Here is a 55,829-nt window from a genome sequence, read left to right as displayed (position 1 = left end):
TTCTTCGGCACGGACGGGATACGAGGCCGCACCAATTCGGGCGTCATGACAGCGGCAACCGCGATGCGGGTCGGACAGGCGGCGGGCAATTACTTCCTGCGCGGCGGCCACCGCCACCGGGTGGTGATCGGCAAGGATACGCGGCTTTCGGGCTATATGATGGAAAGCGCTTTGGTCGCCGGGTTCACCAGTGTCGGCATGGATGTCATCATGACCGGTCCGCTGCCCACCCCGGCAATCGCGCTGCTGACCCGCGAAATGCGCGCCGACCTTGGCGTGATGATTTCCGCCAGCCACAATCTCTATCCCGACAACGGGATCAAGCTGTTCGGCCCCGATGGCTTCAAATTGTCGGATGAGGCCGAGGCCGAGATCGAGGCGCTGCTGGAGGGCGAACCGCAGCTCGCCATGCCCGAAGGGATCGGGCGCGCCCGCCGGATCGAGGATGCGCGCGGGCGCTATATCCATGCGCTCAAACAATCGGTGGCCAGCGAAGTGCGCTTCGACAGCCTCAAAGTGGTGGTCGATTGCGCGCATGGCGCGGCCTATCAGGTCGCGCCCTCGGCGATCTGGGAATTGGGGGCGGAAGTCATCACTTTGGGCGTCAATCCCAACGGCACCAACATCAATGACGGTGTCGGATCGACCGCGATTGAAGCGTTGCAAGCCAAAGTGGTCGAGGAAGGCGCGGATATCGGCATAGCGCTTGACGGCGATGCCGACCGGTTGATCGTGGTCGATGAAAAAGGCGCCAAGGTGGACGGCGACCAGATCATGGCGCTGATCGCCACACGGATGCACGAAAAGGGCGCGCTGCGCGGCGGCGGCGTAGTCGCCACGGTGATGTCGAACCTCGGCCTCGAACGCTATTTCGCCGGGCTTGGCCTGACGCTGGAACGGACCAAGGTTGGCGACCGCTATGTGCTGGAACGGATGAAGGAAGGCGGCTTCAACGTCGGCGGCGAACAATCGGGGCATATGATCCTGCTCGACCATGCCACCACCGGCGATGGCTCGGTCGCGGCGCTGCGAGTGCTCACCAGCCTGGTGCGTTCGGGAAAACCCGCCAGCGAAATCCTGCATTTGTTCGACCCGGTGCCGCAATTGCTCAAGAATGTCCGCTATCAAGGCGGCGCGCCGCTTGAAAATGCGGCGGTCAAGGCGGTGATCGCTGCGGCAGAAAAGGAACTCGAAGGCAAAGGCCGCCTCGTCATCCGCCCCTCCGGCACCGAGCCGGTGATCCGGGTGATGGCCGAAGGCGACGACGCCGCGCAGGTCGCCGATGTGGTTGACCGGATTTGCGATGCGGTGCAGGCGGCGGTTTAGACTTCGGTTCCGTTCACCCTGTCAGGAAATTCAACGATGCTCGAAATGCGCCCCGATTGCGAACGCTGCGGCAGTGATTTGCCCGCCGAGGCCCCCGGCGCGTTCATCTGCAGCTTCGAATGCACCTTCTGCGCCGAATGCGCCGAAGCGCTCGACGATGTTTGCCCCAATTGCAGCGGCGAATTGATGGACCGGCCCACGCGAGCGACCAAGCTGCACGCGAAGTTCCCGCCGAGCGAAGAGCAGAAGTTTAAGTAGCGAGGCGGAAGGAGTCTTCCGCCTTTCGGTCGCTCCGAGCCTGGCCCGAGACGGTGAAATTGTAGTTTAGCGTGCTTCTTCAATCACGGGCAAACTGTCTAGAAACGGCCCCGGACCCGGTTAATTGGACAGGGATAGCGACAGGGTTGGCACCGATCGTTGATATCCATTCGAGATCGTCATCCTGACCGACCAAGTTTGGTTTTGCGGCGATCATTGCTCGAAGCGGTTCCTCTAGGTCTAGCTTGAGCCTGCAGGACCTGGCAATACAAAATCGGTCAGAGGTACCGTGCCACTATCAGCAGGAACAAGCCTCCTCACAGTAGTCCTAACGCGATTCGCTCGGATCAAGCCTCGAACGTTATGCAAATATCTCCCATCGTTGACGTGGCAGTAAGCTCGCGCCGCTACGTAGTTTGATGTTTGTCCCGGTATGAATTCCATACGCGAACCGGCCGCGCCCGGAAGCCAAGAACGTCCATCAAGATTGGGCAAATAATCGAGGCTTACGAGCCTCACATTCTCGAGAGATACATTGGGTTCGCCCGCCACAATCGAAACTTCGGGTCCATAAGCTTCGTTTCTCGGATACCATCCGCCAGGGCCTCCACATCGAGCAAGTGAAACATCAGAGTCAATTTCTCCAAGGCTCTCGGTAACGGTTTCGAAGCCCACTTGAACGGCGATGGTTGCCTCGACTGTCCTTACCACCGTCTGTGCGGGCCCGGTTCCTTTCACCAAATCGACTATCACTCTTAACGGTCGCGCGGGATTTGTCCTTACTAGATCAAAACTTATGGGCCCACCGCTATCGGGCACTCCCGTAGGCATAGAGGCAGTGATCCCGTTAGATCTAACTCTGAAGCTAAGCGGACCTTCGACCCCTGCGATTGCAACATAATCGACCTTTATCGCGCTTGTAAATTCGTCAACAGGACTTGCAATGATATGCACGCCAGACTGATTTAGAACTTGACCTACGCACTCATTAAACCCAGTAATAGACACATCTGAAACACGCTAATTTACAATAGAAATTGACTCGCTATCTGACATTGTCAGACTCAAGGATTGCTGTAGTTCGCTTTGCTTCTTTCTGGCTCCACTTAGTGTTCCATCAAAAAAACCACCATTCGCAAAAGCAATTAGATTTCTACGAATTTCAGAGTCGCTACTCGACCGCGCTAGGGCTGACGTGAAAATAGCAAGGGGGCCTATATACTTGTGTGACCCATTGACGTGGGTTCAATAAACACCTATAAGGCGTGCATAAGCAAGGGAAACCGCGATGCTCAAGACCTTCAACAGCCTGATCCAGATGATGGAAGCCATCCCCGACGAACAGGCGGCGATTGACCACTTCACCGCGATTAGATGGAAGAATGGCGCATTTTGCCCGCACTGCCTTTCGACCCGCGTTTATCACTTTTCGGACGGTCGCAACCACAAGTGCGGCGCTTGTCGCAAGCGCTTTTCGATCCGCGTCGGAACGATTTTTGAGGACAGCAAGTTGCCGCTGCGCAAATGGCTGCTGGCGATCTGGCTTATCACGAGCCACAAAAAGGGCATCGCCAGCACCCAACTGGCGAAAGACATTGGCGTCACGCAAAAGTCAGCGTGGTTCGTCACCCAGCGCTTGCGCGAAGCGATCCGCACACAGTCCTTCAATCGCACTCTGAAAGGCGAGGTCGAAGCTGACGAAACGTTTGTCGGCGGCAAAGAGAAGAACAAGCACGCTTGGCAGCGCACTGGCGGCAAGCAGGGCGGCAAGGGCAAGATCGCTGTGCTTGGTGTGCTCGAACGCGGCGGCGAACTGCGCACCGCGATCACGCCGAGCATGGGCGCAAAGGACGTGCAGTCCGTAATTCGCGAACACGTCGAACCGGGTTCCAACTTGATGACCGACGAGCATGGTTCATTCGTCGGGCTGGCGCGCGATTATAGCCATCACCGGGTCAATCACTCTGCCGGGGAATATGTGCGGCATTACATTCTACACAGCAATGGCATCGAGAGCGTTTGGGCGCTGTTCAAGCGCCAGATTATCGGCACCCACCATTACCTTTCGCCAAAGCACTTTAGTCGCTACCTTGGTGAAATGACTTGGCGCTTCAACCTGCGAGAAATGGACGAAGGCGAGCGTGTCAACGCGCTGCTTTCGCAAACCGCTGGCAGGCTCACCTACAAGGACCTGATCGCGTGACGAATGGAGAAAAGCGCGAACGGCCCCTGCATCTGGATATGGACCCGGACGAAGCGCTGGCGCGGTTCATGCAGACCGATCCGGTTGAATTGAAACGCAGGCTCGATAAGACAAAGACCCCGCCGAAGCGGGGGCCAGGTGTTGCGAAAAAGTCGAAGCCAAAAGGCTAGCTACTTGGTGCGGAAGTGCGCGCGGACGTGTTCGATACGTCCGAAGCGGATGCGATAATACGCTTGGATATAGACCATCGGTCCCTCCATCGCATGATGTGGCTTGCATCCGGGGCCAAATGGTGCGATTCAATCAGGGCTAGTAATCGGTCGCTTCGGCACCGGCATGGACGCCGCCCTTCGGGGCGGCGTTTTGCGTTTCTGGTTAGATCAGGGGTCCATGCTTAGCTCCATCGGTTGCCCAGCTTTCCGGGTTACGATGGAGGTTGAAGCGCCAGAATTACGCGGTCAATTCGCGCGGCAATTACACGGCCAATCAAACTGGAATCACACGGCTATTTCCCGGTTGATGGCTGTTTTCCGGGCATTTTCGGCCCCCGAATTGCACGGAATGTTTCGAGAAATCCGTCACGAGACACGCGGTTTTCAGGGCACATGCCCCTCGCGAGTTCTACGGCACGCTTCTCGGTGAGTGTTTTGCCCCAGTGGTCGAGCAAGGCCTTAGCAACGCGCTCAGCTTCCGCCGTAGGCAATGGTGGTAGGGATGCATCGGACGAATTGTCGTTGCCGCTGGCAACAGGATTATCGACACCACCAGGCAGGCCGTCAGGCCAGAACCGGACACCAAAATATCGGATGCGCCCACGCGCCTCGAAACTCATGCCCCCAATCTTTTTGGGAACTGCAATTTCAAGATAGCCAGTCGTCCAGAAATCGTTGTCGGAACGCGGCATCTGCTGCCACCAATGCCAATTGTGGAGAAGGGCGTAGGGAAGCCTAAAGCCTTTGCCCTCATCGAAAATCATTGCCTCATGGCAGACCGCTTGAACACGATCGTATTGAAGTTCGCGCTGGAGTTGTGTGATCGCAAGATCAGTGTCGAAGGGAAACCTGTCTAGCGCCTCTTTGGGCGCAACGGCGGTCGCATAGGTTTCTGCCGATACCTGCGTCCAATCAGGAAACTCAAAATCTACAGCTTCAGCCTCGATGCGCTCTTGCTGCCGCTTTGCAGCTTCGAGCCAAATCTTTGTTATGTCCGAATCGCTTCCCGCCATCCGGCTATTCTGACGGATTCCCGCGTTGGGTCAAACAGGTATATAGGCCCCATAGCAAGTAGGGTCAATCTATCGCTAGTATAGCTATCGGTCGTTGTAATCAGTTGCGACCTACAAATCGCCATGCGCTCCGCAATCGGATCAGAGCTTTGTGCGAACACATCTTGCGTGCAGAACAAAGAGACAATTGTTAAAAGCGCAAAAAATTTCTTCATCCTGCCCCCCTATATTCATAGCAATGCCTAACTATAATTGAAGCTGCATTGCGGCGCAAGGCCTATGTCTTGCGGTCGCAAATATCTGTCACTGCTCGCAACGTTCCGCAAAGCTCAAAAGCGCAATGCCCATCTTGCTCAAGTTGTCGCCAAGATTACTCTGAATTCTGGCGCCACTGACGCTCGGTGTATAACTTGGGCTGGACGCGTTGCTGCACTATTTGGCTGCACATTTGAATGTCATCTCCCGCCTTATTGCATTCTAATAGCGGACAGGTAGCTATCCGCCTACATTCCGCCATAATCCCTCCCTAAACTGCGCCGCCAACAGCCGCCAATCACCGCCACCTCTGCAAAAATCATCCCGCACCGCCGCCGGACTTGCTATGGCGCGTTCCATGAACACCGCTCCTTCTCCTCGCTTCCCACCACGCATCCTCAGCATCGCCGGGTCCGACAGCTCCGGCGGGGCGGGGATTCAGGCGGATATCAAGACGATCACCATGCTCGGCGGCTATGCGATGACCGCGATCACCACCGTCACCGCGCAAAACACCGTGGCCGATAGTGCTGCACTGCCAATGGCCTGACGCCGTGTGACGACACTCATTGTCTTTCCCTCAATCTTGCAAAGTCCTTACCACAAGGCCCAAAGTGGAGAAAGCCGCTACGCAATTGGTTCCCGCCCAGCGGGGAGCGGAAATTACGGTAACGACCTGTTTACGGATCACTAGCTTTTAGTCAGACTGCGCCCAGCGCGACCGGTTCAATTCCTTCCTGATCGCACCACGCGAGATAGCGACGGCGCAGGTCTTCGGTGGTCATGCTACCGGTTGCGCGCCCGCTTTCGTCCAAACTTGTTAGCGCGCCGGACATGTGGATGAAGATAACGACCGGCTCCTCGTCCACGCATTCCCAACAGTCGCGATTGCCGCTCGGCTCAAATACATAACAGCCCGGCCCGGCAATTTCGCCGGTCCCCAGTTTGCGCGATCCTGACACATTGTAGGCATGGACGAACCCGCCATGGCTATGCAGGCCGACGCTAATTCCGGGCGCGACCTTCAGAAGCTGGGTCCGCTCATCACCGGCAAAGCGCAGCGGGCGCGTGGAAATTCCATCGCTTAGCGGCATCCATGGCTGCTTGTCCGCGTCGATCGGATTTGACGTATGGTCAGGCATAGCAATCTCCATTTATCTTGATACCAAGATATATTCAATTGCCTTGATGTCAAGATAGTTTTGGCCGATGCACTCGTCTGGGTTTTCAGCCTGAAAGGAAAAGCAGGTGAGCAAGCACAAGCACGAACGCCGCGATCATGTTGCCAGATTGGTCGCGCAGCGCCGCGCCGTCACGCCCGATATACCGCTCGATGGGATGGAAATTCTTGGCCGGGCCCGGCGGCTGACGCTGCTATCGCGCCCACCGATCGAAGGCGTTTTAGCGCGCCGCGGGGTGGATGCCGGAGAGTTTGACGTGCTCGCCACGCTGCGGCGCTCCAATGCCGATGCGGTTCGTCCGACCGAGCTTTACCAAGCATTGATGATATCTTCCGGAGGATTGACCGACCGGCTGCGGCGGCTTGAGAGCGCAGGGCTGATCGAGCGTGTTGCTTGCGCGCAAGACAAGCGCAGCATGCTGGTGCGACTTACCGACAAGGGCCAAAGCATTATCGATCTGGCCTTTGCCGAGGATATGGCGGTCGAACTGGAATTGCTTGCGGCACTGGACCCAGCCGAACGGGAAACGCTGGCTGACCTCCTGTCAAAGCTGCTGATGTCGCTTGAGACAGGTGCTTGACCCCCTCGTTACCCGTTCACCGCAGATGCGTCAGACAGGAGAGCGGTCATTTGGCTACTTTCCCTAAAAAGCCATCCCGCACCGCCGCCGGACTTGCTATGGCGCGTTCCATGAACACCGCTCCTTCTCCTCGCATCCCTCCACGCATCCTCAGCATCGCAGGGTCGGACAGTTCCGGCGGGGCAGGGATTCAGGCGGATATCAAGACCATCACCATGCTGGGCGGCTTTGCGATGACCGCGATCACCACCGTCACCGCGCAAAACACCGTGGGGGTTCAGGCGATTGCACCGATGTCTGGGGACGTGGTGGCGCAGCAGATTGCTTCGTGTATCGACGACATCGGCGTCGATGCGATCAAGATCGGGATGCTCCACGATGCCGAGATTATCGCGCATGTTGCCCGTGCGCTGACCGGGGTGCGTGCGCCGATCATCCTCGACCCGGTGATGATTTCAACCAGCGGTGCGGCCTTGATCGATCCGGGCGCGATTGCGGCGATGCGCGATACTCTGTTCCCGCTGGCCAGCCTGATCACCCCCAACCTGCCCGAGCTTGGCCATTTGCTGGGCCGCAATCTTTCAACCACGCGCGAAATGGCCGAAGCCGCCGAGGAATTGAGCGCCAGCACCGGCGCGGCGGTCTTGGCCAAGGGCGGGCATACCGAAGATGCGCGGATCATTGATGTGCTGATCCAGCCGGGCACCGACGGGGCCGAGCGCGCGCTGCAATTCGACCATGCGCGGATCGACACGCCGCACACGCATGGGACCGGCTGCACGCTGTCCTCTGCGATTGCGACGTTGATGGGGCATGGCCAGCCGCTCGAACATGCGGTGCGGCTGGGGCGTAATTTTGTGCTGCGCGCGATTGAGGAAGCGCCGGGCTATGGCGCGGGCAACGGCCCCTTGGGGCATCAGGCGGTGCGCTCGCTAAGCTGAGCGGGACCGGCGAATTCGCTTTCCTACAGGGTCCGCGCCGGGGCAGGGTGAGGCGATGGAATTCTTAGCCGCCCTTTGCCCTGCACTGCTTTCAGACCGCCGCCGAGCCTGCTCACACCGGATTGAGTTTCACCCTCTGGACAGTGTGCCAAGTGTGTCAGGCAGTGCGACGCGCAGCTGTCCAGTGCAAGGCAGGTCTAGGCTTCCAACTCGTAGAACGCAGCGATGCAGGCCCAGGCTTCATCCGCGGTCTCGCACCATTGGAACAGGTCGAGATCGCGTTTGGCAATCGTCCCTTCCTCAGCCAGCGCGTCGAAATCGACCACGCGGGTCCAGAAATCCTTGCCAAACAGCAGGATCGGCATCGGCTTCATCTTGCCGGTCTGGATCAGCGTCAACAGCTCGAAGAATTCGTCAAAGGTGCCGAACCCGCCAGGGAACACCGCCACCGCGCGCGCGCGCAGCAGGAAATGCATCTTGCGCAGCGCAAAGTAATGGAAATTCAGACTGAGATAGGGGGTGACATAGGTGTTGGGTGCCTGTTCGTGCGGGAGGACGATGTTAAGGCCAATCGATTCGCTGCCCGCATCGCTCGCCCCGCGATTGCCGGCCTCCATGATCGAAGGGCCGCCGCCGGTGGTGACGACGAACTGGCGCTTGCCATCTTCGATGATCGCCTTTTCGGACACCAGTCGCGCGAGCTTGTAGGCCTCATGATAATACTTGGCCTTGGCAGCGAGATTGGCAGCTACCTTTTGCTCATATTCATCGCCGCCCTTGGCCGCATCGATCCGTGCCTGCGCCTGTTCCGGAGACGGGATGCGCGCCGAGCCATACATCACCAGGGTCGATCCGACGCGCGCTTCGTCGAGCAGCATTTCAGGCTTGAGCAGCTCAAGCTGAAACCGCACCGGGCGCAATTCGTCGCGGAGCAGAAAATCGTGATCCCGAAACGCCAGCTTATAGGCGGGATGTTGGGTCTGCGGCGTGCGTTCGGGCGATTGGTCGGCAAAACGGCTTTCCTCACCCGCACGATAGAATTTGCGGTCGGAAAGTTCGTGATCGGGGTGCTTGTCTGTCATGCCGCAGGCCCTAGTCGTGCCGGATGGCACGGGCAAGACGGGACGTGCGGGTATGCGAATGGATGCCCCGTGAGGATTCGAACCTCAATTGACGGAGTCAGAGTCCGTAGTCTTACCATTAGACGACGGGGCATCAGGGCGCGGACAGGAATCGCTGTTCCTGCGCGCAAGACGCGCCTCCTAGTTTTGCGCGATGCTGCGGTCAAGGCTGTGCTTGCTTGCTCTTGCGATGGCGCGATGTTAGCACGGTCTTCAGGTGCTGGTGCCAGATGCGCGTCAGTGGTATGAAAGAATGGATTATGGCGGATACACTTCCGCCGGACGAAGACAGAAAAGCTGGCACAAGACGGGGCGGCAAGTCCGGCAAGGTAGCCGATTTCCGCTACAAGCGCCCCCGCCAGCCAGGCAAACGATCCGGCCCTTCCTGTGCAGGCGCAGTTCGCGCAGGCTCGATCCCGCCTGGTTCGGCTGCGCGTAAAGGCGAAGCCTATGCGGCGCTCGATCTGGGCACCAACAATTGCCGTCTGCTGATTGCACGTCCTTCGGGAAAGGATTTCACAGTCATTGACGCGTTCAGTCGGGTCGTAAAGCTGGGCGAAGGGCTCGCCACTACGGGCCGCCTGTCGGACCGGGCTATGGACCGCGCACTTGGCGCGCTAATGATCTGTGCAGAAAAACTGCGCCGCCGCAATGTCCGCCTCGCCCGCTCTGTCGCCACCGAGGCTTGCAGACGCGCGGTCAACGGCGCCGAGTTTATCGAGAGGGTACGGCGCGAAACCGGCATCGTGCTCGACATTATCAGTGCCGAAGAAGAGGCCCGGCTGGCCGTGCTGGGCTGCCACATCCTGCTCGAACAGGGTGACGGACCGGCGGTCATTTTTGACATTGGCGGCGGTTCGACCGAACTGGTGTTGCTGGAGCCGGGCGGCAAGATTCCGCGCATCATCGATTGGCAAAGCGTGCCCTGGGGCGTCGTCTCGCTGACCGATACGGTTGAAAGCAGCGGCGATGGCCGCGATGCGCTGCTCCACCGTTATGACCGAATGCGCAAGGTAGTGTCCGAAAGTTTCACCCCATTTGCACAGCGCATCGCCGAGGCTGCGAAATGCGACGACATCCGGCTGCTGGGAACCAGCGGCACAGTAACGACGCTCGCCAGCCTGCATCTGGAGTTGCCCTATTATGACCGAAAGGCTGTCGATGGGCTGATCGTGCCTGCGCATGCCATGCGGTCGATCAGTGCCGAATTGTCCGGCCTGTCGCAGGCGCAACGCAGCGAGCTTCCGTGCATCGGGCAAGACCGAGCGGATCTGGTGGTCGCTGGCTGCGCCATTCTCGAATCGATCCTCGACCTGTGGCCAGCGGACCGGCTGGGCGTCGCCGACCGGGGCATCCGCGAAGGCATATTGCGCAGCCTGATGGCGGCCGAAAGGCAAAGCGAGCGCAGTCTCAAGGCGCTGCAGGAATTGCGCGCTGGCAAGGGCCCCAGCAAGGTCAGCGGGCCGCGCGCATGACCCGTTCTGGCCGCAACCCTGATCGCCGCGTAAAGTCGGCGAAGAAACGCACTGCATCGCAGGTTCGCTGGCTGGAACGGCAGCTAAACGATCCTTATGTGAGGCAGGCCAAGGCCGACGGCTATCGCAGCCGCGCCGCGTACAAACTGCTGGAACTCGATGAGCGCTTTACCCTGCTGCGCGGTGCTAAGCGGATCATCGATCTGGGCATCGCTCCGGGCGGATGGAGTCAGGTGGTGCGCGCCAAAGTGCCCAAAGCCGCCGTGGTTGGCATTGACTTACTGCCGACCGAACCGATCGAAGGCGTTACCATATTCGAGATGGATTTCATGGACGATGCCGCGCCTGCTGCGCTGCAAGACGCGCTGGGTGGGACGCCCGACCTCATCCTGTCCGATATGGCTGCCAACACCGTGGGCCATAAACAGACCGATCATCTGCGCACCATGGCTCTGGTGGAGGCAGGCGCTTGGTTTGCCACCGAAACATTGGAAAAAGGCGGGGCGTTTGTCGCCAAGGTGCTGGCGGGCGGCACCGACACCGAATTGCTGAGTCTGCTCAAACAGCATTTCACCAGCGTCAAACACGCCAAACCTCCGGCCAGCCGCAAGGGCTCATCGGAATGGTATGTCGTGGCTCAGGGGTTCAAGGGACGCAGCGGGTAAAGCGCCGCACCCGGAAGGGATTTATTCGGCTGCCGGGGCTTCCTGCGCACCCCCATCGGCGGCGGCATCGCCTGCTGCAGGAACTGCTTCGGCACCCGCTGCTGCGGCATCATCACCGGCAGCGACATCGGCAACGAAAGAGGGCACCTCGAGGTTCGATCCCATCGAATTCATATACAGCGCCACAGCGGCGCGATCTTCGATGCTGGAAAGTCCGGCAAAGCCCATCTTGGTGCCGTCGATATATCCGCGCGGATTGTTGAGCCAATCGTTCATTTCGTCCCAGCCCCAGGTCCCGCCAAAGCTGGCCATTGCGGAACTGTAGGCATAGCCCGGCACATGTTTGCCAATCGGCTGACCCATTACGCCGTAAAGGTTCGGGCCAACCCCGTTTGCTCCGCCCTGTTCGATCGTATGACAGGCGGAGCATTTGGCGAAGACTTTTTCACCCTTGGAAACATCCACCGTGTCCATGTTGAGCGCTTCGGCCATGGTCATTTCGGCCGCGCCGCCGCCCTCTTCCTCGACGCCTTCGATCACATAGCCCAATTGCTCTGGCCGTTGCGGATCGGTGCCGTGGAAATATTTGCCGCTCAAAATCGAGAGGCCCAGGCCAAGCCCGGCGGCGAACAACACCCAGCCCGCTGCGGTGTTGAACAGGTCGCCCGATCCCGTTTCGGTGTCTGGCGTAGCTTCACTGGTGGTTTTGTCTGTCATCCCGGCGCCCCCATAATGCCGCCCACATGCCCGCGCAAGGCGAAACGCATCATCAAACGGTGCACTAATTGCAACCCTTGCTGTTCCCGCCCAATCGCACACTTGCCGCGAATGCATCCGGGTTCTAGCAGGCTGTCAACCATGCACAGTTTTCCTGGACCAGCCTTAGCCCTAGTCGATGCCTTGCGCAAAGCTGCAAGTTGCGATCCTCCACGTGCAATTGCGTTTCAGGGGTCACCCGGTGCAAATTCGCACCGTGCCGCAATCGAAGCGCGCCCCGATGCGCTGCCGCTACCGTGCTTCAGCTTTGAAGACGCGCTCGAAGCGGTGAAGGATGGACGCGCAGGGCAGGCGATCATTCCGATTGAAAATTCCCAGCACGGGCGGGTTGCAGACATCCATTTCCTGCTGCCCGAAAGCGGCCTCACTATTGTTGGCGAATATTTCATGCCGATCCATCATGCGCTTATGGGAATTGGCAAGGGCCCGTTCGAGGCCGCCTACAGCCATCCGCAAGCGCTCGGCCAATCGCGGATTTTCCTGCGCGAACGGGGCATTATACCGCTGAGCTATGCCGATACCGCTGGCGCTGCCGCATTTGTCGCAGAGCGCGGCGATCCCAAACTGGCCGCAATTGCACCAGCCATCGCGGCCGAACTTTACGGCCTCGACATTGCCGAACGCAATGTCGAGGACAGCGATGACAACATGACACGTTTCGTGATTCTGGCGGACCAGCCGGCGTTCCTGCAAGTCGATCCCGATGTGCCGGCGATGACCACTTTCGTGTTCGAGGTGAAAAACATCCCCGCCGCTCTTTACAAGGCGATGGGCGGCTTTGCTACGAACGGGGTCAACATGACCAAGCTGGAAAGCTATCAGCACGGCACCAGTTTTGCCGCCACACGGTTTTATGCCGATATTATCGGTGTTCCCGGTGATCCGGCGGTCGACCGCGCGCTGGAGGAATGTGCTTTCCATTCCAAGGAATTGCGCGTGCTCGGCACGTATCGGCAGGGCAGAAAGCGCGGCTAGCGCGGGTTTTCTGCCAGAACTGTGCCTGACCCCGACAATGCCGGTTGCACCGCGCACTGCGCCGTGCCACGAACAGTTCCGCATGACGAACGCTGTGCAGACCATTCCTGCAGATTCAGGGGCGCCCGGCAACGTTCTGCCAGCCGATGGCTCGGCTGTGGCTGGCGTGCCGGAAAGCTGGCGCGAGCTGCGTGAAAACTCTGATATTCAGTTCGATGAAATCCAGATCAACCCGCCCGACCCGCCCGAACCAGGCTGGTTTGATCAGGTCTTGATCGCGTTCTTTCAGTTTCTTGCCGATTTGTTCGCTCCGGTTGGTCAGTTTATCGGTTCGTCATGGCCAGTGCTGCAATGGGTGGTTCTGGGGTTACTGGCGGTGTTTGTGCTTTATCTGCTGCTGCGCACATTTGGTCCGCTGGCGGGCAAGCTTGGCAGAAGGGAAAACGCCGAAGCCGAGCCAGAATGGCAGCCTGATAGGCAGGAAAGCATTGCGCTGCTCGAAGATGCTGACCGTCTTGCCGCCGAGGGGCGTTTCGATGAAGCGACACATCTGCTGCTTCAGCGCAGCGTGACGCAAATTGCAGCGGCGCGGCCTGACTGGGTCGAACCGTCCAGCACCGCACGCGAATTGGCGGCGCTGCCCGCACTTTCCGAAGCGGCGCGCGCGGCCTTTACCGCGATCTCACAGCGGGTGGAGCGCAGCCTGTTCGCCCTGCGGACGCTCGATCGCAGCGATTGGGATGCGGCGCGGTCGGCCTATGCCAGTTTCGCGCTCGCCCGGATCGATGGACGGGGTAAGGCGGCATGAGTGCGGCAGAGGGGCAAATGCGCGGCGCTTCGCCGTTCAGCAGAGGTGCGGTGCTATCGGTGGTGCTGGTCGGTTTCACGGCCTTTGTTGCCATGCTGTATTTTATCGGCATCGGCGACACAGGCGGGCGGGGCGGTGCCGGTCCAGCCCATGCCTATGCCAACGGCCTGAACGGCTATGCCGCTCTCGCAGAATTGCTGGAAAGCGAAGGCTTTGATGTCGAGCTTTCGCGGGGGCGCGAGGGGCTGGAGACGACCGACCTTCTGATCCTCACCCCGCCGCCCTTTACCGATGCAGCCGAATTCGCCGAATTGCTGGAAAACCGGGCCTATCTTGGCCCGACTCTGGTAATTCTGCCCAAATGGTCAGCCACAAAGCCAGAAGGTGAAGTGGCAGAAGAAGACGCCGAAAGAGTGCAAAGCGACTGGGTCGAACTGATCGGGTCAGATCCCGTAGACTGGACCAAGGAACTACCTGCGCCGTTTGCTTTTGAACACAAGCTCGAAGAATTGGCAGAAGATGAAGCGCCTGCGTGGGAAGGGCTTGGATTTTCTGGCGAATTGCCTACCCGCACGATAACTTACGCAGAACCGGACTCCGCGCACGATCCCTACATCACCGACGCCGCTGGACATGTTCTGGCGCTTAACGTGGTTGGCGAAGAAGGCAGCGATTATTATGAAAATTCGCATTGGACAATGTTCGTGCTCGAACCGGATCTGATGAACAATTACGGGCTGGCCGATCCTGAGCGCGCCGCTGCGGCGCTCGCGCTGGTGCGAGAGGCGGGCTACAGCGATCTTGAGAAGGTCACGTTTGACCTGACCCAGAATGGCTATGGCGATACGGTCAACTTGCTGACGCTGGCGTTTAGGCCGCCGTTCCTTGCCGCGACAATTTGCCTGATCTTGGCACTGTTGATCGTTGGCTGGCGGGCGTTCCTGCGGTTTGGCCCTGTTGCGGCAAGCGCGCCGGAAATCGCCTTTGGTAAACGGCGACTGGTCAGCAACGGCGCTGGTTTGATCGTGCGCGCGCGGCGGCTGGGGCTGCTGGCCGAACCCTATGTCGCGCTGATAGAGCGCCGATTGGGCCGGGCGCTCGGCATTGCAAAGCCCGATGCAGAGGCCATCGATAGCGCGCTTCGCCAGCGGCTGCCCAGCGAAGAACCTTTTTCAAGCCTAGCTGACCGGCTGCGGTTGGCCAGCAAACCGAACGAGATATTGCGCGCCGCACAGGCGCTCAACGCATTAACAGGGAAGATCGCCAGATGACCACCGACCCGACCCACCCCGCTCCCGGCACCGAAACGCGGGCAGCTTCGGCCATGACGCTGGACGAAGTGCGTAACCTCGCGGGCGCAATCCGCGCCGAAGTGGGCAAAGCCATCGTTGGCCAGGACGCGATGATCGATCTGCTGCTGGTCGCTCTGGTCAGTCAGGGACACGTCCTGCTCGAAGGGCCGCCGGGCACCGCCAAGACTTTTCTCGCGCAATCCTTTGCTACGGCTCTTGGTCTCGATTTCGGGCGTATCCAATTCACCCCGGACTTGCTGCCCGGCGATATTCTGGGCTCAAACCTGTTTAATTTCCAGACCAGCCAGTTCACCCTGACCCGCGGGCCGATCTTTTGCGAGCTGCTGCTTGGCGATGAAATCAACCGCACGCCGCCCAAAACGCAGGCTGCACTGCTCGAAGCAATGCAGGAACGCCGGGTGACGCTGGACGGGGAAACGCACCAATTGCCGCCGCGATTCATGGTGGTGGCGACGCAGAACCCGATTGAGAATCAAGGTGTCTATCCGCTACCAGAGGCCCAGCTTGACCGGTTTCTGTTCAAACTGCTGGTCCCCTACCCCAGCGAACCCGAAGAGGCGCGGATCGTCGCCAGCTACGGATCACGGCAGGGGCCGCAGCGCCCGGCGGATCTGGGGGTAGCTTCAGTCGCCAATGCCGCCATGCTCAGCGCAGCCAGCGCGGCGCTGGCGCATGTCACCTGCGCCGAAGAGATCACCAATTATGTCGTGCGGCTGGTTCGCGCGACGCGCGATCATGCCGAACTTGCTGTCGGGGCCTCGCCGCGCGCAGCAGTGATGCTGGCCGGAGCAGCGCGCGCGCGCGCCGCGCTGGACGGGCGCGCCTATGTGATTCCCGACGATGTGAAAGCGCTGGCCGTGCCAGTGCTGCGTCACCGGCTCTCGCTCAGCCCTGCCGCCGAGATCGAAGGGCGCGATATCGAGGCCTTGGTCGCGGAGATGATCGAAAGCACGCAGGCACCGCGCTGATCCCGCATGGCGCTGAACCTGCCCCTTATCCCAACGGCGCGGTCGGCCTGGCTGATGGCCGCTTTTGCGCCGATTGCACTGGTAATCGGCGCTGTTTCGCCTGCGCTCTGGATCATCGCGCCCGTGGCCGCAGCTGCGATGATCGCGCTGATCCTGATCGACGGCATGCTGGCCAGGGGAGTGGAAAGCTGGGGCATTGACGCTCCCGCCGATACCGAGGTCGGCCAGCCGACACGGATCGCAATCTTCGCTCGCCTTACCGGTCGCACCGCGCGCAACGCCGAAGGCGCTTTCGAATGTGACCCCAGGCTGGCGCCCAGCGGACGCGCGACTCTGTCCGTCAAACGTTCGCCCGAGACTGGCCTACACGAAGGCTGGGTTGACTTGCATCCAGAACGCCGAGGCACCGCAGCCATCACCCGCGCGTGGCTGCGCTGGAACGGCCCACTGGGGCTTGGTGCGCGGCATGCCAAGCTGGCTCTGGATACCGCCGTGCGCATCTGGCCCGACCTGTCGCCGGTCCGGTCAAAAGAATTGCAGACCTTTATGCGCGACGCCCAGACTGGCCTGATCGCCCGGCGCATTCGCGGCGAAGGCACTCAATTCGAAGCGCTGTCTGAATATGAAGCTGGCATGGACCGCCGCCGGATCGACTGGAAGGCCAGCGCGCGGCACAATCACCTTTATGCCCGCGAAAATGAAAGCGAGCGCGACAATCAGATCGTCTTTGCGTTTGATTGCGGTCAGGCCATGTGCGAACCGGTTGACGGCCTGCCCCGGATTGACCGTGCGGTTACCGCCGCGCTCACTTGCTCCTATGTCGCACTGAAAGGTCGGGACAAGGTGGCGCTGTTCGGCTTTGCCCAAAGGCCGCAGGTTATGACGCCGTTCGTCAATGACGCGCGCGCCTTTCACCGCCTGCAAAGCGCCGCCGCCGGGCTCGACTATGCTGCCGCCGAGCCGAATTTCACGCTCGCGCTGGCGACTCTGACCGCAAAGCTCAAACGCCGATCATTGGTCGTGTTGTTTTCCGATTTCACCGATTCCACGGCGGCGGAATTGATGATCGAAAGCATCGGGCGGCTGGTGAGCAAACATCTCGTGCTGTTCGTCACGATTGCCGATAGCGAGCTTGAAACCCTGATCGATCAGGAACCTGGCGATATGGCCACCCTCGCCCGCAGCGTCACCGCCGACACTTTGCTGCACCAGCGCAGCCTGGTCCTCCAACGCCTGCGGCGGATGGGAGTCGACGTGATTGAGGCACCCCATGACCAGATCGGATACCGGCTGATCGACCGGTATTTCATGGTCAAGAACAGCGAGGCGATCGGATGAAGTCGCCGACATTGGGATCATGGTTCGGGCGCAAGGAAATGGCAGCCCCTTCCGATATCGAAAGCGCGGCGCTGCGTTCGGATCGTTTCCGACTGGAACGCGAAGGCGATTGGCGCAGGCTGGAAGATATCGTTGTAAGCATGGAGAAGGGCGGGCTGCGGCGGATAGATGACGACGACCTGCTGGCGCTCCCCACGCTCTACCGCACCGCCGCATCCAGCCTTTCGGTCGCGCGCGAAACCAGCCTTGATGCGGCCACGCTGAGCTATCTGGAAAGCTTGGTGCAGCGCGCGTGGTTTCAGGTCTATGGCCCGCGCAAGGGGTTCTTTGCCTGGCTGCGCGAATTCATCTTTGGTGGTTGGAGCCGCGCGGTGCGCGAAATTTGGCTCGACATCTGCATAGCGCTGTTTGCGATGATTGCGGGCGCGGTAGTCGGTTGGGTCCTGGTTGCACGCGACAGCGACTGGTATTTCCGGCTGGTCCCGACCGGACTTGCCGATACCCGCGCGCCAGGGGCGAGCCGCGAAGAATTGCTGTCCACACTTGACGTCGAACAGGGCACTGGCGGGCTTTCGACCTTTGCCGCGTTTCTGTTCAGCAACAACGCTGGTGTGTGCATTCTCGCTTTTGCGCTGGGCTTTGCCTTCGGGATACCCTCGCTGATGCTGCTCATCCACAATATGGCGATGCTCGGGGCGATGCTTTGGTTGTTTGCCGAGGCCGGATTGATCACCGAATTTTCCGCCTGGCTCAGCGTCCACGGGACAACCGAATTGTTCGGCATCCTGCTGTCGGGTGCAGCGGGCCTACATATCGGCCGGTCGATGGCGTTTCCGGGCGAGCGCTCGGTGCTCGACGCTGCCGCGATTAGCGGCAGGCGCAGCGCCGTCGTGATGGTCGGGGTGGTCATCATGATGGTCGTGGCCGCGCTGCTCGAAGCGTTTCCGCGCCAATTGGTCGCAGGCGCGCAAAGCCGGTTCATAATCGGCGGCATGTTCCTGGCATTCTGGCTTGCCTATTTCTTCCTTTATCACCCTCGCCGATTGGACACGGCCAGCGCGGAGGATGGGGGATGAGCGCAGCATCAGCAATCGGCAGGCTGGACAAGCGCAAACGAATGCTTGTCACACCCGAAGGGATCGCGGTCCCCGTCACGATTGCCTCGCGCGGATCGCGGCTGGGGGCGCTCACGCTCGATTTCCTGATCCTGGGCACGGGATTGTTCGCGGTGCAGCTGTTTCTGCTGTTCGCGCTGGGCGGCGTGATCGAGGAGATTTCGACCGCCGCCGATGGCACGCTGTCAGGGGCTTCAGAATTCATCCTGATCCTGATGATCCTGCTGCTGTTTCTTGCCCGCTACGGGTATTTCCTGAGTTTTGAACTTGGCCCGCGCGGGGCCACTTTGGGCAAAAGAATTGTCGGCATTCGAGTCGCCGCGCGCGGCGGCGGTCGGTTGACGGCGGAAGCGATCATCGCCCGCAATTTGCTGCGCGACATCGAATTGTTCATGCCGCTGATATTCCTGTTGATCGCCCCCAGCGGGGAAAGCGGCAGTTTCGGTCTGGCCGGGATGGTGTGGTTTATGGTGTTCATGGCGTTTCCCTTCTTTAACAAGGACGCGATGCGCGCAGGCGATGTGATCGCGGGGACATGGGTGGTCGAAGCCCCGCGCACCAAGCTCGCTGATGCGCTCTCAACGCAAGGGTCCGCCGGGGGTGCCTCCAGCACCGTGACCGGCGCGCGCTACCAGTTTGGCGATGCCGAGCTGTCGGTTTACGGTGAACACGAATTGCAGACGCTGGAGCGCATGCTGCGCGAGGCACAGCCAGACGCGCTGGCCGCGGTGCACGCGGCCATCTGCCGCAAGATCGGCTGGGACCCCGGCGCGGGCGACGAACGCGCCTTCCTCGAAGCGTTTTACGGGCAGTTAAGGGCCAAACTCGAAGGCAACATGCGGTTCGGCAAGAGAAAGGCGGACAAGTTTTCATGAGTATTGATCGGCGCAGCTTTGTTGGCGGTAGCCTTGCCTCGGGAATTGCACTGACGCTGCCCGGCTGCGTGCCAATCGACCAGTCTCACATCGGGCGCGTGGCTGCGGCGCTGCGCATTATAGAGGCGAATTCGGGCGGCACGCTCGGCGCGGAATTTTACGACACCGGAAGCGGATTTTCCACCGGCCTTAACCGCCAAGTCCGGTTTGGCCACGCTTCGTCTTTCAAGCTGTCGCTCGCCGCTTGGGTGCTAACCCGTGATGCGCGCTTCATTGACGATGGCGGACGGACAGTGCGCTGGAGCGAGAGCGAACTGCTGAGCAATTCGCCGTTCACGCGCGAGCGCCTGCAAACGGGTGCCACACTGATCGAACTCGCGCGGGCGGTTCAGGTCCAATCAGACAACACCGCTGCCAATGTCCTGTTACGCGAGACCGGCGGGCCGGAAACGCTTAATGCTTACTGGCGCAGCATTGGCGACACGATCAGCCGTCTCGACCGGCTAGAACCGGAACTCAACAACGTTCCGCCCGCAGAAGATCGCGACACCACCACCCCTGCGGCGATGGCGCGCACAATTGCCAAATTGGTGACGGGGTTCGGCGTGCCTGAAAGCCGTCAAGCAACACTAAAGGAGTGGATGGTCGAAACTGCAACTGGCCTCAGGCGGGTGCGCGCAGGTCTTCCTGAAAGCTGGCGTGCGGGGGACAAGACCGGCACCTCGACCTGGCCCGGCATGGGCGGTGGCTTGTTTGTCGATATCGGTTTTGTAGAACCTGTCGGCGGGTCGCTGATCAGTTTTGCTGTCTATTACCGCACCCCGGAGCAAACCCAAGGTGTCGATCCGCAGGCCGAAGCCGTGTTGGCGCAGGTCGGACGGGTGCTGGCGCAGTTTGCGCGGGTTCAGATCGGCTGATCCGGGATCAATGGTCGGGCGTGTTGCCCGAATCTGCGCCGTCCTCGCCGCCAAATATCGCTACCTCGTTCATCCCGTCGCTGTTCGCGCGACCGCGATACATTCCGGTGGTGTTGAAACTGTAGAGCGCGTGGCCCTCGGGCGTGACAAGGATCACCCCGCCATCGCCGCCGAGCTCGGCCACTTCGGCCATTACCTCGTCGGCGATCTCCTGAAAAATCTCTGGCCCCATCGCCAGTTCGGATGCGTGGACGATATAGGTCGGACCATTTTCATCCCACGGCACGCTCAGTTGCGCTTCGAGAGCTTTAACATGAACTGCATAACGCAATCGTGTACAAATCTCCTGCGCCACGCCAACACGGATGAAATATTCACCCCACCCCGTCGCCGAAACCGCGCAGCTGCGATTGTCCGCATAGGTGCCCGCCCCGATCACCGGAGCGTCCCCGATCCGGCCCCAACGCTTGCCCGTCATCCCGCCGGTCGAAGTGCCGGCAGCCAGATTGCCTTGGCTGTCCAGCGCCACCGCCCCCACAGTCCCGAACTTGTGATCGACATCCAGCGCAGAAAGCGCCTCTGCCTTCAACCGTTCGAGCGCCTCGCGCCGCCGCTCGGTCGCGAAATATTCGGGCGGGGTCACTTCAAAGCCTCGCTCAGCCGCAAACTGCTCCGCGCCCTCACCCATCAGGAACACATGCGGGCTGTCGGTGCGCACGCGGTCGGCGAGCAGGATCGGGTTGCGCACCGTCGTCACCCCGGTCACTGAACCCGCGCTCCGGTCGCGCCCGTCCATGATCGAGGCGTCGAGTTCGTTGCGCCCTTCCCATGTAAACACCGCGCCGCGTCCGGCGTTGAACAGCGGGCTATCTTCCATCGGAATGATCGCCGCCTGCACCGCCTCCATTGCGGTGCCGCCCTCGGCCAGCACCTTTGCACCCGCGTCGAGCGCCAGTTGCAGCGCGGCCTCATAATCGGCGCGCTGCTGCGGCGTCATGCGGTCGGGATCGAGCGTTCCCGCCCCGCCATGAATGGCGATAGACCACTTGGGTGCGCCTTCTTCATGCTCCTCGGCATGAGCAGCGGCAGGTAACAATGCGGCAAAGCCCGCGGCGAGCGCGGCAAGAACAGTGTTTTTCATAGCTTGCAGGGCTAACCCAATCCGTCCCATTACACCAGAGTAACAGGTGGGAGAGATTCGGATGAGCGCATTTGGCGAAAAGAGCACCGCAGACGAAGTGCTGGCGGACAAGGATCTGAGCGGCAAGACGGTGTTCGTCACCGGCGGAAATTCCGGGTTGGGTCAGGAAACGGGCCGCGCGATGGCAGTGAGAGGCGCTCACGTCGTGCTGGCTGGCCGCGATTCTGCGAAGCTGGATGCAGCGGTCGCAGCGATCAAGGTTGAACACCCCGATGCCAAACTCGAAACGATCATCTGCGACCTTGGGTCACTGGAAAGCGTGCGCGCCTGCGGGGCTGAGGCAAATGCGCGGTTCGCCAAGATCGACTTGCTGATCAATAATGCCGGAGTCATGGCCTGCCCGTTCAGCCACACCGCCGATGGATTCGAAATGCAGTTCGGCACCAATCACCTTGGCCACTTTGCGCTGACCAAGCATCTGCTGCCGCTGATCGAAAAGGGCGAGAATAAGCGGATCGTCAACCTGTCGAGCCGGGGACATCACTTTGCGCCTGTCGATCTGGACGATCTTCACTTTGAGCGGCGCGAATATGATCCGTGGATCAGCTATGGTCAGGCCAAGACCGCGAACATTCTGTTCAGCGTCGGGCTGGAACAACGTTTCGCGGCGCGGGGGATCCATGCCTATGCGGTGCATCCGGGCGGCATCCAGACCAATCTCGGAAGGCATCTGACCGAAGAAATGATCGCTGCCTTGATGGAAAGAGTGTCGCGCGGAACCGGTGAGTTTTCATGGAAGACAATCCCGCAAGGTGCCGCAACATCATGCTGGGCCGCGACCGCTGACGTGGTCGAGGGGCGCGGCGGGGTCTATTGCGAGGATTGCCACGTAGCCGCCATGGATGACACAAGCAGCGAAGGCGGGGTGCGAAGCTACGCGCTCGACCCCGCTATCGCCAAAGCGCTTTGGGCAAAGTCCGAACAGATGACCGGCGAGGCCTTCGCCTAGCCGGCGATAAAGTCGCCTAGCAAATCCAAAGCATCCTTTGCCTCGCGCGTCGGAACGATGGCCATGAAGACATGCGGTGCGGCTTCGTATTCGTAGAGTTTGGCGTCCACTCCGGCGGAGCGCAGCTTGGCGGTTAATGTGCGCGAATCGACGATGAACAGATCGTGCCGCCCGGTCCAGATGCGCGTCGGCGGCAACAATGCAAGTTCATCCACCGAGGTGTAAAGCGGGCTGCATTCCGGGCTAGCCGGATCGCGCCCTCCGGCGAACATCTCTCCGCAGGCGCGCAAGGTGCCGATCTTGAGCATGATGTCATACGGCTCGACTGCGGTAATCGCTGGGTCGGCCATAGTCAGATCAAGCCAAGGGGCGAACAGTGCCAACTTGCCCGGTTGCGGACCCCCTGCTTTCGCCAATCGCAGCGCAAGGCTCAGCGCCATATGCCCGCCCGCGCTGTCGCCGTTGAGGATGATCTTTGCCGGGTCGTGGCGCTCGGCAAGCTTGGCAAAGGCAGCATCGGCGAGCGAGTCCTGGATCGCATACGTGCTTTCGGGGACAACTTCGTACATTGGCAAGGTAACGCTGACCCCGCATTGCTCAACCAATGCTGCGGCCAGCGGCCAGTGTTCCTTGAACATGGGCAGCACGAAACCGCCGCCGTGGAAATAGAGCATGTGCCATTCGGTGGGGCCAGATTTGGGGTGCAGGGTGATGACTTTCTGCCCGGCGGCCTCCCACTCTTCCACCTGAAACTTCTGCGCGAATTTCGGCGGCATGGGCGCGTCCTGCGGCAGAGTTCGTTGCGCCATATGGGCATGAAATTCGGGCGCAGTGTGAGGGAAAACCGGTTTGCGCGTGCCCATCAGCCATTTGACGAAGCGCAGCAGCAGGCTCGGCTTGGCGCTGCGCAATTCGATCGATGTGTCGGTCAACATGGTGTATCTCTCCTGCGCTCCAAAAATGGACGAGCGCAACTGCAAGTCAAGGCTGGCGTGACGGATTGAGGCTGACGATGATCCCTTCTTTCAGCCACAACCCGAGCATGGTACCGGCGCGCATCGCAGCGCTCTGGACCAATTCTGCCGAAGGTTCGGGATCGTCGCCAATCAACAATTCGATCAACTCGCCATAGCAGGCCCCGCGCTGCATCAACGCAAAGGCGTCGGCGTGGCCCGCTTCGGCAAGGATGAAGGTGGGCCGTTCGCCTTCGCGCCAGACAAGGCACGCCTGCGGCTTGGCCAGACGAAAAGCGGGGCGATCATCACGCTCCTCGCCCAGCGCCCGCCACAAGGCTTCGAGATCGTGCTCCACCAATCGAGCGGCGGCGCGCGGTTGCAGGGCAAGGCGCAGGTCGCTCCATTCCGCATCGCCGAACCCGGACACGGCCGCCGAGAATGCCTCGGGCGTCAGCGGCGCGCAATCGGGCGCGGTTGCGAGGCTCATCATCGTCCATTCGAGCCACGCCAGCTCTGCCGCTTCGGGATTGTCCGGGAACAGCGCAGCGCAGGTCGCATCAAATCCCGCCCCTGCCTCGTCAATCGTCCAGCCTGAGGGCGGATGCGCGATGGCGTGATTGATGCAAGCCTGCGCGAAAGGCTGTTCGCCAACATGGCGCGCGGTGCGTTCATAGGTTTCCGCCAGCGCCCCCATCAATGCCGAACGGTAATTGCCGCGATAGACCGCCATTCCGGCGCTCTGCGAATTGCCCCAGCCAGCAGGCAGCGGCGCGCCTTCATCAAGGATCGCGCGAAGGAACGCAGCCTGCCGATCAGCCAGCGGCATCATGCCGGAACCAGCGCTGCGTTCGCTATCCCGCGGGCCCGGTCCAACTCGTTCAACAATTCGGACAGCGGCGGAATGTTCTCGTCGCGCTCGATCATGGTGGCAACCGGTTGCGGGATCATCGCCATTGCCTTGGCATAGAGATCCCACACCGGGTCGATCACCGGGCGATCATGCGTGTCGATGATCAGGTCGCGTTCCGGTGTCGCGGGATCGTGACCCGCAAGGTGGATCTGCCGCACCCGGTCGAGCGGCAAGCCTGCCAGATATTCCTCCGCCGCAAAACCGTGGTTCTGCGCCGAGACGTAGATGTTGTTCACATCGAGCAGCAGATAACACCCGGTGCGCCGCGTCATCTCGGTCAGGAATTCCCATTCGCTCATCTCATCTTCTGGAAAGGTGAGATAGCTCGATGGATTTTCAAACAGCATCGTGCGGCCCAGAGTGTCCTGTGCCTGTTCGATATTGGCGCAGACCGCTGCCAATCCTTCCTGGGTCAGCGGCAAGGGCAACAGGTCATGCGAATTGTGCGCGCTGGTGCGGGTCCAGCACAAATGGTCGGACACCCACAGCGGTTCGATCCGCTGCTCCAGCTGCTTCAGCCGCAAGAGGTAATCCGCATCCAGACCCTGAGCCGAACCAATCGACATCGACACGCCGTGGATGATGACCGGCATCTGCGCGCGCACCTGCTCCAGCAGACGCAGCTGCCGCCCGCCTTCGATCATGTAGTTTTCGCTGATGACTTCGACGAAATCGACCGGCACGCCGCCCGCGACAAAATCATCGTAATGCGCACGCCTCAGGCCAAGGCCAAATCCGCCAAAGGGTGCAACAGAATGGGAACGAGTAGGCATGGATGCTCCATAGCAAATAAATCACAAAGGCGTCTGCCGTCTGTTCGGCTGGACAAACAGAGGTGTTACAAAAAACGCAACACCACTTCGGGCCAAAGTGTAACCACTGCACGGTCCAGCCCGAATGAAGGAGCAGTTCTGGATGCCATGCCGGGACTATGAACCCCTTTTTGGAGAATTGTCATGAAAGCCAAGTCCATCGCCGGGATCGGCGCCATCGCCCTTACTGCCGGGATCGCCGCCGGTCTCGCCACAACCCCGGTTGCAGCGCAGGGCGCCAAAGAAAAATGCTATGGCGTCTCGCTCGCCGGCAAAAACGATTGCGCCGCAGGGCCAGGCACCAGCTGCGCCGGCACCTCGACCCGCGATTATCAGGGCAACGCCTGGAAATATGTCGACAAAGGCACCTGCACCGGCATTGAAACACCCAAAGGTCGCGGTTCGCTGACCCCAATCGACCGTTAAGCCCAAGTTGGCGGCGGCCCGTCAGGCACACAAGCGGGCCGCCGTCACCGGTTTTCAGGAGGAATATATGAACGCGCTCACCTCTCTTTATGCCCGCATCGTCGGCATTTTGGCGGGCAATGTGGTCGAAAGCATCGGCCTGTTGTTCGTGCGCATCGCACTGGCAGGAGTTTTCTGGCGGTCATATCAGACCAAGATTGCCGAAGGCACCTGGTTTACGCCCAACGACACCCTGCCCTATATCTTTGCCGATGAATATGCTGGGCTGCCATTGCCCGTGGACTTCGCCATGCCCTTGACGATTTACGCAGAGTTCCTGTTTCCAATGCTGCTGTTCGCGGGATTGTTCACCCGTTTCGGTGCCGCAGCCCTGATCGGCATGGCATTGGTCATCCAAGTGTTCATCTATCCAACCAGCGGTCATTTCTGGGGTTGGGCATTCGGCATCGTGGCGATGGGGACGATTCTTGTCAGCCGCGGCGGCGGGATGTTTGCGCTCGACCGTCTGATCGACCGCGCTGCCGCGCCAAAGGCCGCATAGGCAGAACCCCGGTGATAGCCGACGAACCAACCTTCGCCCGTCTCATGGCAGCGACACAGAGCGGCGACAAGGTCGCTGGCAATGTGTTGTTGTCCGAGGCGGGGTTGTGGTTGGAACGGTATTTTCGCCGAAGGGTCCCGCCGCATTCGATCGATGATCTGGTGCAAGACGTGCTGATCGCGCTTTACACCAAACGCGCGACCTATGACCCAGAACGACCTTTCCTGCCCTGGCTTGCGGCGATTGCGCGCTATCGCTGGGTCGATCACCTGCGCAAGGTTTACAAACACGAAAGCAAGGAATTGCTCGACGATGACGCGTCAGAGGACAGCGAGGAAGAAGTCATTTTGGCGCGCGTCAGCCTCGACCGGTTATTCGCGCATTTGCCAGACAAACAGGCCGAAGCCATTGAGATGGTCAAAATCGCCGGCCTGTCGGTGCGCGAGGCAGCCGAAAAGACTGGGCAAAGCGAAAGCCTGATTAAAGTGAATATCCATCGCGGCCTGAAGAAATTGGCCACTTTGGTTGAGAAAGCGGAATGATATGAATACCCCAACTAGCAATCCGGGAAACCGGGACGACCTGATCGCGGCGCTGACCGACGATCTGACCCCCGTGGCGCGGATCAAGCCGGCGCATGGTGTCTTGCTGATCGGATTTGCAACCCTGGTCGCGGCGGCAGTATCCATTGCCGGGTTTGAATTCTGGGCGGGCATTGTGACCGGCGAAGCCTCCGCATTCTTCTGGATTACCAATGGGCTGCTGCTGGTTCTGGGCATGGCCAGCACAGCGGCGCTGGTGGCTGGCGCTTTGCCGCGCGTTGGTGCGCGCGCCAATGCTCCGGCATGGTCGGCAGCGATGCTGGGCGTGGTCCCCGCAGCGGCGATCATCACACTGTTTTCGCCCGAAACCTTGCATGGTCATGGCGGACTGTCCGACCCGGCCATGTGGCATTGGCCCTGCGCTGCGAAGGCTTTGGCGGCAAGCCTGCTGGTGGCGGTGGCAGCCGTGATGTTCCTGCGCCGCGGTGCGCCGGTGTCGATGGAGCGTTCGGGCTGGCTGACCGGCCTTGCTGCCGGTTCGCTGGGTTCGCTGGCCTATGGTTTGACCTGCCCGCTCGACGGGATCACCCATGTCGGGATCATGCATGTCATCCCGGTCGCTGTGGCCGCCGTGGCCGGGCGGTTTGTCGTCCCGCCGATGATCCGCTGGTAAAGCGGGGAAGGCCAACCCGCGCTCAGCGTCATTGCCCCGTCACCGAAGCGCGACTATATGAGCCGCATGTCTTCAATCAGGCCCTGGCGCGATATCGAACGGCGGCAATGCCGTCAGATCATGGTCGGCAATGTGCCGGTGGGCGGCGATGCGCCGATCACCGTGCAGACCATGACCAACACTCCGACCGAGGATGCAGTGGCGACGATCGACCAGATCCGCCGCTGCGAAGAGGTCGGATGCGACATCATCCGCGTATCCTGCCCGACCGAGGAATCAACCGCAGCCTTCAGGAAGATCGCCAAGGCATCGCGCATCCCCATCGTTGCCGACATCCATTTCCACTACAAACGCGCACTCGAAGCAGCTGATGCGGGCGCGGCTTGTCTGCGCATCAATCCCGGCAACATCGGTTCATCGCAGCGCGTCGCCGAGGTGGTCCGCGCGGCAAAGGCCAATGGCTGCGCAATCCGCATCGGCGTGAACGCGGGCAGCCTTGAAAAAGACTTGCTGGAAAAATACGGCGAGCCTTGCCCCGAAGCGCTGATCGAAAGCGCGCTCGACCATATCAAACTGCTCCAGGATCACGATTTCCACGAATTCAAGGTGGCGGTGAAAGCCTCCGACGTGTTCCTTGCCGTCGCGGCCTATCACGGGCTGGCTGAAACGGTCGATTGCCCGCTGCATCTTGGTATCACCGAGGCGGGCGGATTGATTGGCGGTACGGTCAAATCCTCCATCGGCATGGGCAGTCTGCTATGGGCGGGGATTGGTGACACGATCCGCGTTTCGCTCTCTGCCGAGCCGGAGCAGGAAGTCAAAGTCGGCTACGAAATGCTCAAATCGCTGGGCCTGCGCACGCGCGGGGTTCGCGTGGTGTCCTGCCCCAGCTGTTCGCGGCAGGGTTTTGACGTGATCCGCACGGTTGAAGCGCTTGAGGCGCGGCTTGAACACATAAAGACCCCAATGAGCCTTTCGGTGCTCGGCTGCGTCGTCAACGGCCCCGGCGAAGCGCGCGAGACCGACATCGGCCTGACCGGAGGCGGCGCGGGCAAACACATGGTGTATCTCTCGGGTGTAAAGGCACACGCGATTGAGGATGAGGCAATGCTCGATCACATTGTGAAGCTGGTCGAGGAAAAGGCCGCAGCAATCGAAGCAGGTGAGGCCACCGCCTTCGATCCGCATGCGGCCCCGGCAGAAGCGGCGGAATGATAAAGCCCATAATTGCGGGTCTTGCTGCGGGTTTGCTGCTGGTGGGCTGCGCCACAGTTGCTGGCAAAGTCGCGCAGCCTGGTCACGATTTCCCCGAAGCAAGCCCCTACACGGTGAGCGAAGACGCAATGGCCGATGTCGATGCTGCGCTTGCCCGCGCAGCGACATCGGACAAGCGCGTGCTGGTCGTGATGGGCGCGAACTGGTGCCACGATAGCCGCGCGCTCGCCGGATGGCTCTCAACCCCGCGCTTCGCAGCGCTGGTAGAGGCGCGTTACGAACTGGTTTTCGTAAATGTCGGGATGCCGCAGACCGGCGATGGGCACAATCTCGCTGTGGCGCAGCGGTTCGGGGTGGCAGACCTGCCCGGCACTCCGGCAGTGCTGGTGCTGACCGCGCAAGGCGAGCTGTTGAACGCCGACACGGCAACCACGTGGCGCAATGCCGCCAGCCGCAGCGAGGACGCAATCTTCGCAGAGCTTACATCTCTGGCACCATCCGGGCGCCAATAAGGCAGTCTCCAAAAAGCGCTCGCGGCCCATCAGGCCACTTTGCGAATCGCTCCCTGGTCCGTATCCGTATCGAGGGGAAACTCGGTCTGCTGGGCTGGCCGCAATTGGGGGGATTACGCGATGAGAATGATTGGATTGCGGCGGTCGCTGACTGCTGCGTTGATGATTGTTGTATGTGCCTGTTCGGATTCGGGTGCCACCGAAGCGAGCGAAGCCAGCTTCGCAGCGCAAGACGACCCCGACTCCGCCACCGCGGGTTCCTGTCCCGACGACGGCCTGCGTCTGCCGGGAACCGGCCTGTGCGCCGGGCGTGCGACCAATTACCTAAATGTCGGCAGCGCCAGCTTCGAAGCGCCTGATGGCTGCCAATGGCAGGTCGGCGAAGCGGAAATGCCGGGAGGCGACTATCTGCTCTATCGCGGCCTCAAATGCGGCGAGCGAGAAACCCGGTTGGGCTTCGCCGCCGGGGCGCACCGCGCGGTGATCGAACTGACATCCTCGGCGCTGGATGCTGCTCTCGATGAACCGGTCGAACTGGTTTCGGTCTATTCGATGGACGGCGATCCGAACGCCGCCGTCTTGATGCGCGCCGGCGAAGGTGAGCCGGCAGCGGTCAAGGGCTGCGAAGTGCGCAGCGCCGGAGTTGATGGCTGGCCCAGCGATGCACTGGTGGTGGACAACCCCGCCGAAGCTGCGAGCGCCAACGTCGAAGACGGCCCGCGCACCGCCTGTGGCAGTATGGGTTTGGACGAGGATAGTGCCGCCTATTGGCGCGTGTTTCAAGGCTATGCGTGGTTCTTCAGCCTCGGCCAGGATGGTCTCGAATTCGATCCAGGCTCGCTTACGATCCTGCGCAAGGGGGACGATGGAAGCTGGTACGCTCCGGAAGACGCTGAGGAGTAGCGCCGTCCGCGGTTGATATCTGAAGCAGTGAAGCTACTCAGCGCGTAAGCCGCAGCTTGCTTGTTGCTAATCTAGCGGGGATAGCGCCGGTGTGATCGAAGCCGTTTTCCTCGCCGCCGCGCTTGCCATGGATGCTTTCGCTGTCGCCTTGACGCAGGGCGCGCGGTTTCGGCCTTCATTGCGTGGGGGCTTAACCATTGCTTCGACCTTCGGAGTGTTTCAGGCTGTGATGCCGCTGGCGGGCTGGGGGATCGGTTCAGTGGCGCTGATCTATGTCGAAGCCATCGACCACTGGATCGCCTTCGGGTTGCTGACTTTCCTCGGCGTGCGGATGCTGAATGGGCATGTTGGTGAGGAAGAAGCCTCGCGCAAGCTGACCGGCAGAGCGTTGATGGTTGCAGGCGTGGCGACCAGTGTCGATGCGCTGGCGGCGGGGATCACGCTACCCACGCTCGGCATTGAACCGCTGCTGGCCGCGTTGCTGATCGGCCTTGTTACTTTCGCCATGAGCGGCACGGGCGTGTTGCTGGGCCGGAGCGCGGGTGACCGCTGGGGCAGCTGGGCAGAACGGGCGGGCGGGATCATCCTGATCGCGCTGGGATGCAAGATTCTCGTCGAGCACACGGGGTATCTGTAAACCGATGCTGCACGTCGTCCACCACGCCGATTACGCCCTACAATATGGGGCCCAGCGCCCTCGGCGGGGGTCTTTCCGTTTCGACAAATACCACCTCGTGATGGAGGAACTGCGGGCCAGCGGATTGCCAATCACCGAACACGCGCCCGAACCTTGCCCGCGCGAATGGCTCGAAGCGGTGCATTGCCCCACTTACGTCGATCAAGTGTTCCGCGCCGCCGTCCCCCGTGAAAAGGAGCGCCGCATCGGCTTTCCCGTAACGCCGCATGTTGCCTCGCGTGTGCGCCACACCAATGGCGGGACATGGCTCGCTGCCAAACTGGCGATGAAGCATGGTTATTCCGCCAACTCCGCAGCCGGAAGCCACCATGCGCTGCACGACACTGGCGCGGGCTATTGCGTGTTCAACGATCTAGCGGTCGCTGCCAACCGATTGATTGCTGAGCGTGACACTCGGCGCGTGTTGATCGTTGACCTGGATGTGCATCAGGGCGATGGCACCGCCAGCCTGACCGCCGGGCGCGAGGACATCTTTACCTTCTCGCTCCACGCGCAGAAGAATTTCCCGGTGCGAAAGGCGCGCTCCAGCCTCGACGTGGCGCTGCCCGATGGGCTGTGTGATGCAGGCTATATGGCAGCGCTTGAGGAACATTTGCCATCAATTTTTGACCATTTTGCTCCTGATCTGGTGCTTTATCAGGCGGGCGTCGATCCACATGTGGATGACAAGCTTGGCAGGCTCGCGCTGACCGACGAAGGGCTGGCTCGGCGCGACCGCTTTGTCGTGCAACAGGCGCGCAGCCGCAGACTGCCGGTGGCCTCGGCGCTGGGCGGAGGATATGGCGACGATGCGCGCGCAGTCGGCGCGCGCCACGCTCGCTCGATGCTGACTATGGCAGATGAGAACGCGCGGCACCCGCCCCCAAGCCTAGTCTAAGCCTCTAGCGCAGGCCGGGTGCGAAATAGATGTCGATGTAATCAGTCAGATAATCGCACCATTCAAACTCGCGGAGCCGATAATAGGCGCGGCGCTGCGTCGCCTCGAACCGCCAGACCTTTGTCGCATCGCAAGAACGGCCTCGATCGGGAGTATCCGCGATCTGAACCCGGCCTTCGAACTTGAAGTAATCCGCGCCGATTTCGGTGATGACTCCGTCGACCCTGACCCCCGCGCCGCTCTCGTCCAGCTGCTCGCCAGACAGCCGCCACACGCCGTCGCGATCAGCTGAGACGGCGACATCGCCGCGCCGGTCCCAATCGATCCATTGGAGCGTGATTCCCTGCACGCTGCGAAGCCGTTCCGCATCGACTTCACTAAGTATCCGGGTTGGCTTCGGCTCGGGCGCAGCCTGATCTAGCGACTGCGATGGCGCAGCGTCCTGCGCGTGCAGTGCCGCAGGGGCGAGAATGCCCCACCAAATGAGTAAGCGGAAACTGCGCGCGCGTGATACCAGCATTGCAATGTTCTCCTTCTCGATTCGGAATAATTCTACCCCGCACGCCAAAGGATAATGCAAACATGGCAATGCATGAAACCGATTACCTGATCGTTGGCGCTGGCGCGGTGGGGCTGGCCTTTGCGGATACTTTGCTTGACGAAGATCCTGCCTGCCACATCACCTTTGTCGATAGGCATGCGCGGCCGGGCGGGCATTGGAACGACGCCTATTCATTCGTTGCGCTGCATCAACCCAGCGCAACATACGGCGTCAATTCGATGGAGATGTGCCCTGACCGGGTGGATCAACACGGCCACAATTCGGGCATGTATCCGCTCGCCAAACATGCCGAAATTCTGGCCTATTACAGCAAGGTGATGACCGAAAGGATGATCCCGAGCGGGAGGGTCACCTATTTGCCGCTCACCGAATATCGCGGGCAAAACGACACCGCCCATGCCGCGCGCAGCATTCTGTCGGGCGAAGAACACAACATCGCAGTCCGGCGCAAGCTGGTCGATGCGACCTGGTTTCAGACTTCGGTGCCTTCCACCCACAAGCCCGCCTTCGAAATTGCAGAGGGCACCCGCTTTGCTATTCCGGGCGATCTGCCGCAACTCTGGAAAGACCCGGAAAACCTGCCCCAGCATTACTGCATTCTGGGCGGCGGCAAGACCGCGATGGACACCGCCGTCTGGCTGCTCGAAGCCGGAGTTGGGCCTGAACGGATCGACTGGATTCGTCCACGCGACAGCTGGATGTTCAACCGCAAATTGCTCCAGCCTGCGCGGCACAGGATCGAAGGACTGATCCAGTTTCAGCTCGATCTGGTCGAATGCGCCGCCACGTCGGACACCGGCGACGAAATGTTCGCCAAACTTGGCGCGCGCGGCACAATGCTGCGGATTGATGAGAGCGTGACGCCCAAGATGTTCCATTTCGCGGTGATTTCCGAAGGCGAAATTGCCCTGCTGCGCCAGATCACCCGTATTCACCGGGGCAAGCGCGTCACTGCGCTGGAACCGGGCGCCATTCACTTCGGCGATGAACGCGCCGAGGTCCCCGCAGACGCGTTGTTCGTGGATTGCACCGCTACCGCCGTTCCCTTTGAAGCGCGCGCCAATCAGCGGCCATTCTTTGAACCAGGTCGCATTACCCTGCAGCTCGCTCAGTCACCATTCGTGCCCTACAGCGCCGCGTTGGCAGCGTTCCTTGAGGTGAACTTTGATAATGATCAGGACCGCAACAATCTCGTACCCCCGGCCCCGCTGACCGATTCGACCGACACCTATCCCTATGCAGTGATGGCCAATCTGATGAGCACTGCGATCCTATCCGCCAATGACAAGACCAATGCGTTCAACGCCCGCGCGCGGCTGCATCCGACCGGCCCGGCGGTGGCGCAGATGATCGCAGAGGTCGACCCACGCCTGACCGAACTGGCCAAGGTCGGCCCCGCGATCGAGGCGCAGATGCCCGCCGTCATCAAACTCGGCATGACCGCAAAGGCTATTCACGAGGCCGAATGAAACCTATTCACGGGAACGCTAGGTTTGGGTTATTAGTATTGGTGTGATGAACCGCCGGGACGTTATCAAGACCACTCTTGCCGCCAGCGCCGCCTTGGCTTTGCCGGGTCTGCCTGCAAGGATCGCTGCGCAGCCACGCGCAGGCTCGGCGCGCGACCGGGTGCTGTTCGACCTTGCCAAGCGCGAATTGGACCGCGCAGGCGACGCGATCTGGCGGCGCGATATCGTCGGGATTGCCGATTTCGGCGTTCATTCGGCGCAACGCCGGTTCTATTTCGTCAATCTTGACCGCGAAGAAGTCAGCCCCTTTCACGTCAGCCATGGCACCGGCTCTGATCCTGAACATGACGGCTGGCTCAACCACTACTCCAACACCGAAGGCTCCAACGCCACCAGCCGCGGCGCCTATGTCACGTGGGAATGGTATCAGGGCCGATATGGCACCTCGGTGCGGCTGGGCGGACTTGACCAGACCAACGATGCCGCGCTGCGCCGCTACATCGTCATGCACCGCGCCGATTATGCCGAACCTGCGCATATTGATCGCTGGGGAAGGCTGGGGCGTTCGAATGGCTGCTTTGCGCTGGGAGAGGAACAGTTCCGGATCGCCTTGCTCCATCTGTCGGGCGGGCGGTTGCTGTTCGCCGACAGCTTAGGCCTGCAAGAAGACGGCGCAATGCTGAGCCGCGAGGCGCAATTGGCCGCGCTGACCCCGGACAATCCCACCGCGATGCAGCGATATAATCCGGGCACGTTTTAAACCCCCGCGCGCGGATCGTTCTCGATCACGATAACCTCGTCATCGGTCGTCGCAGAGCGGTTCTGCACGCGCGGTTTGTCGAGGCTCGCCAGCACCGGCGCATCGCGGCCATAGATGTCGTCAAAGCTCCGCATGTTCCCCTCGATGTCAGTCGCCATCGTGAAATAGGTAATATAGGCGGGCATTTCCTTCTTGATCGGCACCTTGGTGTATTCGCCAGAAGTCGCAATCGCCACGGCTTCGTCGCGGGTCGCGCCCTGTCCCAGAATCGCCATGGTGATCGCCAGTTCCAACGCGCGCTCGGTGCGGATACAGCCATGCGACAGCGCACGATTGGCGTTGCCAAACAAATTGCGCGAAGGCGTGTCGTGGAAGAAAATCGCGTGCGGATTGGGCATTTCCAGTTTCATCCGGCCCAGCGAATTGCCCGGCCCGGGCTGTTGGACCACGGTAATATAGCCATTGGACCCGCGGGTCCCGACATAGCCATTGGCGCGCGCCCATGCAGGGTTGCCAAGCACCCGCGCGCCCAGCCCTTCGCCCATGACAATTGATTGCGGCACCGTCCAGGTGGGGTTGAACACCACCCCTTCGACCATTTCAGCAAGTTGCGGAGTCGCGGTGCGTCCCGGCTTGCCCACGACGGTCCGGTAAGTGCTGATGATCCGATCCCCGACGGTCAGGCGCAGCTGATATTCGGGCACGTTGGTGATGAGATATTGCGTGCCAAGATCACGCGCCAGCCAGCGCCAACGGTCCATATTGGCGCGGATGAGCTTGCGCTTCGACGCCTGACTTGCCGGTGTCGCAGCCAGTTCATCGAGCAGGCGCGCATAATCGGGATGCGTCGGATTGAGCTTTGCCAAAGTCCCAGCCACGTCACCAGTTTCGAGCGCCTGAGTCAGCAGATCGCTGGTGCGGAACCGGTCACGGTCGGGATCGACCACAAACCACTGCACGCGCGCCTCCATCGGAGCCCGGCCATCGCGCAGGTCTTCGACCAGCCAGACGAAAACCTTCGATGCCAGCGCATCGCGGTCTTCGGATTGTCCCGCAGTGCCGAGCGCGCGCAATTCGGGCAGGCTGTAATCTTTGGGGTCCAGCCCCTCTGCGCCGATCCCCTCGATCACTGCGATGAGCGCGGCGAGGTTTTGCGCGCTCCAGGGCTGCACCATGGGACCAGGTGGCGCGAGGTCGCCCTGCACCATGGGCTCGGAAACCATCTGCGGAAACGCTTCATCAAAGCTTGCATCCGCGGCAGTCTCCTGCTGAGCGAACGCACCGCCCCCGGCCAGTGCCGCCCCGGCGATCCCGGTTGCCAGTGTGATGATCCAATTGCGCATGTGTGATGTCCCTTAACGCGCACCAGGCCAAACATGGCCGAAGAATTGCGTGTGATTGCCGATATATCCTGTTTTGCCGGACTCTATCAAGCAACTCGCCTTTCCTTTCGCTGAATCCTGCACAAGAGATGCAGCGTGGGGGCGTGACCAATATTGGCAACCATTCTAGGCCGTGATTCCATGCAAGCCGCTCCGCCCCCGCTTCCGCGCTCGCCCGCCACGCTGACCTCGCCCGCTGCCCGGTTGCTGCCGCTGGTGGTGGCGGGAGCCGGGGTGGGGTTTCTGTCATTGATGGACGCCTTCATGAAAGACGCCGCGCTGGCGACCGGAGCCTACACCGCGACGGTGCTGCGCAGCATGATTGGGGCCGCCATCATTGCGCCATTCTGGTTCTGGCAAAGAATGGGTTGGCCGGCGCGCGCGGTGTTCAAACTTCACTTGGAGCGCGGCGTGGTTTCGGCGTTCATGGCGCTCAGCTTTTTCTACGCGCTGACCAAATTGCCGCTCGCTGAAGCGATCGCGATCAGTTTCATCGCCCCGTTGATCGCATTGTATCTGGCGCGGGTGCTGCTGGGAGAAGTGATCCGGCCCAAGGCCATTCTGGCAAGCATCCTCGGTTTCGTCGGCACGCTGGTGATCGTGGGCGGGCGGATCGGCACGGGCGAATTTGACGAACAGACCGCGCTCGGCCTTGTGTCATTGCTGTTTTCGGCGCTGCTCTATGCCTATAATTTCATTGTGATCCGCCGCCAGAGCCAGCTCGCCGGACCGCTGGAGATTGCGACGTTTCACAGCGGCATTGGCGGCCTGGTGCTGTTGTTGTTCGCGCCGTTTCTGGGCACGTTTCCGGTAACCGAGGCGCTGGTGCCGATCGCTGCTGCTGGTGCGCTGACGGTGATGGGGGCGATGGCCATTGCATGGGCCTATGCCCGCGCAGAGGCACAGGCGCTGGTGCCGATCGAATATTCCGGTTTTCTCTGGGCAAGCCTGCTCGGCTGGGCGTTTTTCCGCGAAGAAGTGACGCTGCCCACCCTTGCAGGCACTTTGCTGATCGTGACCGGATGCTGGATCGCCGCGCGCAAAGGCAGGTGATCGGGCCGCTCGTCCGAAAGTTGACCGGAGCCCTCAGCGCAAATTTGGGGGGATGCGCCAGCGACTCCGGCCATTTCCGCTCCGAGCAGAGAAAAGCGGGTCGGCTTCTCTCTGTTTGCACCACGAAGCGGCTAGTTCCCGTCCGCCTCAACAGAGGCTTCCGGTGATTGTTGACCGGTCTTCCTGCCGGCTAAATCCGAAAACAGGAGGGCGGCCACAAGGCAGACAAACACCAGCATTACAGCGCCGAAAATGCCAGCGGTCAGACTTGCCCGTTTTGCGGAGAAATCCTGACTTTCGTCCACCGCTGCCGCCCCCCGAGAATTTCCTCAACTGCCTTGGGCTCTGGCACAGGGTGATCGCAGCGGTGAAGTAAACACTTGTAAGAGGCGGGCGGAGCGGTGGTCAGCGGCGACGGAAGGTTAAACGCATATCGCAATCGACTCGCAATAGACCCGCAAACTCGGGCTTCCTCTTGACCTTGTCCGCGCAGTCTAGCACGGGCCGCAAAGATATTCCGCCCGCGCGGAGCACATGGCGATGCGCGGCCATCATAAAGGACGGTATTTCCTATGACAGCCACCGGCAAGGACACGCTAAGCACCCGTTCAACCCTCGATGTGAATGGCCAGAGCTACGCCTATTATTCGCTCGCCAAGGCGGCAGAGCAATTGGGCGATGTCTCGCGCCTGCCGATTTCGATGAAGGTGCTGCTGGAAAACCTGCTGCGGTTTGAGGATGACGGCTTCACCGTCGGGCGCGAACACATTCAGGCGATCGTTGATTGGCAGGACAACCCGGTCACCGGCAATGAAATTCAGTATCGCCCCGCGCGTGTTTTGCTGCAGGACTTCACCGGCGTCCCCTGCGTCGTTGACCTTGCCGCGATGCGCGACGCGATCAAGAAGCTGGGCGGCGACACGGCGAAGATAAACCCGCAGGTACCCGTGAATCTGGTCATTGACCATTCGGTGATGGTGGATGAATTCGGCCATCCCAAGGCGATGGAAGCCAATATGGCGCTGGAGTATGAGCGCAATGCCGAACGCTATGACTTCCTCAAATGGGGCTCGAAAAGCTTCGAGAATTTTTCCGCCGTGCCGCCGGGCACCGGCATTTGCCATCAGGTAAACCTTGAGCATATCGCGCAGGGCATCTGGTCCAGCACGGATGAAAGCGGCGCGATGGTCGCCTATCCTGACACTTGCGTCGGCACCGACAGCCACACCACCATGATCAATGGTCTGGGCGTGCTGGGTTGGGGCGTCGGCGGGATCGAGGCCGAAGCCGCAATGCTGGGCCAGCCGGTGTCGATGTTGATTCCCGAAGTCGTCGGTTTCAAACTGACCGGCGCGATGGCCGAAGGCGTGACCGCGACCGACCTGGTGCTGACTTGTGTGCAGATGCTGCGCGAAGTTGGCGTGGTCGGGCGGTTTGTCGAATTTTACGGTCCAGGTGTGGCCACACTCACTCTCGCCGACCGCGCGACCATCGCCAACATGGCACCCGAATATGGCGCGACCTGCGGGTTCTTTGGCATCGACGACAAGACCATCGATTACATGAGCCTGACCGGCCGTAGCGACGAAAACCTCGCGCTGGTCGAAGCCTATGCCAAGGCGCAGGGCATGTGGTTCGACCCGGCGCACGAACCGGTGTTCTCCAACACGCTGGAACTGGATGTTTCGTCGGTCGTGCCCAGCCTTGCCGGACCCAAGCGGCCGCAGGACCGAGTCATCCTTCCCGAGGTTGATGAACTGTTCAACAATGATTTGAAAGCGGTCTACAAGAAATCCGGCGCGGTCCGCGCTCCGGTTGAAGGGCTGGATCACGACATAGGCGATGGCGACGTGGTGATCGCCGCGATTACCAGTTGCACCAACACCTCCAACCCCGACGTGCTGATCGCGGCGGGTCTGGTCGCCAAGAAAGCGGTTGAGAAAGGCCTCAAGCCCAAGCCATGGGTAAAGACCAGCCTGGCACCGGGATCGCAGGTGGTGACCGATTATCTGGTAAAATCAGGTCTGCAGGCTGATCTCGACGCCATCGGTTTTGACCTTGTCGGCTATGGCTGCACCACCTGCATCGGCAATTCCGGTCCGCTTGCTGCGCCGATCAGCGAGGCGATCAACGGCAACGACATTGTCGCCGCGTCGGTCCTGTCGGGCAATCGCAATTTCGAAGGCCGCGTGTCTCAGGATGTGCGCGCCAACTTCCTCGCATCGCCCCCGCTGGTCGTGGCCTATGCGCTCAAGGGCACCGTCACCGAAGACATCACCACTACCCCCATCGGTCAGGATCAGCAAGGCAACGATGTCATGCTCGCCGATCTGTGGCCCAGCAATGCCGAAATCGCGCAGCACCGCGCCGCCAATATCGACCGTTCGATGTTCGTGAAGCGCTACGCCAATGTCTATGACGGCGATGAGCATTGGCAGGCAATCACGGTTGAACCTTCGGACACCTATCAATGGCGCGCCGGCAGCACCTATGTCGCCAATCCGCCTTATTTTGACGGGATGACCATGACCCCGGCTCCGGTCATGGATATTGTCGATGCAAAACCGTTGGCGATCCTCGGCGACAGCGTAACGACCGACCACATTTCACCCGCTGGCGCGATCAAGGAAGACAGCCCCGCTGGCACCTATCTCAACGCCAACCAGGTCGCCAAGAAGGACTTCAATTCCTACGGCTCGCGGCGCGGCAATCACGAAGTGATGATGCGCGGCACCTTTGCCAATATCCGCATCAAGAATGAAATGGTTCCGGGCGTCGAGGGCGGAGAGACCACCTATAATGGCGAACAGATGGCGATTTACGATGCAGCCATGAAGCACAAGGCCGATGGCACCCCGCTGATCGTGATCGGCGGCAAGGAATACGGCACTGGATCTTCGCGTGACTGGGCGGCAAAGGGCACCGTCCTGCTGGGTGTGCGCGCGGTGATTGTCGAGAGTTTTGAACGTATTCACCGCTCCAACCTGGTCGGCATGGGCGTGCTGCCGCTGCAATTCAAAGACGGCGGGACGCGTGAAACGCTGAACCTGACATCGGACGACAGTTTCAGCATCGCCGGGCTGGCCGATCTTTCACCGGGTCAGGACATCGAAATCGCGGTCACCCGCAAGGACGGCACGGTCTTTACCTTCACCGCGCTGTGCCGGATCGATACCGCAAACGAGATGGAATATTACCGCCACGGCGGCATTCTCCAATACGTGCTGCGCAATCTGGCGGCTTAGGAGCCTGGGACCAAATGCGGCTTACCTTTCCTCTATCTCTCGCCGCGCTGGCTCTTGCCGCCTGCGCGCCAGAGAGTGAGGGGAAGGAGGAACCCGCGCCGCCCTTTGTGCCGGGGTTTGAACTGGCCAATGCGGCGGAAAGCGCCGACCCGCCTCGCCGCGAACTTCACGCTCCGCCGTTGGATTTCACCAGCGAAAGCAGCGAGGTAATCGATCTTACCGTCGATGAACTCGCGGAGCGCCTTTCGCGCGGCGGTGTCTGGCTGATCGATGTTCGCACCGATGAAGAAGTCGCGGAGGGCATGATATCGGGAGCAGAGCACATCCCGCTCGCCGATTTTGCTCCCGGCCCCGCAATGCTTGAACGGGCCGCTGGGCGAGAGATCATTCTCTATTGCCGCTCTGGGCGACGTTCCGCGATCGCCGGACGCAATCTGTCGGGCTTTACCGGAGAACCGGTACCCCATTTGGCCGGGGGCATCATTGCGTGGGAAGCCAATGGCGGCATGGTCGTTCGTCGCTGATAGCGATACGCGATATTTTAACCAGCATGCGCTAGTCAAATGCAATGTCTGACGCTCCGGCTCTTGTTCAGGATGACGCCGCTCAAAGTAGGCCAGACCAACGCAAGCTTGCGTGGTTCGGGCAAGTAGTGCGTGAGCGACTGCAAGTCCATCCTGCGGTAGAGCGCATCTCGACCCCCTTGGCGGAAATGTTCCGGGTTCGCGGTTTCCTGAATCGCCGGGATTGCCGTGACATTGTAAAGGTCATCAACCGCCGCGCCCAGCCATCGGACCTATACGAAAGTACCTACCGCGAAGGCTTTCGAACCAGCTTTACCCACCATTTTGATACGCGCGATCCTCTGACCCGCAGCATCGACCTCTATGTGTCGGACCTGCTTGGCATCGATGATCATTTTTCGGAACGCATGCAGGGACAAAGGTATCAAGTCGGACAGGAATTCAAACACCATTACGACTATATGCATGTTGGCGAGCGCTACTGGCAATCCGAAGCGCAGCGCGGGGGTCAACGGACCTGGACCGCAATGATTTGCCTGCATGCACCGCGTGAAGGGGGTGAAACCGACTTCCCGAAACTGGGTTTAAGGATTGCTCCAGAGGTGGGCAGTTTGCTGATCTGGAACAACATGACACCAGATGGCAGACCAAACCTTAACACACTCCACGCCGGCTTGCCGATCAAGCGTGGAGTGAAGCACGTCATAACCAAATGGTACCGCGAAAATCCATGGCGATTGATCAATAACGACTTGCACTAGAATAGACGCAATTGTCGCCACTACGCAGCCCGACAGGCTGCGCAGTGACTTTGCATTAGTGTAAGCCCTTAAGCTGTTGCGTTTTTGTCTTTCTTGCGGCGCAAGATCGCGGCGGCGGCAAGACCGAACAGAATCATCATCGGCGGAGCGGGAACATCCGTTCCCCCACTGCTGCTGGTGCTGCTGCCCGAAGACGAGCTGGAGCTGGAACTTGATGACGAGCCGGACGACGAACTAGTCCCGCCAAAGCTCGACGAACCCGAGCTGCTCGATGACGACGATCCCGAAGACGAGCTGCTGGTGCTGCCCCCAAAGCTGGAGGTGCTGCCCGACGAACCCGATGAACTAGAGGAGCTCGACGAACTGGAACTGCTCGACGAGGAACTCGACGAACCGCCGGTACTGCCACTGGACGAGCTGGAGCCCGACGAAGACGATGAACCCGAGGACGATGACGTCCCGCCAAAGCTCGTGCTGCCGCCAGTGGTTCCGCCATAGCTGGTGCTGCCGCCAGTGGTGGTGCCGCCCGAGCTGCCCGAAGACGAGCTCGATGAGGAACTGCTGGAAGACGAAGACGAACTGGTCGAACTGGTCATGTTGCCAGAGCTACCGCCGCTGGTCGCGCCGCCCGAACTGGAGCTGCTGCTCGACGAGGAGCTGGAGCTGGACGAACTCGACGAGCTGCCGCCCGATGACCCGCTGCTGCCCGACGAACCGCTGCCGCCCGAAGACGAGCTCGACGAGGAACTGCTGCTCGACGACGAACTGGACGACGAGGACGATGAGGAAGTCGATACATTCCCCGATGAACTGCTGACATTGCCTGAGCTGCTGGAGACGTTGCCCGAGGAACTGGAAACGTTGCCTGAGCTGCTCGAAACATTGCCCGAGGAACTGGAGACGTTGCCGGATGAACTGGAGACGTTGCCGGATGAACTGGAAACATTTCCTGAGCTGCTCGAGACCGCGCCGGTGGAGCTCGAAACCGCACCCGTTGAACTCGACACTGCGCCAGTCGAACTGGACACTGCGCCGGTCGAACTCGACACCGCGCCGGTCGAACTCGAAACATTGCCCGAAGTGGTCGAGGTGGAGGTCGAAATCCCGCCAGTGCTCGATGACACCTGCCCGGTCGAGGAACTGATCGTTCCCGTCGAGGAAGTCGAGGTCACGCTGCCCGTGGTCGAAGAGATCGTGCCGGTCGAGGTCGAATTGTCGAGGTCGATATCGATGTTGATATCGCCCGACGATCCGCCGCTGCCTCCCGAAGAGGAAGATGTCGAGCCGCCGCTGGAGGTCGAACTGAAATTGCCCCCCGAAGTTGTGGTGGTGGTCGATACCGCAACATCGCCCGATGACGAACCGCCGCCGCCGAAGAAGCCGCCGAAGAATCCTCCGCCAAAACCGCCAAAACCGCCGCTGCCGCCGATCACAACCGGCGGCCCACCAAAGCCGCCGCCGCCGCGAATGGGCGGAAGCGGGGGCAGCGGTGCAGGCGCATAGGCAAGCTGCGTGATCGGGGGACATTCGGCTTCGTCAATATAGGCGCGCGTCGCACCGGCGGGCAGCGGTGCGGCTTCGGGGCCATAGCCGAGCGGGATCGGCTGACATTCGATGGTGCGTTCGACGATCCGGCGGCGCTCAGGCTCCGGCAGCGGCGGCAATTCGCGCACACGCTCGGTCTTGACATAGCGGGGCTCTGACACCTGAACCAGCTTGCCATCGGCCGCGGTTGTGAATTGCGGAGTGTCGGTGCTCATCGGCTCGGCCACGCGCACCGCGCCGCCCGTCATTAGGGCGACACCGGCTGCGGTGGCGGAAAGCTTGGCTACGGCCAGTTTGATCGACATGAGTTTCGAACCTTGCTTGCATCTCTTGGCTCGATGCGGCCCGCCCGCACCTTCACCAATTGCCATGCTGTCATGGGATTGAAGAAGGGTTCACGGCAATGCGGTTAACCATGAATGGGGTCGGCTAACCGGCCCTAATCAGGAAAAGCGCCGGTATTTCAGGGTCGCTGTCCCGTTTTGATACCAAAACCAGCGTCCTGGTTAGTCATCTGTTCAGCTTTCCGGTTCATCTGGCGTGTCAAACATCGCCGTTTGAACACCACCTGCGGGAGTCGGCCTGGCCATCTCCAGATGCTCCCAAGCGGCATCGTTAAGCATCCGCCCGCGCTCTGTCCGGGCGAGCAGGCCAAGTTGAATGAGGTAAGGTTCGATCACCTCCTCGACCGTATCGCGCTGTTCCGCGAGCCCGGCAGACAGCGCCGCGACGCCGACCGGACCGCCCTTGTAAGTGGTTGCAATCATAGTGAGATAACGCCGGTCCATCGCATCAAGGCCCAGCCGGTCGATCTCCAGCCGGGTCAGCGCACCATCGGCAATCGCGCGCGTTACCCGGCCCTGCCCAGCGACCTGCGCAAAGTCGCGCACGCGGCGCAGCAGGCGCCCTGCGACTCGCGGCGTGCCGCGTGAACGCCGGGCAATCTCGCGCGCGCCCTCCGGGTCGATGTCCAGCCCCAGCAGGCGCGCAGCGCGGGTGACGACGAGATCAAGTTCGTCATGGGTGTAGAATTGCAGCCGCACCGGAATGCCGAAACGGTCGCGCAAGGGCGTGGTCAGCAGCCCCTGCCGCGTGGTCGCACCCACCAGCGTGAACGGCGGCAAGTCGATCCGCACACTGCGCGCCGATGGCCCTTCGCCGATGATGAGATCAAGCGCGCGGTCCTCCATCGCGGGATAGAGCACTTCCTCGACCACGGGATTAAGGCGGTGGATCTCGTCGATGAACAACACGTCATACGGTTCGAGATTGGTGAGCAGCGCGGCGAGGTCGCCCGCTTTCGCGATCACCGGGCCGGAGGTGGCGCGAAAGCCCACGCCCAGCTCCGCCGCGACGATCTGCGCCAGTGTCGTCTTGCCCAGACCCGGCGGACCATGGAACAGCGTATGGTCCATCGCTTCGCCGCGTGCGCGTGCGCTGTCGATGAAGACCCGCAAATTGTCGCGCGCCGCCTCCTGCCCGATGAACTCGGGAAGGCTCTTGGGCCGGAGCGCGGTGTCCGGGTCGCCGGGCTGCGGTTCGCCCGAGTGGATGGGTGGGTTGTCAGGGTCAGTCATACGCCTCGGAGACCATGGTAGCCAAGTTTCCTAGGACATCTCCATTGCTAAGCGAAACCTGCATCACATAGTTTCCTCTGCCAGTTGGCAAGAGATGCTGGACGGCCCCGCCAAAGCCACAAATCCGCGAGAGCCAAGCTTCAAAGGCTGAGCTATACAGCCCTCAGCCGGATAAGCCTCTTCCCATGTCGCCCATATTAGAGAGCTGTCGGCCTGGTAACGTAACCAGAGGTAGGGATTCTGCTCACCACCAAGGGGAAAATCCAAAACTCGTCCGGTAGATTTGTCCAGTGCGTATACTATTCTGCATCCGGTCCCACACCCGATCTGTGCAACCGTGAGGCTACCGCCATAATCAATCGGCGCCTTGTAGGCTTCTCCAAGTCTAGTTCGCATGTATCGCTGGTCAGCGGTCAATGTGAGCGGCTGAGCCGCGCCAGTGTAGTAACTGACCAGATGTTGTTCAAACCCCTCGTTAAAGCCTGGTGGCGGCTGGACAGGAGGCTCAGCCTCTTCCTTATCAACCTCATGCATTTCGGTTGATTTTCCCAAGACGGGAGCATGTTGTGATGGACTGGTCTCGGTCTCTTGATATTGATTCTCTATGGGGTCAATTTGAGTTCCATGAGCGATCTCGCTGCGCAATCGCACATAGTCGGCAAGCAATGCACCAAACCCAATGAGGCAAATGGCTGCGCCACATAGTAGTATGGTTCTGTTCATAACAAAATCCGCTTCGCGCCCATCACCCCGCCGCCTTCTTCAATGCCACGCGGATGAGGTCGCTCATCGCTGCGTCTTCGCCCAGTTCTGCCTGTGCCCGCGCCACGGCCTGCGCCGCGACGGCGGGCTTGAACCCGAGGTTTTCCAGCGCGCTCACCGCGTCCGCGCTCGCGCCGCCTGCACGAGACACCCCGCCCAGCGCCGCGCCTGCCATCCCGCCGTCCGAGCCATAGCCGGGAAGCGCGCCTGCCTTGTCCTTCAGCTCGTTGACGATCCTCCCGGCGAGCTTCGGGCCCACCCCGTTCGCGCGCGCCACGCTCGCCGCATCACCCGCGGCGCAGGCATCGCGCAGCTCGACGGTCGCCAATGCGGAGAGGATCGCCAGCGCCACCTTGCTGCCCACCCCCTGAACCTGTGTCAGCAGCCGGAACCAGTCGCGCTCCGCACTCTCGGCAAAGCCCAGCAGCCGCATGTCGTTCTCACTCACTTGCAGGTCGGTGTGCACGGTGCAGGCTTCTCCGACTTCGCCAAGCGCCGACAGCGTCCGCGCCGAGCAGTGGACGAGGTAACCCACCCCGCCGACATCGACGATGGCCCAGTCGGTGCCGGTTTCGTCCAGCCTGCCTGATAGCTTTGCAATCATGCTGCAGGGTTTGGCGGACAGAACAGGAACAGTCCAGAGGTGCTGCAAGGTTATCGTCATTGCGAGCGGCACCGCCGCGCGGCAATCTAGGGCGGTGCGCGTTACGCTCTGGATTGCTTCGCTGCGCTCGCAATGACGGCAAGTGGACAAACCCAGCAAGTTAGGCAAAAGCGTCCGGCTATGAGTTACAACACATTCGGGCGCGTGCTGCGCTTCACGACATGGGGGGAAAGCCACGGACCTGCGCTGGGCGTGGTGCTGGACGGCTGCCCGCCGGGCATCCTCTTGCGCGAGACGGACATTCAGCCATTCATGGATGCGCGCAAGCCCGGCACGAGCAAATACACCACGCAGCGTAAAGAGGCGGATCAGGTTCGCATCCTTTCGGGCGTGTTCCAGACGACCGAGGGCGACCAGGTGACGACGGGCACCCCGATCCATCTGATGATCGAAAACACCGATCAGCGGTCAAAGGATTATTCGGAAATTGCCCAAAGCTATCGCCCCGGTCATGCCGATTACACCTATGACGCGAAATACGGCATTCGCGATTATCGCGGTGGTGGCCGGTCGTCGGCTCGCGAAACGGCGGCGCGGGTGGCAGCGGGCGCGGTGGCGCGGCTGATTATCCCTGAAGTCACGATCACCGGCTATGTCTGCGAACTGGGCGGCGACCCTATCGAGCGCGAGGCGATCAATCACGACAACATCGCCAAGAACCCGTTCTTCTGCCCCGACAGCTGGGCCGCGACCCGCTGGGCCGAAAAGGTCGAGGCCGCGCGCAAGGACGGATCATCGCTGGGCGCGGTGGTCGAATGCGTGGCCGATGGTGTCCCCGCAGGATGGGGCGCGCCGATCTATGCCAAGCTCGACAGCGAACTGGCCGCCGCGATGATGAGCATCAACGCGACCAAGGGCGTGGAAATCGGCGACGGGTTCGAAGCGGCACGGCTGACCGGCGAACAGAATGCCGATGAAATGCGCCCCGGCCCGGACGGCAAGCCGGAGTTTTCCAGCAACCACGCAGGCGGCACCGCTGGCGGCATTTCTACGGGTCAGCCGGTGGTGTGCCGGGTGGCGTTCAAGCCGACCTCGTCGATCCTCAACCCGGTCAAATCGATCAATTCCGCCGGTGAAGCGGTGGATGTGGTGACCAAGGGCCGCCATGACCCATGCGTCGGCATCCGCGGGACCCCGGTTGTCGAAGCGATGATGGCGCTGGTGCTGGCCGATCAGAAATTGCTGCACCGCGCGCAGATGGGATGACGCAAGAGCCGAAATCCGGCAAATATCGCCTATGAAGATCATCATAACCGGCTCCTCTGGCCGCATTGGCCGCGCGATTTTCGGGGCGCTGGCGGCTCGGCACGAAGTCACTGGCATTGACCGTAACCCCTTTTCCACCACGCATATTGTCGGCGATTGCGCCGACCCGGAATTGCTCCGCCGCGCGCTAGATGGGGCTGATGCCGTGATCCACAGCGCCGGGCCGCATGCGCCGCATGTCGGGTTGGTCGCCGATGCCGATTTCCTCCGCGTTAATGTCGAGGGCACGCGCTCCCTCGCCGAAATTGCCCGGGCGAGCGGGGTCACGCGCTTGCTCTACACCTCCACCACTGCGCTTTACGGCGATGCGGTCGAGCCGGGTCGGTGCACATGGATCGACGAGGACACCGTGCCCCTGCCAAAGAGCATCTATCACCGCACCAAACTCGCCGCCGAGGCGCTGCTGGAAGAGCTGGCGTCTGCGGAGATGTCGGTTCGGATATTGCGCATGTCACGCTGTTTCCCCGAGCCTGCGCCATTGATGGCGGCCTATCGCCTGCATCGCGGAGTGGATGCGCGCGATGTGGCGGCGGGACACGCATTGGCGCTGACCGATCAGGGCGCGGCGTTCGAACGGTTCGTGCTGTCTGGCGAAACGGTCTTTGCGCGGGAAGACTGCGAGGGCCTCGCCAAAGATGCGCCAGAAGTAATCCGCGCCCGCGCACCCGCGCTGGCGGCGGAATTTGCCAAGCGGGGTTGGGATCTGCCGCGCAGCATTGACCGGGTTTATTCCAGCGCGAGGGCGCAGGATCGGTTAGGCTGGAGGGCGCGGCAGGGCTGGCAAGAGGTTCTGGCGCAGGCCGACCGCGACGACCTCGAGGTGTTGCCAGCGGGTTCGCATATCGCACGCAAGGCCGAGTAGATTCCGGCTTTGCAAAGGGCCCGATTCCCGTCCGACCTTGGCGGAGAGTGGCTCGCGGTGATTAATCGCCCTAGTCTATCAATATCCTCACATTAATCGATTGGACTAATCACCGGACATGCATCATTCTCCTGTCATTACACTTGGATAAAGTCCGAGTCCCATATTTCAGGAGAACCCCCAATGGATGCTAAGACTGGTGAAATGAGCGGCGGCTGCCCCTTCCATGGCGACGGTGCGATGCGCACTTTGCTGGGCCGGACCAACAAGGATTGGTGGCCAGAGGCGACGCAGCTCGACATTTTGACCGAGCAAGGCAAATCGGCCAACCCTTACGGCGAAGATTTTGACTATCCGGCGGCATTCAACACCATTGATTACACCGCGCTGAAGGCTGACCTGACCGCGTTGATGACCGACAGCCAGCCTTGGTGGCCTGCCGATTACGGCCATTACGGCCCGTTCTTCATCCGCATGGCATGGCACGCCGCCGGTACCTATCGCACCGGCGACGGGCGCGGCGGAGCGGGCAGCGGTCAGCAGCGTTTTGCTCCGCTGAATTCGTGGCCGGACAACGGCAATCTCGACAAGGCGCGCCGCCTGTTGTGGCCAATCAAGCAGAAATACGGCAAGCAAATCAGCTGGGCCGACCTCTATATTCTCGCCGGAAACGTGGCGATTGAAAGCATGGGCGGCCCGGTGTTCGGCTTTGGCGGCGGCCGCGCAGACGTGTTTGAACCCGAAAGCGTCTATTGGGGCACCGAAGAGCAATGGGTCAACGAAGGCGTTGCCACCCGTATCCAGCCGAAAGAAGGCATGGCGCTCGAAAACCCGCTCGCGGCAATCCAGATGGGGCTGATCTACGTCAATCCCGAAGGTCCGGGCGGCAATCCCGACCCGCTCGAAAGCGCCCGCGACATGCGCGAAACCTTTGCCCGGATGGCGATGAATGACGAGGAAACCGTCGCTCTTACTGCGGGCGGCCACGCCTTTGGCAAAGCCCACGGCGCGGCCCCGTCCGATACTTTTGGCGGCGCACCCGAAAGCGAAGCGCTGCACCTGCAGGGGTTCGGCTGGCTCAATGACGAGGAAGAAATTGCCAAGGGCAACATCACGACCTCGGGCATTGAAGGGGCGTGGTCGAACAATCCGACCAGTTGGAGCCACGATTATTTCCGCATCCTGTTCAAATATGATTTTGAACTGGTGCACAGCCCGGCTGGCGCGCAGCAATGGACGCCGATCAATCCCGATCCCGAAGATATGGCCCCCGACGCGCGTGACCCGAACAAGCGCGTGCCGACCATGATGACCACCGCCGATATGGCGCTCAAAATGGACCCGGATTACCGCAAGATTTCGGAGCGGTTCCTGGCTAACCCCGAACAGCTTGACGACGCCTTTGCCCGCGCATGGTTCAAGCTATGCCACCGCGACATGGGGCCAAAGGTCCGTTACCACGGTCCCGAAGTTCCCGAAGAAACGCTGATCTGGATGGACCCCGTGCCCGCAGGCGCCATGCCTTCGGATGCGGAAGTCGCCCGGTTCAAGGATGCGATCCTTGCCAGCGGGTTGACCGTGTCACAGCTGGTGAAAGCGGCCTGGGCGTCGGCTTCGACTTATCGCAATTCGGACCACCGCGGCGGTGCGAATGGCGCGCGCGTCCGGCTCGCCCCGCAAAAGGACTGGGCGGTCAACGATCCGGAGGAACTGGCCAAGGTTCTCGCCAAGGTTGAAGAACTGCGCGGCGATCTCAGCATCGCCGATGCCATTGTGCTGGCAGGATCGGCTGCGGTCGAGAAAGCAGCAAAGGACGCAGGCTTTGACGTGACTGTGCCGTTCACCGGCGGACGCGGTGATGCGGGCGATGAACACACTGATGCCGCCAGTTTTGAGCCGCTGGAGCCGTTTGCCGATGGTTTCCGCAATTATCTCAAGACCAAGGCGAACGTCCGGACCGAAGACATGCTGATCGACCGGGCGCATTTGCTCGGCCTGTCGATCCCCGAATTGACCGTGCTGGTTGGCGGGATGCGTGTGCTGGGCGCGAACAGCGGCAACACCGGCCACGGCGTGTTCACCGACCGGGTCGGCACGCTGACCCCGGACTTCTTCACCAATCTGCTCGACATGGGGACCAAATGGACCCCCGTCGATGGATCGGGCGACGAAGAATATGTCGGCACCGACCGCGCGAGCGGAGCGGAGAAATTCCGTGCGACCCGCACCGATCTGGTGTTTGGCAGCAATTCGCAACTGCGCGCGCAGGCAGAAGTCTATGCCGAAAACGGCGCGCAGGAAAAATTCGTGCACGATTTCGTCGCCGCCTGGACCAAGGTGATGAACGCCGACCGTTTCGACATCGCCTGATAGCGGCGTAACCAGCCCCCCACCCTGATCCAGAAAACCGGGCCAGGGTCGCACGAGACCCCCGGCGAGGCAATCGCCAGGGGTCTTTGCGTTTGGGGCAATATCAGGGGTGACGTTCGAGGATGATATCCCGCCGCGCGACCAAAACTCCATCAGCGTTGCGTTCAAGCATGGTGATCCCCGAACCGCCGCGGAGTTCTTGAGCCGCGCGGTATTCGACATCGACCGCAAACTCTCCAGCGAAGACGATATCGTCGATATAGTACGTCGGCCGTCCAGCTTCGGATATATAAAGGTGAATGTGAGCGGGCATGGTCATGCTCGGATATGGCGCCGGTTTGATTGTTTCAAAGCGGTATAGCCCGGCATCGTCGGTCCTCACCCAGCCTTTCAATTTGCCGTGGCGAGCGCTGCCTGATGCGTTCGGATCGCCGCCTGCGTAATACCCTTGGGCATTGGTGTGGTGTGCGTAAACGATCACGTCGGAGGCGGGCGTCCGCCCGTCAGGCAAATACACAGTCCCCGTCGCGATCAGCGCGTCGCCCGGTTCGCCCGGACCCGCTATTCGCGCCACCGAGCCAAGCGAAGCGCGATCCCGTTCGAGGGCCGCTTCGCAACCATCGCATGTATACAAATCGCTGCGGGCTTTTGGGGCGGCAACACTGCCCGCCGAACATCCTCCCAACATCGCGACAGCGATGGCAGATGAAGCCATTCCCGTGATTGCATTTCGGCGGGTGAAAGCTAGTCTTTGCCTCATGGTGCAAAAGTATACCATGATCGCCCGGTTTCTCCATTGGATAATGGCGGCGCTGCTGATCGTGCAAATCGCTTTAGGCGTGGCCGCTGACCGGACCCAACCAGACACCGCGCGCAGCCTGCTGGACGCGCATGTCCAGTTAGGTCTGACATTGCTGGCGCTCGTCATCCTGCGTTTGTTGTGGCGCGCAACCCATACGCCGCCGGCATTGCCGACCGCCCTTGCACAGCCTCACCGCGCAGCGGCAAAGGTGACGCATTGGGCGCTTTATGCATTGATGGTCGTAATGCCGGTTAGCGGATACCTGCTGTGGATGTGGATCGGGCGAGATTTGGATTTTATCGGCACGGTGCAGATCCCACTGCCAGACCTTTCCGATCAGGATGAATTCTGGCGCTCGCTCGCCGGTTACACCCACGAATTTGCCGGTTATGCGTTGTTCGCGCTGATTGCGCTGCACATTGGCGCGGCTTCCTGGCATGAATGGGTGCGCGGCGACCGATTGATCCGCGATCGGATGGTTTGAGCGCGTAGTCGATCTAGCTCCTAAATCCAGCCCGCCGCCTTAAGCTCGCTGACCTGAGCGCGGCTGACCGGCGCGGTGATGCCGCCTGCCAGCACCAGCCGGATATTGCGGCCTTCGCGCTTTACATCCTCTACCGCCAGCCGCGCGACCCACCAGCTGCGGTGAACCTGCCGCCCATCGGTTTCAGGACAATGCGCGGCCATATGCGCCATCGCATCGCGCAGCCGCATCAGCACGAGGTCCGAGCCCAGCGCAGTGTGGACGCGGACATAATGGTCCTCCATCTCCAGCGCGATCACATCGCTGCCCAGTTCGGGCGGCAATTGGTCGATCAGGGGGTTGGTCGCCGGTGCGGGCGGCGGAGCAGGTGCAACCGCGTCAGCCCATGGATGCCCGCTTTTCGGCGTAGCCACCGCCCCCGCCGCTGCGCCAGCCTCCGGATGCCTGCTATTGGCCACTATGATCGCAGGGTCTGCCGAGCCATTCTGGCCGATCACATTGAACAACAGCGTCACCCCGCCGCCAATGATGAAGACATAGAAATAGCTGGTCAGCGCCTCTTCCAGCGATGGCACCGGAGGCCAGTTCGGCATGAACTGGATAAAAAAGATCACGACCGTCATGGGCACAGTCGCGGCCATAGTTGCTGCGACCCACAGCGGCAGCTTTGGCAGATCGAGCGCCGTATGGCCGCGTTCCACAAGATAGCCCATGGGCGAATAGATGGCGTATCCCAGATAGCTGAACGCCAGCCACGTAATCAGCCGAAGCGGTAGCGGCTCCGCGATGGAACCGAATGGGCCAATGATCGCCAGGAACACGCCAATCGCGGTCATGATGGCTAGGTCAGTGAACAATTTGCGCAGGAATAGCGCGCGTTTCCCGATGGCCCGTTCGCTTGCACCGCTGTTCATGCGGGCAACGTGCCTGCCCGTTCGCGCTTCGTAAAGTGGCAATCTAGCGAGTGCGCGCCAATTATCCAAACAATTCCGCACATTTCGCGCAGGCCTTGGGCGAATCGCGCAGCCACGCTTGCTGGCGAATGGGCAGGCGGCATTCTGGCTTCACCAGACACAAATTGTTCAATCACAAGACAGGGACCAGACCCATGACCTCTCTCACCGCCAATCTACCGCTTCCCGGATTTTTGAAAGCGCCCGCAAAGCCGGGCTTCGACATCAGCCCGCGCATGCGCGCCATTGTGATGTTGGCAGCAACGACGATGACCTTGGTAACGGTTTACGCGCTGTTTCGCGGGCTGACCGGGATTGCCCCTTTCCATCCCAATGCCCGCGAGATTGCGATTGTCCTGCACGTTTCCACCGTACTGCCTGCGATCCCGCTGGGTGGGTATTTGCTGCTCGCGCCCAAGGGCACCAAATGGCACAAACATCTGGGTAAGGCATGGGTCGCCTTGATGGTGACCACCGCGCTTTCCGCAATCTTCATTCGCTGGGGCGGCGGGCTGAACTTCCATTTCAGCGTGATCCATATCTTTGTGCCGATGACCTTGTGGGCCTCTTTCAAACTGGTGCGCGCGGCGCGGCGCGGCGACATGAAAACGCACAAGAATGAAATCCTGAGCCTTTATCTTGGCGCGCTGATGATCCCCGGCGTGGTCAGCATGGCCTTTCCCGGCCGTCTGATGAATGTGTGGCTGTTTGGCTAGGTATCTGTTTGGCAGGCGGGTTTGCGACACGCCCGCCGGACGCTGCGGCGCCGGAGGAAACTCCGGCGCCGTTTGCTGTTATGCGCGGCGCAGCACCAGATAGAGCGCGCCCTCGCCGCCATGCCTTATATGCGCGCGGCGCACTGCGGCAATGGCGTCGGCGTGATGGCTCGCGGCGAGCCAGTCGAGCAGCTTGGCGCGGATTGCACCGCGCTTGTCGGCGCGGTCCGCAGGATCGACGGGCCGTTCGCGCCCGGCAATCACTAGCACCACCCGCGCGCCCATCGCGCGCGCCTGATCCAGCCCGCTGATGATCCGCGCAAACGCGCTGTTGAGCGTGTGGCCATGCAGGTCGAGCGTGTAATCGGGCGCAATGTCGCCCGATTTGAGCCGCCTGTTCCAATGTCCATCAAGCTGCGAATTGAACGCCCGCCGGGGAGGCGGTGGCAGGGACGGCTTGGGTATGGCTGGCCTCGCCAAGGGAGCCTTTGGCGCGGGTTTGGTTACCGGCTTGTGAGCGGGCTTCGGTGCGAGGTTGGGCGGGGTCTGGTCCGCCCCCCCGACACCCGGCACCTTGCGCCCGGCCAGCGGCGTCACGCTTTGCGCCAGCCGCGCCCATACCGCCTGCTCTTCGGCGCTCAGGCCGCGCGGGCTGCGGGAAACCGTCATCGCGCCGAATTGAGCCGGTCGACCGTGCCTTTGGGCAGCAGCAGCAGCGCCTGCCCGCGCGCGCTCATGCCGCCTGCGATTTCGCGCGCATCCAGACCCGCACCCCAAAAGGTGTCAAACCGGTTTGCCCCCTTGATCGCGCCGCCGGTGTCCTGCGCGATCCACAGGCCATCGACCTCACTGCGATCCATATCGAGCCACACCGGCGCGCCCAGCGGCACAAATGCGGGATCGGCAGCAACCGAAGCCTGCCGCCGCACCGGCACACCCAAAGCGCCCAGCGGCCCGTCTCCGGTCAGCTCGCGGAAGAACACCCAGCTTTGATTGAGGCGCATCAGCTCGCGGCCCTCACGCGGGTTTTCGCGGATATAGGCCATGATGCCTTGCATCGATCCCGGATATTGCCCCGAACCATTGCCCAGCAATCCGCGTTCGCGCATCACCCCGCCGATCCCTGTATAGCCGCGCCCGTTCTGGCCGGCATAACCGATACGGATCACCTCGCCCGAAGGCGTGCGCAGACGGCCCGAGCCCTGAATCTGCAGGAAGAAAAACTCCACCGGGTCAGCCGCCCAGGCAATCACCGGCACCCGGCCGTCGAGCGCACCGTCCTCTATCGCTGCACGATCTGGATAGAGTTCAAAATTGCCATTGCGGTCATAGCGGCCCAGCGGTGCGCGCCCGGTGCGTTCGGCTGGCGGAGTGCCTGCTGGCCAGGCGCGCACCAGATCATCGGGTAGAGCATAGACCGGCACGTCATAGCCGGGTCGGCGGGTTCGCGACCCCGCGATTTCGGGTTCGAAATATCCCGTTGCAAAGGCGCTGCCATCGGCGACCCGCGCGGTTTCGAAATGGGTCTGGAAGAACCGCGGAGCGTCGCTCATCGGCCAACCCAGCGCGGCGTCGCAGGCGGGGCGCCAATCGGCCCCATAGGCAAGCCCGCTCACATCATCGCGCCGCAGCAATTGCGGGCAGGATTCGACAAAGCTGGCGAGCGCGGTTCCCGCATCCTCGCGGCCTATGCCGAGCGCACCGACGCTGGGGCCGCGGGTCACCCCCGCCATGGCGGCGCTGATCACTGTCGCGGCGGGAGGGATGGTCACGGCGGGGCCCGGCGGGGTGCTTTTCGGGATGATCGCGCAAGCGCTCAAGATCGCGAGCGAGGCGGCGAGACCAGCCGCGCCGCCGGCTATCGAGGCAAGACTGCGGCGGCGCGCATCGGGCCCGCCTAGCCGAATGACATCGGCGTTGCCGGCGGCCCCCAAAGACACAGGGTCAGCCTTCGTCGGTTTCGTCGAGCAGCCAGTTGGGATCGCCCGATCCGACATTGCGGCTGAAGGTCCAGACGTCGCGGCTTTCGATGGCATCATCAAGGCTGCCCGCGACCAGATTGCCGTCCTTGTCACGCGTCACCGATGCGATGTCGGCAACAAACAGCACAGCAATCCGCGCCATCCGCCGATCCAGCGACGCGGAATGAACACGCGTTTCCTCGATCCGGATAAGTTTGTTTTCAAGCGTGTGCCCAGCTTCCTCGCGCGCGTCGATGGCCGCGACGAAACCTTCGTAAACGTCGTCATCGCAAAGATCACGGAGCGTTTCGCGGTCGCCTTTCCAAAACGCCTCAAGCACCATTTCATAGGCCCCGCGCGCGCCTTCAACAAATTGCGCAATATCGAAATTGCGGTCAGCGCTGGCGATTTCGCGCACACCGCGTTCCACCGCGGGCATCACGCCCTCCAGCTCGATCGCGCGTGGAGGCGTCGGCTGTACCGCATGCGGTGCCAGCGAGCCCGGCGCTGCAGCATTGTCGCCCGCGTCAAAGCGCTGGGGGATGGATTCCTCCTCATGCTCAGCCCGGCGGCCAAGCACC

Annotated in this window: 57 protein-coding genes, 1 tRNA gene and 1 pseudogene (2 of these 59 only partly in view); 40 read left to right on the top strand and 19 right to left on the bottom strand. The window is 61.2% G+C overall.

Features of this window, described 5'->3' with window-relative positions; all coding sequences use genetic code 11:
• The 4 genes from glmM to ACM64M_RS03375 form a co-directional block, all read left to right on the top strand.
• Positions 1-1,326, top strand: the 3' portion of a protein-coding gene (gene glmM / locus ACM64M_RS03390) for a phosphoglucosamine mutase (protein ID WP_416227222.1). The gene continues 12 nt to the left of window position 1, outside the view; the window shows 1,326 of its 1,338 coding nt (coding positions 13-1,338); its start codon lies beyond the left edge, outside the window; its stop codon occupies positions 1,324-1,326.
• Positions 1,327-1,362: 36 nt separating this feature from the next.
• Positions 1,363-1,584 (top strand): DUF1272 domain-containing protein, encoded by a 222-nt coding sequence (locus ACM64M_RS03385; protein WP_416227221.1) that lies wholly within the window; start codon positions 1,363-1,365, stop codon positions 1,582-1,584.
• 1,288 nt (positions 1,585-2,872) lie between these two features.
• Positions 2,873-3,787, top strand: coding sequence for an IS1595 family transposase (locus tag ACM64M_RS03380; protein ID WP_416227220.1), 915 nt, complete (start codon positions 2,873-2,875; stop codon positions 3,785-3,787).
• Complete coding sequence (locus ACM64M_RS03375; RefSeq protein WP_416227219.1) at positions 3,784-3,957, top strand: hypothetical protein; 174 nt, start codon at positions 3,784-3,786, stop codon at positions 3,955-3,957. The genes ACM64M_RS03380 and ACM64M_RS03375 overlap by 4 nt, the downstream gene beginning before the upstream one ends.
• Positions 3,958-4,292: 335 nt before the next feature.
• Here the strand turns inward: ACM64M_RS03375 and ACM64M_RS03370 are convergent, their stop codons facing one another.
• Complete coding sequence (locus tag ACM64M_RS03370; RefSeq protein ID WP_416227218.1) at positions 4,293-5,012, bottom strand: hypothetical protein; 720 nt, start codon at positions 5,010-5,012, stop codon at positions 4,293-4,295.
• Between the two features lie 613 nt (positions 5,013-5,625).
• Between ACM64M_RS03370 and ACM64M_RS03365 the strand changes: the two are divergent.
• Positions 5,626-5,811, top strand: a pseudogene (locus ACM64M_RS03365) (bifunctional hydroxymethylpyrimidine kinase/phosphomethylpyrimidine kinase); the annotation flags it as partial.
• Between the two features lie 157 nt (positions 5,812-5,968).
• Here ACM64M_RS03365 and ACM64M_RS03360 read toward each other — a convergent pair.
• The gene (locus tag ACM64M_RS03360; protein WP_416227217.1) at positions 5,969-6,409 is read right to left on the bottom strand and encodes a cupin domain-containing protein; all 441 of its coding nucleotides are present in this window, start codon (positions 6,407-6,409) and stop codon (positions 5,969-5,971) included.
• 106 nt (positions 6,410-6,515) lie between these two features.
• On the opposite strand from ACM64M_RS03360, the gene ACM64M_RS03355 reads away from it, so the two are divergent.
• Entirely contained in the window at positions 6,516-7,028 is a 513-nt protein-coding gene (locus ACM64M_RS03355) for a MarR family winged helix-turn-helix transcriptional regulator (protein WP_416227216.1), read from the top strand.
• A gap of 110 nt (positions 7,029-7,138) precedes the next feature.
• Positions 7,139-7,969: a bifunctional hydroxymethylpyrimidine kinase/phosphomethylpyrimidine kinase gene (gene thiD / locus ACM64M_RS03350; RefSeq protein WP_416227215.1), complete on the top strand. Its 831-nt coding sequence runs from the start codon at positions 7,139-7,141 to the stop codon at positions 7,967-7,969.
• 197 nt (positions 7,970-8,166) lie between these two features.
• Here thiD and ACM64M_RS03345 read toward each other — a convergent pair whose 3' ends face one another.
• Together ACM64M_RS03345 and ACM64M_RS03340 are read right to left on the bottom strand one after the other, a co-directional pair.
• On the bottom strand, positions 8,167-9,051 hold the full coding sequence (locus ACM64M_RS03345) for an LOG family protein (RefSeq protein WP_416227214.1): 885 nt from the start codon (positions 9,049-9,051) through the stop codon (positions 8,167-8,169).
• Positions 9,052-9,110: 59 nt separating this feature from the next.
• A tRNA-Gln gene (locus tag ACM64M_RS03340) sits at positions 9,111-9,184 on the bottom strand.
• A 166-nt stretch (positions 9,185-9,350) separates the two neighbouring features.
• On the opposite strand from ACM64M_RS03340, the gene ACM64M_RS03335 reads away from it, so the two are divergent.
• Together ACM64M_RS03335 and ACM64M_RS03330 are read left to right on the top strand one after the other, a co-directional pair.
• On the top strand, positions 9,351-10,565 hold the full coding sequence (locus ACM64M_RS03335; protein WP_416227213.1) for a Ppx/GppA phosphatase family protein: 1,215 nt from the start codon (positions 9,351-9,353) through the stop codon (positions 10,563-10,565).
• Entirely contained in the window at positions 10,562-11,230 is a 669-nt protein-coding gene (locus ACM64M_RS03330; RefSeq protein ID WP_416227212.1) for an RlmE family RNA methyltransferase, read from the top strand. Before ACM64M_RS03335 ends, ACM64M_RS03330 begins: the two co-directional genes overlap by 4 nt.
• A 21-nt stretch (positions 11,231-11,251) precedes the next feature.
• Here the strand turns inward: ACM64M_RS03330 and ACM64M_RS03325 are convergent, their stop codons facing one another.
• Positions 11,252-11,947, bottom strand: coding sequence for a c-type cytochrome (locus tag ACM64M_RS03325; protein WP_416227211.1), 696 nt, complete (start codon positions 11,945-11,947; stop codon positions 11,252-11,254).
• A gap of 141 nt (positions 11,948-12,088) precedes the next feature.
• Between ACM64M_RS03325 and ACM64M_RS03320 the strand changes: the two genes are divergently transcribed.
• The 8 genes from ACM64M_RS03320 (at position 12,089) to bla (ending at position 20,316) form a co-directional block, all read left to right on the top strand.
• Positions 12,089-12,982 (top strand): prephenate dehydratase, encoded by an 894-nt coding sequence (locus tag ACM64M_RS03320; RefSeq protein ID WP_416227210.1) that lies wholly within the window; start codon positions 12,089-12,091, stop codon positions 12,980-12,982.
• Positions 12,983-13,064: 82 nt separating this feature from the next.
• The gene (locus ACM64M_RS03315) at positions 13,065-13,790 is read left to right on the top strand and encodes a hypothetical protein (RefSeq protein WP_416227209.1); all 726 of its coding nucleotides are present in this window, start codon (positions 13,065-13,067) and stop codon (positions 13,788-13,790) included.
• The gene (locus ACM64M_RS03310) at positions 13,787-15,061 is read left to right on the top strand and encodes a DUF4350 domain-containing protein (protein ID WP_416227208.1); all 1,275 of its coding nucleotides are present in this window, start codon (positions 13,787-13,789) and stop codon (positions 15,059-15,061) included. Before ACM64M_RS03315 ends, ACM64M_RS03310 begins: the two co-directional genes overlap by 4 nt.
• A 53-nt stretch (positions 15,062-15,114) precedes the next feature.
• Positions 15,115-16,071 (top strand): AAA family ATPase, encoded by a 957-nt coding sequence (locus ACM64M_RS03305; RefSeq protein WP_416227357.1) that lies wholly within the window; start codon positions 15,115-15,117, stop codon positions 16,069-16,071.
• Between the two features lie 54 nt (positions 16,072-16,125).
• Entirely contained in the window at positions 16,126-17,409 is a 1,284-nt protein-coding gene (locus ACM64M_RS03300; protein ID WP_416227207.1) for a DUF58 domain-containing protein, read from the top strand.
• Positions 17,406-18,485 carry a stage II sporulation protein M gene (locus ACM64M_RS03295; RefSeq protein ID WP_416227206.1) on the top strand — a complete coding sequence of 360 codons (1,080 nt, stop codon included), beginning with the start codon at positions 17,406-17,408 and terminating at the stop codon, positions 18,483-18,485. The genes ACM64M_RS03300 and ACM64M_RS03295 overlap by 4 nt, the downstream gene beginning before the upstream one ends.
• Positions 18,482-19,399, top strand: a complete 918-nt coding sequence (locus ACM64M_RS03290) for an RDD family protein (RefSeq protein ID WP_416227205.1) — start codon at positions 18,482-18,484, stop codon at positions 19,397-19,399. Before ACM64M_RS03295 ends, ACM64M_RS03290 begins: the two co-directional genes overlap by 4 nt.
• Positions 19,396-20,316, top strand: a complete 921-nt coding sequence (gene bla / locus ACM64M_RS03285; protein ID WP_416227204.1) for a class A beta-lactamase — start codon at positions 19,396-19,398, stop codon at positions 20,314-20,316. Before ACM64M_RS03290 ends, bla begins: the two co-directional genes overlap by 4 nt.
• Positions 20,317-20,323: 7 nt before the next feature.
• Here the strand turns inward: bla and ACM64M_RS03280 are convergent, their stop codons facing one another.
• Positions 20,324-21,457, bottom strand: coding sequence for an isoaspartyl peptidase/L-asparaginase family protein (locus ACM64M_RS03280; protein WP_416227203.1), 1,134 nt, complete (start codon positions 21,455-21,457; stop codon positions 20,324-20,326).
• Between the two features lie 61 nt (positions 21,458-21,518).
• Between ACM64M_RS03280 and ACM64M_RS03275 the strand changes: the two genes are divergently transcribed.
• The gene (locus tag ACM64M_RS03275) at positions 21,519-22,466 is read left to right on the top strand and encodes an SDR family NAD(P)-dependent oxidoreductase (protein ID WP_416227202.1); all 948 of its coding nucleotides are present in this window, start codon (positions 21,519-21,521) and stop codon (positions 22,464-22,466) included.
• On the opposite strand, the gene ACM64M_RS03270 is transcribed toward ACM64M_RS03275, so the two are convergent.
• The 3 genes from ACM64M_RS03270 to ACM64M_RS03260 are packed head-to-tail and all read right to left on the bottom strand — an operon-like array spanning position 22,463 to position 25,105.
• Positions 22,463-23,401, bottom strand: coding sequence for an alpha/beta hydrolase fold domain-containing protein (locus tag ACM64M_RS03270; RefSeq protein WP_416227201.1), 939 nt, complete (start codon positions 23,399-23,401; stop codon positions 22,463-22,465). The genes ACM64M_RS03275 and ACM64M_RS03270 overlap by 4 nt on opposite strands.
• Before the next feature lie 46 nt (positions 23,402-23,447).
• Complete coding sequence (locus ACM64M_RS03265) at positions 23,448-24,251, bottom strand: putative DNA-binding domain-containing protein (protein WP_416227200.1); 804 nt, start codon at positions 24,249-24,251, stop codon at positions 23,448-23,450.
• Entirely contained in the window at positions 24,248-25,105 is an 858-nt protein-coding gene (locus tag ACM64M_RS03260) for a DUF692 domain-containing protein (RefSeq protein ID WP_416227199.1), read from the bottom strand. Before ACM64M_RS03260 ends, ACM64M_RS03265 begins: the two co-directional genes overlap by 4 nt.
• A gap of 183 nt (positions 25,106-25,288) precedes the next feature.
• Here ACM64M_RS03260 and ACM64M_RS03255 point away from each other — a divergent pair, with 183 nt between their 5' ends.
• From ACM64M_RS03255 to ACM64M_RS03215, 9 genes are all read left to right on the top strand, one after another.
• Positions 25,289-25,570, top strand: a complete 282-nt coding sequence (locus ACM64M_RS03255; protein WP_416227198.1) for a DUF2282 domain-containing protein — start codon at positions 25,289-25,291, stop codon at positions 25,568-25,570.
• 67 nt (positions 25,571-25,637) lie between these two features.
• Positions 25,638-26,111: a DoxX family protein gene (locus tag ACM64M_RS03250; protein ID WP_416227197.1), complete on the top strand. Its 474-nt coding sequence runs from the start codon at positions 25,638-25,640 to the stop codon at positions 26,109-26,111.
• An 11-nt stretch (positions 26,112-26,122) separates the two neighbouring features.
• A complete protein-coding gene (locus ACM64M_RS03245) occupies positions 26,123-26,653 on the top strand; it encodes a sigma-70 family RNA polymerase sigma factor (RefSeq protein ID WP_416227196.1) in 531 nt (176 codons plus the stop codon).
• Between the two features lies 1 nt (position 26,654).
• Positions 26,655-27,326, top strand: coding sequence for an NrsF family protein (locus ACM64M_RS03240; RefSeq protein ID WP_416227195.1), 672 nt, complete (start codon positions 26,655-26,657; stop codon positions 27,324-27,326).
• A 66-nt stretch (positions 27,327-27,392) separates the two neighbouring features.
• Positions 27,393-28,541 (top strand): flavodoxin-dependent (E)-4-hydroxy-3-methylbut-2-enyl-diphosphate synthase, encoded by a 1,149-nt coding sequence (ispG, locus tag ACM64M_RS03235; RefSeq protein ID WP_416227194.1) that lies wholly within the window; start codon positions 27,393-27,395, stop codon positions 28,539-28,541.
• Positions 28,538-29,053: a thioredoxin family protein gene (locus ACM64M_RS03230; protein WP_416227193.1), complete on the top strand. Its 516-nt coding sequence runs from the start codon at positions 28,538-28,540 to the stop codon at positions 29,051-29,053. The genes ispG and ACM64M_RS03230 overlap by 4 nt, the downstream gene beginning before the upstream one ends.
• A 120-nt stretch (positions 29,054-29,173) precedes the next feature.
• Positions 29,174-29,956 (top strand): hypothetical protein, encoded by a 783-nt coding sequence (locus ACM64M_RS03225; protein ID WP_416227192.1) that lies wholly within the window; start codon positions 29,174-29,176, stop codon positions 29,954-29,956.
• A gap of 91 nt (positions 29,957-30,047) precedes the next feature.
• Positions 30,048-30,593: a manganese efflux pump MntP family protein gene (locus ACM64M_RS03220; protein WP_416227191.1), complete on the top strand. Its 546-nt coding sequence runs from the start codon at positions 30,048-30,050 to the stop codon at positions 30,591-30,593.
• A 4-nt stretch (positions 30,594-30,597) separates the two neighbouring features.
• Positions 30,598-31,530, top strand: coding sequence for a histone deacetylase (locus tag ACM64M_RS03215; protein WP_416227190.1), 933 nt, complete (start codon positions 30,598-30,600; stop codon positions 31,528-31,530).
• A gap of 4 nt (positions 31,531-31,534) precedes the next feature.
• Here ACM64M_RS03215 and ACM64M_RS03210 read toward each other — a convergent pair whose 3' ends face one another.
• Positions 31,535-32,050: a hypothetical protein gene (locus ACM64M_RS03210; protein ID WP_416227189.1), complete on the bottom strand. Its 516-nt coding sequence runs from the start codon at positions 32,048-32,050 to the stop codon at positions 31,535-31,537.
• Between the two features lie 62 nt (positions 32,051-32,112).
• On the opposite strand from ACM64M_RS03210, the gene ACM64M_RS03205 reads away from it, so the two are divergent.
• A complete protein-coding gene (locus ACM64M_RS03205) occupies positions 32,113-33,561 on the top strand; it encodes an NAD(P)-binding protein (RefSeq protein ID WP_416227188.1) in 1,449 nt (482 codons plus the stop codon).
• A gap of 46 nt (positions 33,562-33,607) precedes the next feature.
• Complete coding sequence (locus ACM64M_RS03200) at positions 33,608-34,321, top strand: murein L,D-transpeptidase catalytic domain-containing protein (protein WP_416227187.1); 714 nt, start codon at positions 33,608-33,610, stop codon at positions 34,319-34,321.
• Here the strand turns inward: ACM64M_RS03200 and ACM64M_RS03195 are convergent.
• Positions 34,318-35,664, bottom strand: a complete 1,347-nt coding sequence (locus tag ACM64M_RS03195; protein WP_416227186.1) for a L,D-transpeptidase family protein — start codon at positions 35,662-35,664, stop codon at positions 34,318-34,320. The genes ACM64M_RS03200 and ACM64M_RS03195 overlap by 4 nt on opposite strands.
• A gap of 180 nt (positions 35,665-35,844) precedes the next feature.
• Here ACM64M_RS03195 and ACM64M_RS03190 point away from each other — a divergent pair, with 180 nt between their 5' ends.
• From ACM64M_RS03190 to ACM64M_RS03165, 6 genes are all read left to right on the top strand, one after another.
• Positions 35,845-36,756: a DMT family transporter gene (locus tag ACM64M_RS03190; RefSeq protein ID WP_416227185.1), complete on the top strand. Its 912-nt coding sequence runs from the start codon at positions 35,845-35,847 to the stop codon at positions 36,754-36,756.
• A gap of 572 nt (positions 36,757-37,328) precedes the next feature.
• A complete protein-coding gene (gene acnA, locus ACM64M_RS03185; RefSeq protein ID WP_416227184.1) occupies positions 37,329-40,001 on the top strand; it encodes an aconitate hydratase AcnA in 2,673 nt (890 codons plus the stop codon).
• 14 nt (positions 40,002-40,015) lie between these two features.
• The gene (locus ACM64M_RS03180; RefSeq protein ID WP_416227183.1) at positions 40,016-40,525 is read left to right on the top strand and encodes a rhodanese-like domain-containing protein; all 510 of its coding nucleotides are present in this window, start codon (positions 40,016-40,018) and stop codon (positions 40,523-40,525) included.
• Positions 40,526-40,653: 128 nt separating this feature from the next.
• A complete protein-coding gene (locus ACM64M_RS03175) occupies positions 40,654-41,286 on the top strand; it encodes a prolyl hydroxylase family protein (protein WP_416227182.1) in 633 nt (210 codons plus the stop codon).
• 84 nt (positions 41,287-41,370) lie between these two features.
• On the top strand, positions 41,371-41,784 hold the full coding sequence (locus ACM64M_RS03170; RefSeq protein WP_416227181.1) for a hypothetical protein: 414 nt from the start codon (positions 41,371-41,373) through the stop codon (positions 41,782-41,784).
• 3 nt (positions 41,785-41,787) lie between these two features.
• On the top strand, positions 41,788-42,789 hold the full coding sequence (locus tag ACM64M_RS03165; RefSeq protein WP_416227180.1) for a hypothetical protein: 1,002 nt from the start codon (positions 41,788-41,790) through the stop codon (positions 42,787-42,789).
• A gap of 560 nt (positions 42,790-43,349) precedes the next feature.
• On the opposite strand, the gene ruvB is transcribed toward ACM64M_RS03165, so the two are convergent.
• The 3 genes from ruvB to ruvA form a co-directional block, all read right to left on the bottom strand.
• Positions 43,350-44,408, bottom strand: coding sequence for a Holliday junction branch migration DNA helicase RuvB (gene ruvB, locus ACM64M_RS03160; RefSeq protein WP_416227179.1), 1,059 nt, complete (start codon positions 44,406-44,408; stop codon positions 43,350-43,352).
• Between the two features lie 63 nt (positions 44,409-44,471).
• Positions 44,472-45,131, bottom strand: a complete 660-nt coding sequence (locus ACM64M_RS03155; RefSeq protein ID WP_416227178.1) for a hypothetical protein — start codon at positions 45,129-45,131, stop codon at positions 44,472-44,474.
• Positions 45,132-45,153: 22 nt separating this feature from the next.
• Positions 45,154-45,774, bottom strand: coding sequence for a Holliday junction branch migration protein RuvA (gene ruvA / locus ACM64M_RS03150; protein WP_416227177.1), 621 nt, complete (start codon positions 45,772-45,774; stop codon positions 45,154-45,156).
• Between the two features lie 180 nt (positions 45,775-45,954).
• On the opposite strand from ruvA, the gene aroC reads away from it, so the two are divergent.
• From aroC to katG, 3 genes are all read left to right on the top strand, one after another.
• Positions 45,955-47,040: a chorismate synthase gene (gene aroC, locus ACM64M_RS03145; protein ID WP_416227176.1), complete on the top strand. Its 1,086-nt coding sequence runs from the start codon at positions 45,955-45,957 to the stop codon at positions 47,038-47,040.
• A 31-nt stretch (positions 47,041-47,071) separates the two neighbouring features.
• Positions 47,072-47,962 (top strand): NAD-dependent epimerase/dehydratase family protein, encoded by an 891-nt coding sequence (locus tag ACM64M_RS03140; protein ID WP_416227175.1) that lies wholly within the window; start codon positions 47,072-47,074, stop codon positions 47,960-47,962.
• Between the two features lie 183 nt (positions 47,963-48,145).
• Positions 48,146-50,332, top strand: coding sequence for a catalase/peroxidase HPI (gene katG, locus ACM64M_RS03135; protein ID WP_416227174.1), 2,187 nt, complete (start codon positions 48,146-48,148; stop codon positions 50,330-50,332).
• A 103-nt stretch (positions 50,333-50,435) separates the two neighbouring features.
• Here the strand turns inward: katG and ACM64M_RS03130 are convergent, their stop codons facing one another.
• A complete protein-coding gene (locus ACM64M_RS03130) occupies positions 50,436-51,047 on the bottom strand; it encodes a hypothetical protein (protein ID WP_416227173.1) in 612 nt (203 codons plus the stop codon).
• 43 nt (positions 51,048-51,090) lie between these two features.
• Here ACM64M_RS03130 and ACM64M_RS03125 point away from each other — a divergent pair, with 43 nt between their 5' ends.
• Positions 51,091-51,618, top strand: a complete 528-nt coding sequence (locus ACM64M_RS03125) for a cytochrome b (protein WP_416227172.1) — start codon at positions 51,091-51,093, stop codon at positions 51,616-51,618.
• A gap of 20 nt (positions 51,619-51,638) precedes the next feature.
• Here ACM64M_RS03125 and ACM64M_RS03120 read toward each other — a convergent pair whose 3' ends face one another.
• Entirely contained in the window at positions 51,639-52,532 is an 894-nt protein-coding gene (locus tag ACM64M_RS03120; protein ID WP_416227171.1) for a LytTR family DNA-binding domain-containing protein, read from the bottom strand.
• 194 nt (positions 52,533-52,726) lie between these two features.
• On the opposite strand from ACM64M_RS03120, the gene ACM64M_RS03115 reads away from it, so the two are divergent.
• Positions 52,727-53,287, top strand: coding sequence for a DUF2306 domain-containing protein (locus ACM64M_RS03115; protein WP_416227170.1), 561 nt, complete (start codon positions 52,727-52,729; stop codon positions 53,285-53,287).
• A 78-nt stretch (positions 53,288-53,365) separates the two neighbouring features.
• Here ACM64M_RS03115 and ACM64M_RS03110 read toward each other — a convergent pair whose 3' ends face one another.
• From ACM64M_RS03110 to ACM64M_RS03100, 3 genes are all read right to left on the bottom strand, one after another.
• Positions 53,366-53,956: a Smr/MutS family protein gene (locus ACM64M_RS03110; RefSeq protein WP_416227169.1), complete on the bottom strand. Its 591-nt coding sequence runs from the start codon at positions 53,954-53,956 to the stop codon at positions 53,366-53,368.
• Complete coding sequence (locus ACM64M_RS03105; RefSeq protein WP_416227168.1) at positions 53,953-55,059, bottom strand: murein transglycosylase A; 1,107 nt, start codon at positions 55,057-55,059, stop codon at positions 53,953-53,955. Before ACM64M_RS03105 ends, ACM64M_RS03110 begins: the two co-directional genes overlap by 4 nt.
• Before the next feature lie 172 nt (positions 55,060-55,231).
• Positions 55,232-55,829, bottom strand: partial view of a Tim44/TimA family putative adaptor protein gene (locus ACM64M_RS03100; RefSeq protein ID WP_416227167.1) — the 3' portion only. The gene runs 62 nt beyond the window's last position; the window shows 598 of its 660 coding nt (coding positions 63-660); its start codon lies beyond the right edge, outside the window; it ends in the stop codon at positions 55,232-55,234.

The organism is Qipengyuania sp. ASV99 (assembly GCF_047872805.1).
GTDB lineage: Bacteria > Pseudomonadota > Alphaproteobacteria > Sphingomonadales > Sphingomonadaceae > Erythrobacter.
The sequence above is the reverse complement of the archived record's forward strand: the minus strand, read 5'-3'. Positions and strand labels throughout refer to the sequence as shown.

Bases quoted from the DNA above. Each gene is read 5' to 3' on its own strand.
- ACM64M_RS03385 (WP_416227221.1), top strand. From the start codon at position 1,363: ATGCTCGAAATGCGCCCCGATTGCGAACGCTGCGGCAGTGATTTGCCC.
- ACM64M_RS03380 (WP_416227220.1), top strand. From the start codon at position 2,873: ATGCTCAAGACCTTCAACAGCCTGATCCAGATGATGGAAGCCATCCCC.
- ACM64M_RS03370 (WP_416227218.1), bottom strand. From the start codon at position 5,012: ATGGCGGGAAGCGATTCGGACATAACAAAGATTTGGCTCGAAGCTGCA.
- ACM64M_RS03360 (WP_416227217.1), bottom strand. From the start codon at position 6,409: ATGCCTGACCATACGTCAAATCCGATCGACGCGGACAAGCAGCCATGG.
- thiD (WP_416227215.1), top strand. From the start codon at position 7,139: ATGAACACCGCTCCTTCTCCTCGCATCCCTCCACGCATCCTCAGCATC.
- ACM64M_RS03345 (WP_416227214.1), bottom strand. From the start codon at position 9,051: ATGACAGACAAGCACCCCGATCACGAACTTTCCGACCGCAAATTCTAT.
- ACM64M_RS03335 (WP_416227213.1), top strand. From the start codon at position 9,351: ATGGCGGATACACTTCCGCCGGACGAAGACAGAAAAGCTGGCACAAGA.
- ACM64M_RS03330 (WP_416227212.1), top strand. From the start codon at position 10,562: ATGACCCGTTCTGGCCGCAACCCTGATCGCCGCGTAAAGTCGGCGAAG.
- ACM64M_RS03325 (WP_416227211.1), bottom strand. From the start codon at position 11,947: ATGACAGACAAAACCACCAGTGAAGCTACGCCAGACACCGAAACGGGA.
- ACM64M_RS03320 (WP_416227210.1), top strand. From the start codon at position 12,089: ATGCACAGTTTTCCTGGACCAGCCTTAGCCCTAGTCGATGCCTTGCGC.
- ACM64M_RS03315 (WP_416227209.1), top strand. From the start codon at position 13,065: ATGACGAACGCTGTGCAGACCATTCCTGCAGATTCAGGGGCGCCCGGC.
- ACM64M_RS03310 (WP_416227208.1), top strand. From the start codon at position 13,787: ATGAGTGCGGCAGAGGGGCAAATGCGCGGCGCTTCGCCGTTCAGCAGA.
- ACM64M_RS03305 (WP_416227357.1), top strand. From the start codon at position 15,115: ATGACGCTGGACGAAGTGCGTAACCTCGCGGGCGCAATCCGCGCCGAA.
- ACM64M_RS03300 (WP_416227207.1), top strand. From the start codon at position 16,126: ATGGCCGCTTTTGCGCCGATTGCACTGGTAATCGGCGCTGTTTCGCCT.
- ACM64M_RS03295 (WP_416227206.1), top strand. From the start codon at position 17,406: ATGAAGTCGCCGACATTGGGATCATGGTTCGGGCGCAAGGAAATGGCA.
- ACM64M_RS03290 (WP_416227205.1), top strand. From the start codon at position 18,482: ATGAGCGCAGCATCAGCAATCGGCAGGCTGGACAAGCGCAAACGAATG.
- bla (WP_416227204.1), top strand. From the start codon at position 19,396: ATGAGTATTGATCGGCGCAGCTTTGTTGGCGGTAGCCTTGCCTCGGGA.
- ACM64M_RS03280 (WP_416227203.1), bottom strand. From the start codon at position 21,457: ATGAAAAACACTGTTCTTGCCGCGCTCGCCGCGGGCTTTGCCGCATTG.
- ACM64M_RS03275 (WP_416227202.1), top strand. From the start codon at position 21,519: ATGAGCGCATTTGGCGAAAAGAGCACCGCAGACGAAGTGCTGGCGGAC.
- ACM64M_RS03270 (WP_416227201.1), bottom strand. From the start codon at position 23,401: ATGTTGACCGACACATCGATCGAATTGCGCAGCGCCAAGCCGAGCCTG.
- ACM64M_RS03265 (WP_416227200.1), bottom strand. From the start codon at position 24,251: ATGATGCCGCTGGCTGATCGGCAGGCTGCGTTCCTTCGCGCGATCCTT.
- ACM64M_RS03260 (WP_416227199.1), bottom strand. From the start codon at position 25,105: ATGCCTACTCGTTCCCATTCTGTTGCACCCTTTGGCGGATTTGGCCTT.
- ACM64M_RS03255 (WP_416227198.1), top strand. From the start codon at position 25,289: ATGAAAGCCAAGTCCATCGCCGGGATCGGCGCCATCGCCCTTACTGCC.
- ACM64M_RS03250 (WP_416227197.1), top strand. From the start codon at position 25,638: ATGAACGCGCTCACCTCTCTTTATGCCCGCATCGTCGGCATTTTGGCG.
- ACM64M_RS03240 (WP_416227195.1), top strand. From the start codon at position 26,655: ATGAATACCCCAACTAGCAATCCGGGAAACCGGGACGACCTGATCGCG.
- ispG (WP_416227194.1), top strand. From the start codon at position 27,393: ATGTCTTCAATCAGGCCCTGGCGCGATATCGAACGGCGGCAATGCCGT.
- ACM64M_RS03230 (WP_416227193.1), top strand. From the start codon at position 28,538: ATGATAAAGCCCATAATTGCGGGTCTTGCTGCGGGTTTGCTGCTGGTG.
- ACM64M_RS03225 (WP_416227192.1), top strand. From the start codon at position 29,174: ATGAGAATGATTGGATTGCGGCGGTCGCTGACTGCTGCGTTGATGATT.
- ACM64M_RS03215 (WP_416227190.1), top strand. From the start codon at position 30,598: ATGCTGCACGTCGTCCACCACGCCGATTACGCCCTACAATATGGGGCC.
- ACM64M_RS03210 (WP_416227189.1), bottom strand. From the start codon at position 32,050: ATGCTGGTATCACGCGCGCGCAGTTTCCGCTTACTCATTTGGTGGGGC.
- ACM64M_RS03205 (WP_416227188.1), top strand. From the start codon at position 32,113: ATGGCAATGCATGAAACCGATTACCTGATCGTTGGCGCTGGCGCGGTG.
- ACM64M_RS03200 (WP_416227187.1), top strand. From the start codon at position 33,608: ATGAACCGCCGGGACGTTATCAAGACCACTCTTGCCGCCAGCGCCGCC.
- ACM64M_RS03195 (WP_416227186.1), bottom strand. From the start codon at position 35,664: ATGCGCAATTGGATCATCACACTGGCAACCGGGATCGCCGGGGCGGCA.
- ACM64M_RS03190 (WP_416227185.1), top strand. From the start codon at position 35,845: ATGCAAGCCGCTCCGCCCCCGCTTCCGCGCTCGCCCGCCACGCTGACC.
- acnA (WP_416227184.1), top strand. From the start codon at position 37,329: ATGACAGCCACCGGCAAGGACACGCTAAGCACCCGTTCAACCCTCGAT.
- ACM64M_RS03180 (WP_416227183.1), top strand. From the start codon at position 40,016: ATGCGGCTTACCTTTCCTCTATCTCTCGCCGCGCTGGCTCTTGCCGCC.
- ruvB (WP_416227179.1), bottom strand. From the start codon at position 44,408: ATGACTGACCCTGACAACCCACCCATCCACTCGGGCGAACCGCAGCCC.
- ACM64M_RS03155 (WP_416227178.1), bottom strand. From the start codon at position 45,131: ATGAACAGAACCATACTACTATGTGGCGCAGCCATTTGCCTCATTGGG.
- ruvA (WP_416227177.1), bottom strand. From the start codon at position 45,774: ATGATTGCAAAGCTATCAGGCAGGCTGGACGAAACCGGCACCGACTGG.
- aroC (WP_416227176.1), top strand. From the start codon at position 45,955: ATGAGTTACAACACATTCGGGCGCGTGCTGCGCTTCACGACATGGGGG.
- ACM64M_RS03140 (WP_416227175.1), top strand. From the start codon at position 47,072: ATGAAGATCATCATAACCGGCTCCTCTGGCCGCATTGGCCGCGCGATT.
- katG (WP_416227174.1), top strand. From the start codon at position 48,146: ATGGATGCTAAGACTGGTGAAATGAGCGGCGGCTGCCCCTTCCATGGC.
- ACM64M_RS03130 (WP_416227173.1), bottom strand. From the start codon at position 51,047: ATGGCTTCATCTGCCATCGCTGTCGCGATGTTGGGAGGATGTTCGGCG.
- ACM64M_RS03125 (WP_416227172.1), top strand. From the start codon at position 51,091: ATGGTGCAAAAGTATACCATGATCGCCCGGTTTCTCCATTGGATAATG.
- ACM64M_RS03120 (WP_416227171.1), bottom strand. From the start codon at position 52,532: ATGAACAGCGGTGCAAGCGAACGGGCCATCGGGAAACGCGCGCTATTC.
- ACM64M_RS03115 (WP_416227170.1), top strand. From the start codon at position 52,727: ATGACCTCTCTCACCGCCAATCTACCGCTTCCCGGATTTTTGAAAGCG.
- ACM64M_RS03110 (WP_416227169.1), bottom strand. From the start codon at position 53,956: ATGACGGTTTCCCGCAGCCCGCGCGGCCTGAGCGCCGAAGAGCAGGCG.